The sequence below is a fragment of the Aquimarina aggregata genome (genome assembly GCF_001632745.1).
Lineage (GTDB): Bacteria > Bacteroidota > Bacteroidia > Flavobacteriales > Flavobacteriaceae > Aquimarina > Aquimarina aggregata.
The window spans coordinates 230,686-288,356 of sequence record NZ_LQRT01000035.1; the positions used below are offsets into that span (position 1 = coordinate 230,686).

The window sequence follows — 57,671 nt, forward strand, 5'->3', positions numbered from 1 at the left end:
AATAGTTTTTATAATCATTGTTTTCGTCTGAAAAAGAGTTCACAACTTTTAAGCCTGATTCTTCTGTTAACCATTTTACAATATCATCATCATATTTTTGAGAAATCTCGGTATGAATACTCTCCCAAGCTTCAAAATGCACTTGCAATGACAAACTATCTATATCAACCGTTTGCTTTTTTTTACTTACTAAATAACTCTTAGCAGTACCGCTTTCGGGGTCATAGGTTTCCCAATGCATAAATGCATCAACATCAAAGTTTCCTCTAAGCTCTTTATTAATTCTTGATAAAACATTTTTATTAAATTTTGCTGTTACACCAGTTTTGTCGTTGTAAGCGTCAAGAACTTTCTGAGGATGTTTCTTTTGATCAAATCCCATAAAAACTAAATCATCAGAATGCATTGCATTACAAAGTTTTTTCAAAAACTGGATTGCCCTTGGATGTAATAAATTACCAATATTAGACCCCAGCACCATAATTACTTTTTTTCGATCACTTATATGATTTAAACGATCCAAAACCTCAAAGTACTCTCCTATTTGCCCTTGAACAAGTACATCTGGCATTTCGAGATCTAAATTTTTCACTAATCCGTCAACAGCATTTTGACTTATATCTATAGGCATATATGTAAAATCATACCCTTTCTTTTGTAATTCTTTGAGTAATATTTTAGTCTTTTTACCGTCACCCGCCCCTAGCTCTATTAAATCAAACCCTTTTTTATACTTATCAAAACTTTCGATTATAGCCGAGGCGTTTTCTTTAAAAATATTATATTCTGCTCTGGTAAGGTAATACTCTGGCAACTCCATTATTTGCTGAAATAATTCATCACCTACTTCATCGTAAAAATATTTTGATGACAAATATTTAGGAAAAGCTGTCAACCCTTCATACACTTCTTTTTCGAATGTCGAAACTAGTACCTTTTGATCTTTAGAATTCATTAAATTTTAGATTATATATTTTTCACCAATCGTAATCCCGTAAATTGCCATCTCAGGTTTGGGTGAAAAAAATTACGATATGTTGATCTGGTATGATCTTGTGATGTGGCAACAGAACCGCCTCGTAAGACTTTTTGATTAACCATAAATTTTCCATTATACTCTCCTAATGCACCTGGAGCTTTTTTATAATTTGGATAGGGCAGATATGCACTTTCAGTCCATTCCCAACGCGACCCCCATTTAAATTGATGCTGAGCCACTTCCCACTCGAATTCTGTAGGTAAACGTTGTCCTTTCCATTGTGCGAAGGCAAAAGCTTCATAATAAGATATATGAGTTACCGAAGTATTTAGTTTTAAAGCTTTAAGTCCTTGTAATGTATATTGATAATATTGACCATCTATAAGGTGCCAATACAAAGGGGCTTGTATATTATCATTTTTAATCCAATCCCAAGCTTCGGCATGCCAAAGTAGACTATCATTATATCCACCGTCATTAATAAAGTCTAGATATTCTTTATTTGATACAAGTTCATTACAAATTGCATATTCTTCAAGAAGCACCCTATGAACTCCTAGTTCATTATCATAACAGAAATCATTTCCCTGATATCCTATTTCATATATTCCTTCTTGAATAGTTACATATTGGTTAGACTGATTGCTTTCAGGGTTTTCGGTAAAAGTTTCATTATATTTAGGAAACAATGGATTATTGCCCAATATAAATTTTATGTCTGTTAGTAATAATTCTTGGTGTTGTTTTTCATGATGAATACCAATTTCAACCAATTCATTAATTTTTTCATCAAAATTTTCTTCTAAAAAAGCCTGTAAATGTGAGGTAACATAATCACGATATTGATATACCTGACTTACAGTCGGTCTTGAAAGATTGCCTCTATTGGTTCGTATTACTCGTTTTCCAACACTTTCATAATAGCTATTAAACACGTAAGCATATTCGGGATGAAATCGCTTATAATTAGTATCGTATTTAGACAATATAAATTCTTCAAAAAACCACGTCGTATGGCCTAAGTGCCATTTAGGTGGTGAAACATCTACTATAGGCTGTATTACATAATCTTCTGTCTCAAGTGGAGCACAAATTTCTTCTGTATCAGAGCGGGTTTTTAAAAATGAGGTAAGTAAACTATCTGTAACAATCATAAAAAAAAGCGTATTCGATTTACGAATACACTCAAATTTACTGATTTTTATTCTTATAAGACTTTTAGGGAGGTTAATGCAATGTTAAAATAACTACAACATTATTTTGGTTTCCTAAAAGTAATTGGCACTTCATAGGCTACTGCGATAGGTTTTGATCCCCATTTAGCGGGCTCCATTTTGGGAAGCAATCTTATAATTCTAATTGCTTCTCTTTGTAAATATCTATGCGCACCTGTAACTTCTGTAACTTCTACTTTACCTTTTTTATTGATAATAAATTCTACCGTTACCGTACCTTCTAAGCCTTGTGAAATTGCTACTTCAGGGTATTCAAATTTTTCAAGAATATGTCTTCGCATTTTTTGATCAAAACAATTTACTGGTGTTTGTCTTGATTTATCACATTTTGGCCATATCGGGGTAATTCCTTTTTCACTTGCATTTTCCTGAGATAGTACTATACCATCTTGAGAGAAAGAAGATCCCGAAATTAATATGGATAATATAAGTAATAGTTTTTTCATAGTTGTTCCGTTTAAATTTGGGGTTTAAACCGCTACCGCTCCTTTAATATGAGGATGCGGATCGTAGTCTATTAACTTAAAGTCATCAAAAACAAAGCCAAAAATATTTTTTACCTCCGGATTAATAATCATCTTAGGCAATTGACGAGGTGTTCTAGACAGCTGTAATTCAAGTTGTTCTTTATGGTTATTATAAATATGTGCATCTCCAAAAGTATGTATAAAATCACCCGCTTCATACCCGCATACCTGAGCCATCATCATTGTAAATAAAGCATAAGAAGCAATATTAAAAGGCACTCCTAAAAACACATCTGCGCTACGTTGGTACAATTGACAAGACAATTTTCCATCTGCTACATAAAACTGAAAAAAAGCATGACAAGGCGGCAATGCTGCTTTACCGTTTGCTACATTTTCAGAAAAAGATTTTGACGTATCTGGAAGTACACTTGGGTTCCATGCAGAAACCAACATACGTCTACTATCTGGGTTATTTTTTAATGCTTCTACTACTTCAGCAATTTGATCAATTTCATTGTTATCCCAATTACGCCATTGATGACCATATACAGGTCCTAGATCTCCATTTTCATCAGCCCACTCATTCCATATACGAACACCATTTTCTTTAAGATATTCAATATTAGTATCTCCTTTCAGAAACCACAACAGCTCATAAATTATAGATTTAAGGTGTAGTTTCTTGGTCGTAACCATAGGAAAACCTTCACTAAGATCAAAACGCATCTGATACCCAAAAACGCTCTTGGTTCCTGTACCAGTTCGATCTTCTTTTTCATTTCCTTTGTCAAGCACATGCCGCACAAGATCCAGATATTGCTTCATATTCCCTTCTCGCTTTACTTTGAGTTTGTTAATTAAATATTAATTTGAAATCAAATATACAAAAAATAGGTGTCGAGACACCTATTAACCTTTAGATTATGACATAGTTATAATTACCCTATAATTTTTATGTTTATCTTAAAAAAAACAATCTAAAATTATCCGATAATCATTCCGGCTATAGTTGCTGATAATAAAGAAGCAATAGTACCTCCGATTAGTGCTTTCATACCAAATTCTGAAAGTGTTTTTCGTTGACCAGGAGCTAGAGAACCTATACCACCAATTTGTATCCCTATAGATGCAAAATTGGCAAATCCACAAAGCATATATGTAGCCATAATTACCGATTTGTTATAGGTTAAATGTGTTGCATTTGCTACATTTTTTAAATCTGCTAATTGTATGTAACCTACGAACTCACTAGCTGCTAGTTTTATCCCTAGAAGTTGCCCCATTAAAGCTATATCTTCCCTGGCAACCCCTATAAGCCACATTAATGGTGCAAAAATATAGCCTAAAATAAGTTCAAGAGATAAACTTTGATAAGCTGTTTTAGATGCTATCCAAGCATTTATAGAAGTGATATCTCCAACCCAACCTAAGATACCGTTTAGCATTGCAATAAAAGCAACAAAAACTAATAACATAGCACCAACGTTCACGGCTAATTTTAAACCTTCAGTTGTTCCGTTTGCTATGGCGTCTAAAATATTAGATCCTATTTTTTCTGAGGATACATATACATCTGTATTGATCTCTTCAGTTTGCGGAAATAGTATTTTGGAAACAACAATTGCTCCTGGAGCTGCCATTACCGATGCAGCTAGCAAGTGTTTTGCAAATTGCAATCTTAAGACAGGGTCGTTTCCTCCTAAAAACCCTATATATGCTGCCAGTACAGCCCCTGCAACTGTTGCCATACCTCCTATCATAACCAATAGCATTTCAGACTTATTCATCTTTTCTAAATATGCTTTAATTAATAGAGGTGCTTCTGTTTGCCCTAAAAAGATGTTACCAGCGACACTTAAACTTTCTGCCCCAGATATCTTTAGTGCTTTAGTTAACAACCAAGCTAAGCCTTTTACTACTTTTTGAATAATCCCCAAATAAAATAATAAGGAGGTTAATGCCGAAAAGAATATAATAGTAGGTAATACTTGAAAGGCAAATATAAAACCGAAGGTGTCCATATCTACAACCAAGCCTTCAAAAAGAAATTTACTTCCTGCTCTAGTAAAGTCTAAAACATTAACAAATAGGCTTCCGACCCATTCAAATATCGTTTGAACAAACGGCACTCTTAAAACCCCAATGGCAATTACTAATTGAAATCCAGTACCTAACCCAACAGTTTTCCAATTAATTGCTTTTCTATTGCTACTAAAAAGATATGCTATTATTAAAAGTACAATCATTCCTAACAAACCTCTCCATAAGCTATTAAAAGAGAAACCTTGATTAGGGATTAATTCATCAGTAGCAGTTTCAGTTACAGCTACTGGTTTAGAGTCTTTTTTAGAGGCAAAGGAAAGGACTACATTATGTTTAGATAATACTAGTGTAGAATCTGTAATCTTGTTGATCTTATATTTAATAATAGAATCTTGTGCTTTTCCCGAAAAAAATAATAGCACATTATTTTGGGTAAGATAATCTCCATTAAGTTGCTCGGATTGATTATAAAAAGAATATGAAAACAATCCTTTTTCTAATTCAAGATAGTCTTTTTCTCCAACCGTTAGAACTTGTCCTGATTCTTCTTTTGCATTTTCCAGAATCCATTTTTTATCAATAGATTGCGCAGATAATATTGTAAAAAAAGGCAATAGTAATAGAAGAGTAAGTAATCCTTTCTTCATAAAATTGAAATCATTTAATAAATATAGTTTAGGATTTTAGATCGCGGTTGTGATTGATTAACCTCGTTTAGAAATTTCATCCCTTATTCTTGCTGCTAATTCGTAATCTTCACTAGCAACTGCTTGATCTAACATGCGATTGAGTTCATCAAGTGACAAATCTTTGTAACTAGTTTCCTTACCTATCATTTCAAGATCTTCTGAAACTAACTCATCTACAAGTAGGCTTTCAGAATCTTCTTCTTCATCTTTCTTTGGATTTACTTTTAGATAGATCCCTGCTTGATCTAAAATATTCTTATACGTAAATATAGGTGCTTGAAATCGTAATGCTAGCGCTATAGCATCACTGGTTCGTGCATCTATAATTTCTTCTATTTTATCTCGCTCACAGATGATACTAGAATAAAAAACTCCATCTACCAGTTTATGAATGATAACTTGTTTTACAACAATATCAAAACGATCTGCAAAGTTCTTAAATAAGTCGTGGGTTAGTGGCCGCGGGGGTTTAATCTCTTTTTCTAAAGCAATGGCTATAGATTGCGCCTCAAAGGCACCTATAACAATTGGCAACTTTCTCTCACCATCTAATTCACTTAAAATTAGTGCGTATGCCCCATTCTGGGTTTGACTGTATGATATTCCTTTTATGTTCAGTCGAACTAAACTCATATTGCTCTCAATAAAAAAAGGCTGTTTGAACACATGGACCTTTTCCTAAGTTCAAACAGCCCCTAATTGGGCACAATTTATGAAAATTATGCGTTATTAGACTTAAATTCTTTTAATTTTTCAATAAGTTTTGGAACAACTTCAAAAGCATCTCCTACTATTCCGTAGTCTGCAGCTTTAAAGAACGGTGCTTCAGCGTCATTATTAATAACCACCTTTACTTTACTTGCATTAATTCCGGCAAGATGTTGTATTGCACCAGAAACTCCTATAGCAATATATAAGTTAGAAGCAACCGGTTTACCTGTTTGTCCTACGTGTTCACCATGTGGTCTCCATCCCATATCACTTACTGGCTTAGAGCATGCTGTTGCAGCTCCTAATACATCGGCAAGATCTTCAATCATATGCCAATTCTCAGGTCCTTTTAAACCGCGACCTCCAGAAACTACAATTTCTGCATCTGCAATAGACACTTTATCTGTAGCCTTATCTACCGCTGTAACTTGCACAGCAAAATCTGCATCAGACAAAGATGGTTCGAAGGCTTCTGCTGTTGCAGCTCCTGAATTTTCTTTTAATCCAAAAGCGTTATTAGACAATCCTACAATCTTAACATCTGTAGACATTTCAGTAATATTGAACGCTTTATTAGTGAATGCTGTACGCTTTACTTTAAATGGAGAAGCACTTTCTGGTAATGCAACTACATTTGATGCATAACCTGCATTAAGGTTTACCGCTAATAAAGGTGCGATAAATTTACTATCTGCAGTAGAACTTACAACGACTACTTTTGCTCCTTCATTTTCTGCTGCTTGTTTAATTGCATCGGCATATGCCTTTGCACTAAATGAAGATAGTTTATCTCCTTTTACTTCTAATACCTTATCAACTCCATACGTTCCTAACTCGCTACTATCACCTCCATTAATACTAACTGCAGTAACAGTTGTTCCCATCATAGCGGCAACTTCTTTTGCATAAGAAGCTACTTCAAAAGCTGATTTCTTAAATTTTCCTCCTTCACTTTCTGTGTATACTAAAACTGACATATTTCTTTCTTTTAAATAGCTTTTGCTTCGTTATGTAATAAATCTATAAGTTCTTGGATATTATCTGGTGAAACTAATTTCACATCTCCTTTAGGAGCTGGTTTTTCAAACTGTACTGCTTTTGTTTCTTGACCAGCTTCAACAGGGTCTATAACAGTAAGTGGTTTTTTACGCGCCATCATAATACCTCTCATATTCGGGATACGCAAGTCACTTTCTTCAACCAAACCTTTTTGCCCACCAACAACTAGTGGTAACTTAGTTGTAGAGGTTTCTTTACCTCCGTCGATCTCACGAATCGCAGTAGCAGTATCACCTTCTATTTCTAAACCAATACAAGTGTTTACAAAATTAGCACCTGTTAAAGCGGCGATCATACCAGGAACCATACCTCCATTATAATCGATAGACTCTCTACCTGCAATAACAAGATCATATCCTCCATCCTGTACAACTTTAGTCAACTGTTTTGCTACATACAGACCGTCTGTAGCCTCAGTATTCACTCTAATTGCATTATCTGCACCTATGGCAAGCGCTTTACGTAAAGTAGGTTCTGTTTCAGGTCCTCCAACGTTTACAACATCTACAGAAGCACCTTGTTTTTCTTTGAACCACATTGCACGTGTTAAACCAAATTCATCATTTGGGTTAATCACGAACTGCACTCCATTAGTGTCAAACTTAGTGTCACTATCCGTAAAATTAATTTTGGAAGTTGTGTCAGGCACATGGCTAATACAAACTAATATCTTCATTTTATATAGGTATTTTTTGAGAATTTAATAATATTTGCGAAGTTACAAATAAAATGTCGAATTTACTATGCGTGCATAATAAATTTTTCAATATTACCTTACTACTAAAGGGTTTTAATTGCTACTTTTGCCTTTCGTTATAGCATTAAACAATTACCAAATACATGAAAACTATACAATTCAGAGAAGCAATTTGTGAAGCAATGAGTGAAGAAATGCGCCGAGATGAATCCATTTACTTAATGGGTGAAGAGGTTGCAGAATACAACGGAGCGTACAAAGCCAGTAAAGGTATGCTAGATGAGTTTGGTCCAGACAGAGTTCTTGACACGCCCATCTCTGAATTAGGTTTTTCTGGAATTGGTGTAGGTAGTGCAATGAATGGAAATAGACCAATTATTGAGTTTATGACCTTCAATTTCTCTTTAGTGGGTATTGATCAAATCATTAACAACGCAGCAAAAATGCGTCAAATGACTGGTGGTCAGTTTAATATTCCAATAGTATTTAGAGGCCCTACAGCATCGGCAGGTCAGTTAGGTGCTACGCATTCTCAAGCTTTTGAAAATTGGTTTGCTAATACTCCAGGATTAAAGGTTGTAGTACCTTCTAATCCTAAAGACGCTAAAGGTTTATTAAAATCGGCTATACGTGACAATGATCCAGTTATTTTTATGGAGAGTGAACAAATGTATGGAGATAAAGGTGAAGTACCAGAAGGAGAATATACTATCCCTCTAGGTGTAGCAGAAATCAAAAGGGAAGGTAGTGATGTTACTATCGTTTCTTTTGGAAAAATCATTAAAGAAGCCTATAAAGCAGCAGATGAACTTGCTAAAGAAAACATATCCTGTGAGGTTATTGATCTAAGGACTGTTCGCCCACTTGATTTAGAAGCTATATTTACCTCAGTAAAAAAAACCAATAGACTGGTTGTCTTAGAAGAAGCATGGCCTTTAGCCAACATTTCTTCAGAAATAACATATCAAGTGCAATCTAATATCTTTGATTATCTAGATGCACCTATAATAAAAATTAATACAGCAGATACACCTACCCCCTATTCTCCTGTACTTTTAGAAGAATGGTTACCTAACAGCAAAGATGTTGTTAAAGCTGTCAAAAAAGTGATGTATAAGTAAAATGAACTTCTTTATTTTGCGTTTCATTAATTTTAGAAAATTATCTCAGGCCACAAAAGTGGCCTAATAATTGATAAAACCATATGAGTTTAGCATCATTAGCATATAAATAGTAGAACGCTATAAATCATAATACGCTATTATGTTACTTGAGTACCCATTAAGTAGTAATGGTTTTAACTAATAGTTTTAAATTTTGACTTTGCAAAAAGAAATCAGAACATTAAAAACTAGAAGCTTTAGTAATTTAATATGATTTGAGGTAGGGTTTTTATATAGTTATGTGTTATAGATAGGATAATAAAAACATTTAATTGATTTAACAAAATTGATGATGTATTGATTATGACAAATTATATAGTAATCGTATTTGATATTTAGTATCGTACATAAACTATACAATCTGTATTATTAATTAACATATGTTAGGTTAAACAATTATTATTTAAAAATATTAGATGAAATATTGGGTTTTAGGAGTTTTATATATTGCTTTTAGCAGCTCCTTACTTTTAGCACAAACTAAAGTTGGCGGCCAAGTATATGACAATTTCAACCAACCTATTCCATTTGCAAACATCGTTTTTGTAAACTCAACAGTAGGAACTATAACCGATGAGAATGGTAATTTCTACATGGAATCTGACGATACCTATACCAATCTAAAAGTTTCGTTTATCGGTTTTCAGACAAAAAATATAAAACTTACAAAACAAGTTACCTACAATATGAAAATCGTACTAGAAGAAGAAGCAGCTTCTCTAGACGAAGTTGTTATATATAAGGGTAAAACTTCAAAAAAAAATAACCCAGCTATCGATATCCTAAGAAAAATATGGGATAACAGAAGAGTAAATGGTGTTAAAAAATTTAAACAGTACAACTACGATAAATACGAAAAACTAGAATTCGACTTAAACACTATAGACAGTGCTCTTGTTAATAGTAGGATTTTTAATGGTATGGAATTTATCTTTGATGACGTTGATACTTCTAGGATAACTGGTAAAACCTATCTTCCTATTTTTCTTAATGAAGCTATATCAAAAGTGTATGGGGATAATGAAATCAACGAGACAAAAGAAATACTTAAAGGAAATAAAAATGCTGGTTTTAGTGATAACCAAACCTTAATCGCCTTTGTAAAGGATTTGTATTCTGACTATGATGTTTATGACAATTACCTTAAATTTTTTGACAAAAGTTTCACTAGCCCTTTGTCACGAACAGGTGTAAGTGTTTATAATTATGTCTTGACCGATAGTGCATACATAGGTAATAAATGGTGCTACAATATTTTATACTATCCCAGACGAAAAAACGAGCTCACATTCAAAGGTGATTTTTGGGTGAATGATACCACCTGGGCAATCAAAGAAATTAATCTCGAAGTAACAAAAAGTGCAAACATCAATTGGGTAAAAGATTTATATATCGAACAGGAGTTTGATGTATTAAACGATTCTGTATTTCTTATCACAAAAGATTATTTTCAATCTGATTTTTCTTTTAGCAAAAAAGAAAAATCAAGAGGAGTCTATGGTAAAAGAACAACATTATATGACAATTATAAATTTGACATAAAAAAAGATAGAAAATTTTACCAAAGTCAAGTAGATCCTTATAATCAAGATATCTATAATAGAGAAGATTCTTTCTGGAAAAGTGCCAGAATGGAAAACCTAAACAAAGATGAACAAAAGGTATATAAATTATTAGACACGCTTCGCACCGTAAAAGCGTTTAAAAGACTCTACAATATAGGTACTATTTTAGCGACAGGATATGTAGAGTTTGATGGTTTTGACTTCGGTCCTTTGTTTTCTACAGTTGGTTATAATGACATTGAAGGAGTTAGACTTAGAGCTGGTGGTAGAACATACTTTACATCTAATGATAGATGGCGAATAGAAGGTTATGGGGCCTACGGATTTAAAGATCAAAAATTCAAATATGGTCTCTCAGGAAAGTACCTTGTTGACAGAAAATCAAGACTTATTGTTTCTGCAGGAAACAGAAGAGATGTCGAACAGCTAGGTGCCAGTTTAACAAATACAAATAACGTAGAGGGTAGAAGTTTAGCCTCATCATCGATAATAGCAACAGGTGATAACGACAGGTTAACCTCTATAAATTTATCTGCATTTTCGATGCAAATTGAACCTCGAAAAAACTTAAACGTAGGATTAACTGGGTCTTATAGAGTACTTAAACCCGCCGATCGCTCTTTATTTAGTTTGGATTTTTTAAATCCAGAAACTAACCAACTAGAAAACCAAATCAAGCAAACAGAAATCGCCACCCAACTTGTATATACTCCAGGCAGAAAAACTACTGGGTATGGTGTAGATAGGGTTATTGTAAACGAAGGAGATTATGCTACATTATTTTTAAATTATAGTGTGGGAATCAAAGGTCTTATAGAAAGTGATTTTGATTATCAAAAAGTACAGTTTCTTTACCAACAACCATGGAATATCGGAGGCTTTGGAGTATTAAATAGCACCCTAGAAGTAGGTAAAACTTTTGGAGATGTTCCTCTTGGACTATTAAGTGTTATCCCAGCCAATCAAACCTATCTATCTATCTATAACACATTCCCTTTACTTAATTTTTATGAGTTTGTAACGGATACCTATGCAACATTACATCTTGAACATAATTTTAATGGTCGAATATTTTCTCGTATCCCCTTATTAAGAAAGTTAAACTTGAGAGAACTAGTAGGTGTGCGCGGAGCGTGGGGTGAATTATCAGAAGAAAATATATTACTAAGCGCCCCATCAAACGAACTCTTAGTAGCTCCTACCGACGAGATCTATTGGGAATACAGCGTAGGTGTTGGGAATATTTTTAAAATCTTTAGAATCGATTTTCATTTTAGAGGAAACTATTTTGATAATCCAGATGCTAGAAAATTTGGGGTTACAGGGTCTTTTGGTTTCTTTTTCTAAGTCGATAGCTTATCGTATATTTTTTATTTAGCCATTATTCTTATATCTCCGAAAACCTTATAGGTTAACTTACCATTAAAAAAAGGCAGAAATTCGAATTTTTATAAGGATAAATTTTAAGTAAACCCTTGTAATACCTATATTTGCCGCCCAATACAAAGAGAATTTAAATTATGAGCGCAGCGACTAGCGAAAGCTTTGATGTACTAATTGAAATCCCTAAAGGGAGTAGAAACAAGTACGAGTATGATTTTGACATAAAAAAAATACGATATGATCGTATGATATTTTCATCAATGATGTATCCAGCAGATTACGGTTTCATACCTGAAACACTTGCTTTAGACGGAGACCCTCTTGATGTTTTAGTATTAGTAACAGAACCAACATTTCCTGGTTGTGTAATAGAAGTAAAACCAATCGGTGTTTTTCATATGACCGATGAAAAAGGACCAGATGAAAAAATCATCTGTGTACCGGTTGCAGATCCAATTGCTAGTAAGCTTGCCGATCTAAAAGAAATGAACCCGCACCTAATAAAAGAAATCGAACACTTTTTCCAAGTATATAAAGATTTAGAAGAGAAAAAAGTTGATGTAGGTGGCTGGGGAAATATAGATGAAGCTAAAGAGATTATCAAAGCTTGTGTTAAACGTTTTGATGATCTTGCAGACAAACCAGAAGGATTGTTCAGTATTCATTAATACTATATACAAAAAATAAATAAAAGCGCAATATTTTCTTATTAATATTGCGCTTTTTCTTTTTGCTTTATTTTACTACATTTAGCGACTAATTAACTAAAAATATTTTTAATGGAAGCAAATATGATATATATGCCAATTGTTTTGGCAATACTCGGGCTAATTTATATGGTCATTAAAAAATCTTGGGTAATGAAACAAGATGCCGGTGATGGTAAAATGAAAGAAATTTCGGATCATATATATGAAGGTGCCTTGGCTTTTTTAAATGCCGAATATAAGTTGCTTGCAATATTTGTTGTCATCGTAAGTGTTTTATTGTTTATAGTTTCAATAGTTGTAGACACTACCCACTGGTTAATTGTTATTGCTTTTATTTTTGGTGCTGTATTTTCTGCTTATGCAGGAAACATTGGAATGAAAATTGCCACTAAAACCAATGTAAGAACTACACAAGCTGCACGTACTAGTTTACCGAATGCTCTTAAAATATCTTTTGGAGGAGGAACTGTAATGGGTCTTGGAGTTGCAGGATTGGCTGTTCTTGGACTAACAGCTTTCTTTATAATTTTCTATCATGTATTTATGGGTGGAACCTGGGTTTCTACCGATAAAATGACAATAGTATTAGAAACTCTAGCCGGTTTCTCTCTAGGAGCAGAATCTATTGCGTTATTTGCGCGTGTGGGTGGTGGTATTTATACCAAAGCTGCAGATGTAGGAGCCGACCTTGTAGGTAAGGTAGAAGCTGGTATCCCAGAAGATGATCCTCGTAACCCAGCAACAATAGCCGATAACGTAGGAGATAATGTAGGAGACGTTGCAGGTATGGGAGCAGATTTGTTTGGATCTTATGTAGCAACTGTTCTTGCCGCTATGGTACTAGGTAACTACGTCATAAAAGATATGGGTGGATCAATTACTGATGCCTTTGGAGGCATAGGTCCAATATTATTGCCTATGGCAATAGCAGGTGTTGGTATTATTATCTCAGTAATAGGAACCATGTTGGTAAAGATTAAAAGTAATGATGCCAAAGAAACTCAAGTAATGGGAGCTCTTAATATAGGTAACTGGACATCAATAATACTTGTAGCCATAGCATGTTTTGCTTTGTGTACTTGGATGCTTCCTGAGACAATGAAAATGGAGTTTTTTGGTGAAGGTTTAGTCGAAATTTCTGCAATGCGCGTTTTCTACGCTACATTAGTTGGTTTAATAGTAGGTGCTGTAATATCTTCTGTAACCGAGTATTATACAGGTTTAGGTAAATCACCTATTCTCAAAATTGTTCAACAATCTAGCACTGGTGCAGGAACGAATATTATTGCTGGACTAGCTACTGGTATGATTTCAACATTTCCATCTGTATTATTATTTGCAGGTGCTATTTGGGCATCTTATGCATTTGCAGGGTTTTATGGAGTAGCATTATCTGCTTCGGCAATGATGGCTACAACAGCAATGCAATTAGCAATTGACGCATTTGGTCCTATTTCTGATAATGCAGGTGGTATTGCAGAAATGAGTGAACAAGAACCTATTGTTAGAGAACGTACAGATATTTTAGATTCTGTAGGTAACACAACTGCAGCAACTGGAAAAGGATTTGCTATTGCTTCTGCAGCATTAACTTCGCTAGCATTATTTGCAGCATATGTAACTTTTACAGGAATTAACGGAATTAATATTTTTAAAGCACCAGTATTAGCAATGCTTTTTGTTGGAGGTATGGTGCCTGTAGTATTCTCTGCACTAGCAATGAATGCCGTTGGTAAAGCAGCTATGGAAATGGTTCAGGAAGTGCGTCGCCAGTTTAGAGATATTCCTGGAATAATGGAAGGTACCGGAAAACCTGAATATGACAAATGTGTAGCTATTTCTACTAAAGCTTCTTTAAAAGAAATGATGTTACCAGGACTATTAACTATTGGTTTTCCATTAGTTATTGCGTTTGTGCCTCTATTGTTTGGGATGAATAAACTAGCTATTGCTGAAATGTTAGGAGGTTATATGGCAGGAGTTACTGTAAGTGGTGTATTATGGGCTATTTTTCAAAATAATGCAGGTGGTGCATGGGATAATGCTAAAAAGTCCTTTGAAGCAGGTGTAGAAATTAACGGAGAAATGACATATAAAGGTTCTGACGCTCATAAAGCAGCAGTAACAGGAGATACTGTTGGTGATCCTTTTAAAGATACTTCTGGTCCATCAATGAATATTTTAATTAAACTAACATGTCTTATTGGTCTTGTTATTGCACCTATTCTAGGAGGTCATACTTCTGAAACTGCTGTAGCAAATCAACCTTCAGAAAAAAACATAGAGGTTAAAATGGAAATGAATAATGATATTGCCATTGCGACTGTCACTATTGAGACTTTAAACGATGGTAAAATACAACATGAAATTAAAGAATTTAAAGGTTCTGAAGCCAAAGTTAAAGCTGAAATTGAAGCTATTAAAGCTTCTTTAAAATAAAAAAACATAAAATTAAATCTAAGACCACCTCGCTCTTTGGGCGAGGTTGTTTATTTTTATAGTATAAAATTTATTTATTTTAATGTTCAAAAAAAAAGCTTTACGTATTAATACATATCGTGGTTATGGCACAAATACACGTTTTCGAGCTAGTGGAAGAGCACTCGAAGATGAAAATATAAATTTTAGCACAAATCAAAATGTTTTCAAAACATTAAAAAATATTTATAAACAATTAGAAAGCGACGAAATTCCCGAAATTACAATTGAACTAAAGCTATCTAATGGTAAATTATTTGAAGTACATACCGACAAAGAAGGGTATTACAATTTTGACCTTTCTATTTCAGATCTTCATAAGTTAACAGATCAAGAAGGGTGGTTACCCTATATCGCGTGTTATAAAAAGAAATCCAGCTCTCGTAAGATAAGTAATCAAAATATTTTCCCTTGTTCAATGTTAATCCCATCTAAAGAAGCTGAATTTGGTATTATAAGTGATATCGATGACACTATCCTACATACAGGAGTAGCTTCAATATTTAAATGGAGAGTTCTTGCAAATACACTATTAAAAAACTTTGATAAACGAACTCCCATTGAAGGGACTGTTCATTTTTATAAAAAATTACATCTAGGAAAAAACAATAACCCAGTTAATCCGTTTTTTTATGTAAGTAATAGCCCTTGGAATCTATATGATTATCTAAATGCATTTTTTAGTAAAAATCACTTTCCTCAAGGTCCCATTTTACTTAGAGATTTTAGGACTCCTTTTGACAAAACACCAAAACCTAAAATGCCACATAAACAATCTGAAATATTAAATCTCTTAGAGATGTATTCAGACATGAAATTCATTCTAATTGGTGATAGCGGAGAAAAAGATGCTGATATTTATACCAAAATCGCCATAGAATATCCTAATCGAATTTTGGCTATTTACTTAAGAAGTGTTAATCATAGACGCAAAGAAAAAAGGATTCAAAAAATCATTAAATCTTTTAACACTACTCCTATTTTGCTAGTTCATAATTCTGAACAAGCGATTACGCACGCAAAAGAATCAGGTTTTATAGACTAATACTAATTAACTTCTTAAGCCTCGCACCTCTGATGTTAATGCCAGCATAGCTTCTTGTAATTGTTTCATACTAGCCGTATCAGGGTTTGCATCAATATTAAAACTTAATTTGCTATTAACTTCCCATAATTCAACTATTTGGTGCGCTTGAATTGTATAAGGCAAATACTCTGAATTTAGCGAAATAAGCGTTATCACAGAAGCATCTTCATTTTTCCTTATTTTTTTAACGACAACGCTGTCTTCTAAAACAACAACACAAATAGCATTACTACCTATTTCAGAAAGGTTATTAACTGCTTTTCCTATCACCCACTCTTTGGGTTCTAAAATAGGAATCATACTATCACCTTCAACTTGAAATCCCCTATAGGTAGCATTACGATATTCTGGTAAAGGAATGTCAAATGCTGGTAATTGCTGATACCAATCCAAGTCCTGAACATTATGAGGATATCCTGCTGCAGCTTTAACATTTACTAAAACAATATTTTCGTTATTCTCAGAATTTACTGTTACTACTTTGGGAGAAACATCTCCTAAATGCAATTGAATTTTCTTTTGATTACTATCGCCAAATAGCCATAAAGGATTTACACTAAATTCTTCTAATAATCTGGCAACAACTTTTCCAGAAATTTTAGTCTTGCCTCTCTCAATATCTGCAGTTGAGTTTTTAATATTTAATATTTCAGCAAAATCAGATTGGGTAAAATGATTCTCTTCACGAATTTGTTTAAATCGCTTAATGGTTTGGTTAGTCAAATGATCCATAAACAAGGATTTTTAATTATTATCTCATACACGTAGAGCTTAAGAGTTTGGGATACTTATCAACAAAGATACAAGATTTTGGAATATTTCCAATTTTAACATAATTTTATTTTAATACTTATGGAATTTTTCCATAAATTTGGAAAAATTACAACTAAAACTACCATCTATGTCTTCTTCACTAATCCCTTTGCATCAAAAAGTATCAGAAAAAATTATCAAACACTCTTTAAATAATACTATTAAAACCGTTGATACTCTTGGTGCAAAATTAAGAGAGAAAGGATTTTGTTTTTTAAGAAATCAGACAGTAGGTCGTTATCATTTCAATTTTTATTGTCCCGAACTAAAGATAGCAATAGAAATTGATGGTTACGCTCACGAGTTTCACAATATACATAATCAGGATGCTCCTAAGAAACTTTATATCTCTTCGTTAGGAATTACCGTACTAAGATTTACAGACTATCAAGTATTAGTAGATATGGATGAAATTTTTAGAACACTTAAAAACCAAATACAGTGCTCAAAAAAAACATCCTATGTCGTTTGATAGAATTGAAGAGAAACTATCTATACTAGCCGATGCCGCTAAGTATGATGTTTCTTGTGCAAGTAGTGGTGGCAAACGCAAAAACCATAGTAAAGGCTTAGGTAATAATACGGGCATGGGGATTTGTCACAGTTATACCGAAGATGGCCGTTGTGTTTCTTTATTAAAAATCCTACTCACCAACCATTGTATTTTTGATTGTGCTTATTGTGTTACTAGGAAAAGTAATGATATTAAAAGAGCAGCTTTTAAAATTCAAGAGGTTGTAGATCTTACCATTAATTTTTATAGACGAAATTACATAGAAGGGTTATTCTTAAGTTCGGGAATATTTAAAAGCGCAGATTACACTATGGAACGTTTAGTTGCTGTTGCAAAAAAACTGCGTCTTGAAGAAAATTTTAATGGCTATATTCATCTTAAATCCATTCCGGGTGCGAGTGACGAACTTATGAGAGAAGCCGGCTTATATGCTGATCGGTTAAGTGTAAACATCGAAATTCCAACAATATCTGGATTACAATTGCTTGCTCCTGATAAAAAACATGAAGATTTCATAAAACCTATGGAAAAGGTGAAAAATGAAATAATCCAGTACAAAGCAGAAAAAAAAATCATCAAAAGTACTCCTAGATATGCACCCGCTGGTCAAAGTACTCAAATGATTATTGGTGCTACCGGAGAAAGTGATCGGGACATCATGTATTCTGCAACGTATTATTATAAAAAGTATCTTATGCGCAGAGTATATTACTCTGGTTACATCCCGGTTCTTGAAGATAATCGCCTTCCTGCAATTGGCACCGAGGTTCCTATGTTAAGAGAAAACAGACTTTATCAAACAGATTGGCTACTGCGATTTTATGGGTTTTCGGTTTCAGAATTACTAAATGAATCTCACAAAAACCTAGAACTCGATATCGATCCCAAATTAAGCTGGGCACTACGCAACTTAAATTTATTTCCGATAGACATTAATACTGCCGATAAAAGGGCACTTGCCAGAGTACCTGGAATAGGAATGACATCTGTTAATAAAATACTTCAAGCAAGAAAATTTAGAAATTTAGATTGGACACATTTAAAGGCAATAGGTATAGCTCTTAATAGAGCACAATATTTTATAACATGTAACTCTAAAGATTTTTATAAAAAGGAGCTCTCTGCGGTAATGTTAAAAAGTAAAATTTTAAAAAACACTAATAGCAAATACAACAAATTTTTTAATCAACAGCTCAGTCTTTTTACATAATATCAATTATGCATCCACAAACAGTATTATTATATGATGGAAGTTTTGATGGATTTTTATCCTGTGTTTTTCTTGCCTATGAACAAAAATTAAAGCATCCAATTATTCGAAAACAATCTCAAACTCATCATGAACTTTTCACAATTACTGAATGTGTAATTACAGAAGAACAAAAAGCACGAAGAGTATGGAAAGGGTTTAGAAAAAAAGCAAATGCAACAGAAAGAAGAGATTTTTTCAAAGCATTTTTAAGCGAGATTAAAGGTGTAGAAAACACTTTGTTTCGTTATATGCAAAATACCTTCTCAAAAATTAATAATCCAAATATTGATTTCAGCAATAGTGATATTTTAAAAATTAGTCAAGTTGCACGAATGGTCCAACGAGAAAAACATCGTATGGAAGCTTTTGTTCGGTTTGAATTACTTAAAAACAATGTTTACGTAGCTACAATTTCACCTGATTTTAATGTTTTACCATTACTTACAGATCATTTTAAAGATCGATATGCAGATCAAAAATGGTTGATTTTTGATACTTCTAGAAAATATGGGATATTCTATGATTTGATCTCTGTCGAAATCATCACTTTTGAAAATTTTTCAAACATTGACTCTAAAATAATCAAGAAAAATTATGAAAATGAAGAAATCAATTTTCAAAAATTATGGCATACTTACTACAAAAACGTCAATATTGTATCTAGAAAAAACACAAAACTACATTTACAACATCTTCCTAAAAGATACTGGAAATATCTAACAGAGAAGACTATACACTAACGAATAACACTATACCAATGCATCAACCCAAAAGCTTTATTACGCTGTAAATATGACATATACAACTAAAAAGTGTGTATTTTTTCCCCATTTTAAATTTCAAATAGACGAAATAATGTGTTAACTTTAACGTTAAATAACCAATTAACTATATCTATTTATTATGAAAAAAGTATTTTTAGGAGCTTTGGCTCTAACGTTTATGCTATCTGTAACATCATGTAGAGAAACTGCTAAAAAAGCAGAAGACGCTGCTGCAGAGGCTGCTACAGAAGCTGTAGATGCCGCTGGTGAGGTTGCAAAAGAAGCAGCAACAGAAGCGAGTGAAGCAGTTGATGCTGCTACAGACGCTGCTGGTGAAGCAGTTGATGCTGCAAAAGATGCTGCTGGTGAAGCTGTAGACGCTGCAAAAGATGCTGCTGGTGAAGCTGTAGACGCTGCAAAAGATGCTGCTGGTAATGCAGTTGATGCTGCTACAGACGCTGCAAAAGATGGAGCAGAAAAAGCGGCAAATGCCGCAACTGATGCTCTTAAAAAGAAGCAGTAACAGTATTGTTATTAAAAATCAAAAGCCATCTCTTAATTGAGATGGCTTTTATATTTTAACAAGATGCGTACTATTGATTATTCATCTAACCAAATAGTTTTGTTTGCAATAGGTGTACGTTTTGAATTTTCATTTTCTTCTTTCTCATCATAATTCCCTAAGTAAAAAAAACCTAGACATCGCTCTCCTTCTTCAAAATCAAAAAAATCATCTAGATAATTTATTAACTTGGGACTACTCCAATAACACCCTATTTTATGAGCAGTACAAGTTAACCACATATTTTGCACCGCCATGGCTGTTGAAGCGATTTCTTCCCATTCTGGAATACGAGCTTTTGGATCACGTTGCATACATATAGCTACTATTGCACTGGCCGCTTTACAATTATTAAGTATTTTTTTATGCTTAAATGGAGAAAAATCTTCATCAGAGGTAATATCGGTGTATGTATTTGACAAAAACACTCCTAGTCTATTCTTTGCATCTCCCTGAAGTACCTTAAACCTCCAAGGTTCTGTTAATCTATGAGTAGGCGCCCAATTTGCATTTTCTAATAACATTTCAATAAAAGCCTTAGAAACAGGTTTATCATTATATTGAGCAGGAAAAATTGACCTTCTTACTTTAATAATTTCATTAATATCTAGATTAGTCATATATTCTCTTTTTTTTGTAAAGTTATTACTATTATTAAGACTACATTATTTGTATTATTAATTTAACTTCACCTTGAATCTCGAAACTAGACTCCTTACCTCTGAACAGCTTGACAACTTATCATTGTCGGGAGTACCTCTGGAGAAAACTTTAGATAGTTTAAAACTGATAAATACTTTCCTTGGTAATCATATACAACTAAGAAGGGCGGTTATAAGACATTGTAAATCAAATAAAAACAAAAAGAGTTTTACTATTGTTGATTTAGGATGTGGTGGTGGAGACAGTGTAATTCATCTATCCAAAAAATTAAAAAAACACAACATCAACGCCTTTTTCATAGGGATTGACGGTAATCCTAAGAGTATTACTCATGCTAAAACGAAAAGCTTGAAATTAACCAATTTAGATTTTATTGTTGGAGACATTTTAGCTTCTAATTTTAAAATTCCCGATTGTGATATTTTGATAAGTAGTCATTTTATATATCATTTTAATGATCATGGACTCACATATTTTTTGAAAAAAATAAAAGATACAGATGTGGAACATATTATTTTTAGTGATTTATATCGAAGTCGTATCGCCTATTATCTCTTTAAAATAATAAGTCCTCTACTTCCTATTTCTGATATTGCCAAAAAAGATGGGTTAATTGCTATACAAAGAGCCTTTTCTTTACAAGAATTAAAAAATATTATTGAAGAAAGTGGTATTATAGACTTCAAAATTTCTAAAAAACCATTTTTCCGTACCATTACAAAAATAGATTTATAACTTATGAATACCTTTTTAACTCAAAAATTAAATATTTTAAAAAAGACTCCTAAAAGTTTAGTTTTAACCTATGTTATCATTTATTTTTTATGGGGGTTAGGGATGAATCGTTTTGGTGCTGAAATGGAAATAGCAAGGTTTACATTTTGGTGGCAAGTAATTACATGTTACATCCTTTATATGGTTCCTATCTCTATACTTCTTAAAGATTATAAATTCTTTGATCAGTATGCATATGGTTTGGTCGCAATGGGTATCTTAGAATTTCTTGGATATTGGCTTAAAACATCATATGTATACCCAGACAACCTTCTTGATCAATTGTTTAACCCTCAAAATTTTAGTCTGGGTATGGCTTTATTTTTTGCTTTGTATTTTCCTGCAGGAAATTGGTTAGTATCAAAAATTCATAGACTCGTTTTTTTAAAACGAGAAGACAATTAAGATTTCTTTTTAGGAATTAACATAAACTGTTTCTTTCCTTGTTTTTTAATTTTATATCGATCCTCTATATCATCTGCCCCTTCAAGTTTTAAAGAATCGGTAATATAATCGATCCAATCTTGTTTGTCGACAATTGCATTATCTAATATAACATCAGAAAGATTGGTGTCTATTAATTTTGCTCCCCATAATATTGCACCAGAAAGATCTGCTCCCGATAAATCTGCACCAGAAAGGTTTGCATTTGTTAAATTTGCCCCTGACAGTTCTGCTTCTTTCAAATTACAAGCCATCAATCGCGCTCTTTTAAGATCTGCATCTGATAGGTTAACCTTTTTCATGTTAGCATTTTTAAGTTCACTATTTCCTAAATTTGCAGCGGGCATGTTAGCATTTGTTAGGTTTGAATAATTTAATTTTCCATATTTTAAATAAACTCCTCTTCCAAATGATACCCCTTTTAAGTCACTATATTCAAAATCTCCTGCATAAAAGATATCGCTTAAAGATTGCTCTCCCAAATCACTTTTTATTAAACTATATAATAATTGTCCTCGTTCAGAACTTGTTTTTTCGTTAGTTAATTTTCCATCTTCAATATACTGATAGGGCTTCATTGCTCTTGATAGACTTACAATTCTTGCTTGTAATGTATTACTAATATTATTTTTAGAATTAACACTTTTGTACTTTAATTCTTCATTTAAATCGCCTAAAACGTTATCCATAACAAAAACCAGAGAAGATCTTCTATCGGCTTCAACTAAACTATTCTGATTTTCGATAAATTTATTTTGATTCATCAATAATTTTGTTTGGAAAACTAAAACAGCCGCTGGGATTACTCCTACCATAAATGCAAATAATCCAATTCTGGTAATACGCCAAATAACACTTGATGACACATCAGATACGGTATCTACAGAAACCGTCTTATATTCTTTATATTCGTTTATAGCGTTCCCAATGCTCTTTTTAAGTCGTGAACCAAAAATAGGTACACTCGATTTTTTTAAAAGCCACCATCTAAATCTTCTTTTTTTCTGTTTCCCAGAATTGATTTTATCCAGTTTATCTTGAAGTAACTTATTTTCCTTCTTTAATCGGTCGATATATTCTTGTTCGTTCACTTTACTAGGGGTTTATTATCATTTCTAAATGATACATTTAGTTTATTAAAACGTAAGATATAAAAGTATTATTACCTAAAAAAAAGAAAGTCTCTTTTACAGTTTGTAAAAAAGACTTTCATCAATCAATATAAAAACAACCAATTAATGGTACTCATTTTAAATATCTAGCAATATCATCTGCAATATCTTCAACCAAGGTAAAATCTTTTCCTTCATCAATTAGATTAATGGTTTTTATCAAAACCTGAATGTAACCAGAGACATATTCTTTCTTTTTCTGATCATCAACACATCCTTTACCTTCAACAACTATAAATGTCATTAAATTGCGAATAATCAGTCTTGCATCAGAAATATCTAAATTATCTTTCATGATTTACCTTTTTGACAATCTCCTTTCTGGAAATCAATAATGAAGTTAAAACTCTAACATTCAAAAAATTAAAAACCAAAGAAATTAACCTCATAAAAATCGATTAAAAGCAATTTTTATCGATTTTAGAAATTAGATCAAATTTCTAAAACAATACGCATAAAAAAACTCTGCTATAAAACATTATAGCAGAGTTACATTAAAACCCAATTAACAAATTCGTAACGCATAGCTATCATCTAAATGCATTACTTAATTAAAACAAACACTAATATTATTGTATCGTAATTATTAATTTTAACTGTAAAAATTAATCTTTTACAATGTTTAACGATATATTTTTATGTACGTTAAGCCGCAATTGCTGAGCAAAAAAGGGCTCTAGTATTTTTCTTGGCGGAGTGATTGTTTTGTGATTATTAATATCACACCAATTTAATTTTGTGATGACTATAGCACATAATTCATTATACTCATTAAAAAATGAGTTTTTAACTCTTATTTTTTGTCTATTATCTGTGATTTCTATGCATTCAAAATTTACAAAGAAGCGTTGCGTAAACATAAGGTGCTTTTGAAACAGCAACTCTTCAGTACACTTTTGAAATCCTATAGCCAATGAAATCAACTTCTGTTTAGAATACCCTTTTTCAAATAGGAAATTATCCAATAATCGCGATGCATAGGAAAAGTACGCATGATTCTCCATTATCATATAATCATTTACATCATTGCCTAGCACTTTATATGTTTTCCTATACATCTTGACTATTGTTTTTGTATTACTTCTTTATTTTTCTTTTTCCTAATTGAAACGTTCGCGAGATATTAAATCCAAAATGTATATCTCCTCCAAAAAAGTCACCGGTTGTTTCTGTAATAAAACTTTTTTCAATCATTGTAATCGAGTTAGATAAAATGATCTGAAATACATGCCCTCCTGTTTCTATATCTACTCCAAAAGCAAGTGAGTTTTTAGCCTCTATTGATTCAAGAGGATTAGCGGTATAATAGTACTCTGCATTTACAGATATCCTATTACTCAATTTGGCCCTTCCTCCAAATCCAAGTGCAAAAATGTCGTGTGGATCGCTTTCAATTTCAGTGAAATTTCTATGTACAAAAGTTGGAGTTATCTGAAAAGAAAAAGCTGAATTAAACTTTCTGGCAATAAGTAATTGTGAGACATAAGAAAGTTTTTCATTAAAACTTGGCTCGTTTGCGGGATCAAAATCTTCTAATGTTCTATAAGCAATGCTACTAAAAAGGGACATTGTTACTGGAAATGATTTTTTACCTGAACTCTGTTTTAATAGTTTGTATTTAACAAACCCATCATATGTTTTATCAAAGCTACTTCGCCCCAATCCCAACATTAAGTCTTCAGTCACCCCATACTCGAATGCAAATCGAATATTTGATTGATCTAGACCAAAAAGCTCATCAACTCCTTGATTAATCCTACCGAAACGGTGAGATATCAAAAATATCAAACCACCTTTCTTACTATTTTCTACAGAATGTCCGTTAAGTATTCTTGTTCCTTTAAAGGTTGCTGTTGTAAAAGTTTTGGTATCTGGTGCTTCACTTTCTAAAATATCCAAAAGATCTTGTCCAGATACTTGTAAAGTAATTGCTAATATTGCTATTGTTGTTATGAATCTTTTCATTTGAATTATTTGTATGGTTCATGGTCTAATGCGAATGTCACTTTTACGATCTTGGCAATATTATTTCTTACAATTCCGGGAATTTTAATGTCAAAATCTGCTACTGCTACAGGAAAATCCCCATCGAGAGTAATATTATTTTCTTGTTTATGTAGTTGAGCTTTAGTTTCTATATTTTTAGAAACTCCATGAATAGTAAGTATTCCCTTTACAGTTACTTCTTGTTTACTATTATCTAAGTCACTAAAGTTTTCGATCTTACCTTTAAAAATTGCTTTAGGAAACTTATCTGATTCGACATAATTCTCGTTAAAATGTTCTTGCATTAACAATTTTTCAAATGCGAATGATTTCATAAGCATTGAAATAGCAATATCTCCTGTTGAAGAATCTACAATACTAAGTACTTGATCGTTATCTGCTGTAATATCTTCGAGAGGAGAATGAGAGAAAAATGAGGCACTTCCTTTTTTCGTAATAAACTTCTCTTGTGCATTTGAAACTGTTATAAAAAGCGAGAAGAATAATAATATATAATATGATTTCATGTTTGTTTGTTTTTAATTAGTAATTATTTAGTTAGCATACATTTCACAAGGATAACATCCATCAGATATCCTGTACAAATTCCTTTTATAGTAATATTTTGATCTTTTTTCAAGACAGACCACTTAGAAGTTTCACTAGGTTCAAGATGGCATATTACTGTCCCAATGGCGCTGTCGGTACGTAAAACAACTATTCCTTTATTTTTTATAGAATCTAACTGAGCAATTTTACCCGTCACCTCAACTACTTTTTCTAAATACTTGGTGTTAGCTTCATCTTCGTTATTTAAAAAGTCGTTCAACAACATACTAGACTCCAGAGATACATCTGGTGATATATCAAGAACACCCTCTGATGTTTTATTGAACATCGTTGTTGCAACATATATACCTATCAATCCAATACATAATAGGGGTACAAGAATTGTAATTCTTTTTTTATTCATTGCAATATCTTTTTTAATTGTTTAATCCTCCGTTTTCCACCCAACAACGAATAGTTTCTATTTGTTCATTAGACAAGGATCCTCCTAATGGCATTCTTCGTGTGGTAACCTGATCTTTTACACGTTCTGCGTTTGCACTAATTCCTGCAAAGGTTCTTAAGTCGGGAGCTTGGTTACCCCCATGACAAGTGATACAATTATTATCAATAATTGGTTTAACTTGAGTGGCAAATGATATTGCAGGATCGCAAAGGTCAATTTCAATTGGTTCATCTTCATTTTCTACATTGTATTCACATGATGAAAATGCGATACAAATGCCAAAAACCATGAGAGCATTTTTAATTTTCTGATTCGTATTCATGTTTAATTTTATTTGTTACTTGTTGAGACAAAGTAAGGCAGAATGGGAGGTTAGAATCAAAACAAAGTACATGAGAGGGAAAAAAACAGGCTTAAAAAGGAAATAATACGATTGAAATAAACTCGTTTTATGGATATTTAAGTTTTGTAGAATTTACAACCTTTATAAAATCAGAATATTTTAATAGAAAAAAACAAGATGTGAATACAGATTACATAATCAGATTCGAAATGAGGTTCATATACCATTTTAAAAAAGCATATCGAGTTACTCAAAAAAAATAGAGAATCTAATTTAAAGTATTTATTAAAAATGAAAAAACGGCTTTAAAGATTAAGCCATTGTTTAAATTCTGCAGCTTTATTTTTACTTATTATAATCTCTACTGCCGAATCAGGTTGTACCAGAATTTTAAGTTGGCTATTTCCATACTTAATAATTTTTTCTATTGCAGCAATACTAATTATAAACTGTCTGTTAGCTCTAAAAAACAATGAAGCATCTAAACTCGTATAGATATCATCAAGACTACTATTACTAGTTGATTTTTTACCATTTGCACACATCACGTGTGTAATGGTATTTTCTGTATAGATATATGCGATTTCATCAATAGAGACTGGTATCAATTCATGTCTTATATACGTTAGAATTCGTTTTTTACTTGCATCTGATAAAGGGTCCGATTGTTCTTCAATTGGATCGGGGTCTTTTACTACTTTTTGCTGATATGCAACAAGATCAGTATTTAACTTTGAAAGACTAATCACTTCGGTCTCTAAACTTGTATTTTTTAATTCTAGTTGTTTTTCATAGTTACTACCAATCAAACGAACTGCTAAAAAGGAAGAGATAATAATGATCGCTCCCATAATAATAAAGATGATATAAAAATTTCTTCTTAGATTTTTTAATTGCCCATTCATTTTACTAACATTAACATGAGCGGCTACAATCCAATCAGAATTTTTAACAGGAGACAAATGTATTACCTCAGACTCCATTTCATAATCACTAAGTCCTTTTTTAGTATCTTTTTTGTTAATCAATAAATCATACAGATCATTAGAATTAATTTCTTCATCTAATGATGATAATAATGTTTGATTAGAGCTTATCTTCTGTCCAACTTTAGTGATATCCGGATGACAAATTTCTTTGCCTGACCAATCAAAAAGGCATACAAATCCTGTTTCTGTGTTTGTGTTTTCAATAGTTTTTTGCACATTTTCTTTAACTTCCTTCTTATCCACTCCCCCCATAAGTTGAAAGCTTATCAGACTGGCAACTTCATTAGCCTCACGCTTACTGGATTCTATCTGAACTTCGATTTGCTGATTTGCACTTACTCTAATAAAATACTGTGTCCCCAAGGAGGCCATTATCAGAAAAATAATAGTGATAGAAATAAAGGTTAAGAAATATAATTTATCTTTTCTCATCGATATAATATGCTAATCAAAAAATTATTACCGTACTTTAAGAATTAGTGCACTCTAGCTTACCTATTCAAAAAACGAAAATACTGTAAATTTCTTGCTATTCTATATGGCACTAAAATAATGATAAATAATTCAATTAAAATATTTCCTTTTCAACCTCAATTTTTTCACTCTAACATATATTTTTTATGTCTTGCTAAACTAAGGTTGTTCTTTTGTGTAATAAAATTTTAAATTGCAGATATATCTATTAGGTATATCTGCGGGTATTGAAAATAATATAATTTTCTAATCTATAAATGAATAAAAAAGGTAAAATAGTTTTTTTTGCTATAGTAACGGTAGTTTGGATATTCGCAATTTTTTATGCTAAGTATCGAGATCCTGCTTATACTAATATTGATCTAGCGACTACAGAATTAAAGGTGAGCTCTGAAGATTTAGTAAGCTTATTCTTGAATAATGAAAAATTAGCTACAGACACCTATGCGGGAAAAATTATTGAGATTGATGGAATTGTAAAGGACATTACTTTTTTAAATAACCGAAATACAGTATTATTGTCCAGCAAAGTTTGGTCTTCAAATGTAATTTGTGATATGAGAATTGATCAAGTTAAAATTGTAGAACAACTTAAAGTAGGTCAAAAAATAAAAATAAAAGGAGTCTGCAAGGGCTTTCTTAAAGATGCTGTAATATTAAATTGCAAACTAATCAATGAATAAAATTATTCTTTTACTGTTTTTTTTGACAAATTTTGCTGGTATTGATGTAAAGCAAGATCAAATCATAGCGCGACAAGGTCAAATTTCTTTCTTTTCATATACTTCTGTCGAAAATATTGAAGCCAGAAACAATCAAGTTCTTAGCATTATTGACCTATCAAAAAATGAAATCGCTATAAGTATGCTCATGCAAGCATTTGTATTTAAAAAATCATTAATGCATGAACACTTTAATGAAAGTTATATTGAATCAGATATTCATCCAAAAGCAACTTTTAAAGGTTCGATTATAGATTTTGACCCACTTCTTGAGGGAGAACAAACTAAAATGATTAAAGGTTTCTTAGAAATACATGGGATCTCTAAAGAAGTTGAAATAAAAACGACCATCCAAAATACAAATGGGACTTATGCATTAGCTGGTGAATTTGAAGTTGCAGTAAAAGATTTCGATATCAAGATTCCTCCTGTTTTAACCAGTAATATTGCCAAGACTATTTCAATAACATTTAGATTTGAATATCAACCTTATGAAAAATAATGCTCATTTTCTTTTCTGTTTTTTTATATTGATTGGATTCAACACTTCAATATATGCGCAAGATCTACTGGAAACCTTAGACAAAGAGTTTCCTGACACACCTAAATATGAAATGTCTACCTTTAAAACTACACGTATTGCTATTGGGCATTCTATAGAAAATCGTAAAAAAGGAGTCTTAGAAATACGCACCATGAGCAGATTTTGGGATATCCCGAATAATGACGCTGGTCAAAGTTTCTTTGTGGATAAAATAAGTACTCGAGTTTCTTTAGAATATGGAATTACAGACAATTTAACTTTTGGAGCAGGTGGTACTACATTTGATGGTATTTTTGATGGATTCTTAAAATATAAACTCGTTCGTCAACAAAAGGACACTAGAAAATCTCCTTTTAGCGTTACCCTTTTTCAAAATGCATCGTATCGTAGTAAGCGTTTTAGAAGCATATTTACAAACATTAATAAAACAGAAGAGTTTTCTGATAAACTAGCATTTACAAGTCAACTATTAATTGCTCATAAGTTTAATCCAAAGTTCTCTGCGCAAATAGCACCAACTTTTGTTCATAGAAGTTCTTCTGCTTTTGGTGAAGACCCAAATAATCAATTTGCTGTTGGTATAGGTGCTCGTCATAAATTAGGAGGTCACGTGTCTATAGTTTCTGAATATTATTATCTTATTAATCCATTAAAATCTATTGATACCTACGATGCCTTTGCTCTAGGAATAAACTGGGAATTGAGTGATGTTATGTTACAATTTCATATGACAAATGCAAGAAGTATTGTTGAAGATGCTTTTATTACGCAAACTCGTAACAACTTTAATTTTAATGATGGAAATTTTCATTTTGGATTTAATGCCACCTTTATCTTACATTTCAAGAATAAATTAAAAGAGAATCACTAAAATCACATCCTAACGTAATCCTTAGTACATACATAATTATTCAGTAACTAATGCTATAATTCTTAAGGGTCCACCACTACCCCCTTTAATTTTCATGGGTAGGGCAATAATCTCAAAACCTGTTGCAGGTAATACATCAAGGTTTGTTACATTTTCAAAAGCAGGAATATTTTGGGAGAGTAATACTACATGAATTTTAAAAAATTGCGATTGACCGTAGTCAATACTAGGAGTATCAATTCCTATAGCATTGATAGTACGGTTTTTGATTAACCATTCTGCTGCCTCTGGAGCAAGTCCTGGAAAATGTAAATCTTTAAGAGCTTCTTCCCCACGTTCATTTGTTCCTAGATATTTTAATTTATCTGGATAATACTTAGAAAAACCAGTAGCTAATAAGACAATGCTTCCTTCAGGAATTTTTATTTGTTCTCTTTTCTCCCATTCTTTAAAATCCTCTATACTTATTTGGTAATCCGGATCCAGTAACGCCTTTGCAGAAACATCTATTTTAATTGCTTTTCCTATTAATTTTTCAAGAGGTATTTGGTCAACTGTTTGTCCTGTTTTTGAGAAATGAATCGGGGCATCAATATGGGTCCCACCATGTTCTGCTGTAGTAAAATTATTTGCCGAATAATAATACCCTTTTTCTGTTTCTCCTTTATATACCGTATCCAATTCAAATTCTTTTGCTGTGACCCAATATATGGTTTCATCAGAAAAAGAATGTGATAAGTCTACTATCTTTTGTTGTTTTGTAGATGTAGCTGAGGCTTTTTTCGGTTTTTCGGTTTTATGCGCACATCCTAAGCAAAATAAGATAAATATTACACGAATAAATAAACTAAGTTTTATATTCATAACGAGTAGGTTTTTATGGTATAACATCACCGTATTAGACATGTTGATCTATTAATATAGGGTTTCCATCTGGATCTAAAATCATCATACTACCGGGTCCATTTGTACTTTCATCAACTTCTGTTTCCAGCTTAACTCCATTATTCTTAAGTTGCTTTTGAATATCTCTAATATCATCAAATGATTGTATCTTATTTGCGTTCTCATCCCAACCTGGATTAAAAGTCAAGATATTATCTTCAAACATTCCTTGAAACAATCCTATAAGTGAATTTTCATTTTTCATAATAAGATATTTTCGCTCAATATCTCCTGCAAATACAGTAAAGCCAAGATTTTCATAAAACTCCTTTGAAATCTTAATATCCTTTACATTTAGACTAATCGAAAATGCTCCTAATTTCATATCGTTCATTATTAATGATTTGTAAACATATTATATAATGTGGATAAATACGTATCCTTTCTACTCTAAACAGCTTAAAACTAAAGCTATCTAATGCATAAGATATAAAAATGAAGAATAATAATATATCAAAACACAAATAAAAATAGGGTGTTATAGCATTTAATTGTTGTATACATATAGCGATTAAAAAACTGAAGTAATTTAAAAAAGGGAAACAATACTATATTAACATTGAAAAGCTAACAGAAATCTACATCGTTTATAAAGGGTTATTAAACAAATATGTAATTTTCACAAACAAATCATAAGCTTTTCTAATAGGTGAATAGTTATTTACATTATGACTTAAGTAGGTTTATTCTTAAAATACAATATTTTCATTAATGAAAAAGTTATGATATACTTATAATTTGTATTTTTAATACTAAAACCTCTTAAATACTAATGGCCACCCCTAAAAGCAATGTATGCGATGAAAAAATATTTAGAATAGTTTTTGACGAATATTCACAATTGATACGCAATTTTATTTACTATAAATGTGGCGATATAGATCAAGCCGAGGACCTAACTCAAGATGCTTTTGTAAAACTTTGGAAAAATTGCAAAAATGTACCCTTTGAAAAAGCTAAGTCTTTTGTAATGAAAGTTGCACAAAACTCCTTTTTTAATACGCTTAAACATAAAAAAGTTGTTCTAAATTATAATGAACAAAAATTAGAAAACACTATTGAGCATGAGAATCCAGAATTTATATTAGAAAAAAAAGAGTTTCTTATTAGACTGCAAAATAGTATAAGTAATCTACCTGAAAAAGAAAGGGAAGTTTTTTTATTAAGTAGAAAAGATAAAAAAACGTATAAGGAAATTGCAGAAATTATTGGTTTAACACAAAAAGCTGTAGAGCGTAGAATGCATTTGGCATTAAAAAAATTAAAAGAAGAACTTGGGGCAAGCATATAAACGAATTAGTAATGGATGATTTTTTAGCAAAATGGGCAAGCGGAGATATATCTGAAGAGGAAAAAGAAAAGTTTCGTCAAAGTAAAGATTATGATCTTTACAAATCTATATTAGAGGGGACAGAGTTCTTGGACTTACCAGACTACAATAAAGACCAATCATTTACTAAAGTTCAAGAAAAAATAGCTAAAGTCCCAAAAGTAATTTCTTTGATTCCTAAATGGCTATATTTCGCAGCAGCATCTATCGCTCTTTTAATCGGGTTTAATGTCTTTTTTAAGGCTTCAACAACTCATACATCTGGTTATGGTGAACAAGTAAGTTTTAGTTTACCTGATGATTCTGAAGTAATTTTAAACGCAAATTCAAGCATAACATATAGCACAAATAGTTGGCAAGATGAACGGTCCCTTGCTTTAAACGGAGAAGCCTATTTTAAGGTAAACAAAGGTTCTACATTTACTGTAAAGACGGCTAATGGTGAGGTAAGTGTTTTGGGAACTCAATTTTCGGTAAACGCAAACAAAACTACTTTTGAAGTCCAATGCTTTGAAGGAAAAGTTCGTGCTAAAAAAGGAGAACTCTCAAAAGTAATTTCTAAAGGACAGGCTGTTAGAGCACATAATAATAATTTTGAGCATTGGAAACTTAACCAAAATAGTCCTTCATGGTTAGGAGACGAAAGTACATTTGATAATGTTCCTTTACAACAAGTGATTTTAGCCTTAGAAAATCAATACCACATTGATATTATAAGTGATCATATAAATAGTGACATCAGATTTACTGGTTTTTTTACTCACAGCAATCTTGAAATTGCACTAAAAACAGTATTCGAAACACTAGAAATAGAATACACATTTAAGAATAAAGAAACCCTAGTATTGCTTACGAATAACAAATAATTTAGTCTATAAAAATAGTATTCGTTTGAATTTTTAAACTCGTTTTCACATCTCGACTAAATTTAAACCCTGACCAAATAACATTTTTAAAAATCAAATAAAATCTTTCAATTAAAGAAGGACAATAAATTATAGTAACAAAAGTTAATTTATTATCTTTATTTGACATTGAGAACTTCTTCAAAAGGTATCTATTTTCAATATAAAACACTAAGGTCTTAAATTACTCTAAAAATGCTAACCCCCATACAATTGTGAGAATTGTACTATTTTGTCTATTAATTTTACCCGCTCTACTTTTTGCTCAAGAAGACATATTTTCATTTAAATATAATAACGAAAACTTAAGTGATGTTTTAGATGATATACAATCAAACTATAACATTAAGTTTTCATATAATCCTTCGTGGATCAAGGATCAAGCAGTGACCCTTTTAATCAAAGATGCATCATTAACCCAAATACTTGATCTTTTAGAGCATCAAATCTATTTTACCTTTACCAAAATTGATAATGAACATTATATTTTAAAAAGATTAAAATCTATCCGTATTTGTGGTCGTATACAAAATATTGAAAACCATAAGAATATCTCGAATGCCAGTGTAAAAAACATAAAAAGTGGATTGATAACCAGTATGATTATCACAGACGAAAAAGGTTACTTTGAGGTAGAAAACATTAGTATTACAGATACACTAACTATATCACATTTAGGATTTAAGGATCTTAAAATCCCTATTTCCGAAGTACAAAATAAAACCTGCAAAAATTATTTTCTTCAGATTAGAGATTATCTTTTAAATGAGGTAATCATAAAAGATTATCTTTCTTCTGGAGTAGCTATAAAAAATGACGGAACTATTCATTTTGACCTTAAAAATGCAGATGTACTAACCGGTCAAGCAGAACCTGATGCTTTACAAAGCGTACAATTACTACCTGGGATAGAAAGCCCTAATGAAACAGCATCAGGAATTTTTATTCGTGGTAGTACCCCAGATCAAAATCTCGTGCTTTGGGATGGCTTAAAAGTATATAATACTGATCATTTTTTTGGAACACTAACAAATCTTAATCCTTCAATTATAGATGATATTACCGTATATAGAAGCGGCGCAAAAGCCGAGTACGGGGATCACGTTGCTGGTGTTATTGACATAAAAACAGATCAAAACATTCCTGAACATACGCAAACCAGTATTGGTCTAAATATGCTTCATGCAGACGCAGCACTAAAAATACCAATAGCAAACAAATTAGGACTTATTACATCGGCTCGTAGGTCGATTACCGATGTAATAGAAACTCCGGCTTTTTTAAGAAATGCAATGAAAGTATTTCAAAATTCAAGAATTTCTACAAATCAGGAAGAATTTGAAGAAGATCCTACTTTTTCTGAAGAACAGACTTTCTTTTATGAAGATTATACTGCAAAAATAATTTATAACATCAGCCCTAAAGATAAGATCTTATCCAGTGTACTATACACTAAAAACAAATTAGATAATTTATTCACAATAGACGAAGATGAAGACTTGCCTGTAATCGTTGATGAAGCCAGAGGACCAAGAGTTGATCAATTACAAATTCAAAATTTTGGAATCAGTACAACATGGCATCGAAAGTGGAATGATTATTTTGATTTTAGCATAAATACCTATCATTCAAAATACAAATTAGACTATTTCGGTAGAAATTTTTCAAGTTTTATTTTAGGCACGAATGTGCTAACTAGAAAAAATATTGTTAATGAATCTGGAGGGTTACTAAAAACAAACTTTCATTTAGGTAACTCACTAGTGTTAACCAGCGGTTATCAATTCAAAAATAAAGAGATTAGATATATCCTTGACACTCCTATTTTTATCACTCTAGATCATGAATATAGTATCAAAACTGAGCATTCTTTTTTTAATCAAATAAGTTATAATAAATATAAAAATTGGCATTTTGATTTAGGTCTAAGAACAAATCGATATGTTTTTTCTAAAAAAATATTTTTAGAGCCAAGGTTTTCTATCGAAAAATCTATTAATACCAATTTTAGAATTAAAGGAGCTGTCGAGATTAAAAATCAATCCATAAATCAAATAGAACAAACATCTGATAATGATCTTGGTTTAGCTACCGGAATTTGGTTGCCTTCTAACGATACAATACCGCTTGTAAGCAGTAAACAAATATCTGCAGGAGTACTTTTTAAGAAAAGAGATTGGATCTTAGATATTGATGCTTATTATAAGGAAAGTAGCGGTTTAAGTGCTTTTACAGTACCCCAATTAACCGCTTTTTTTGATTTTATTACTGAAGGAAATAGTATCTCAAAAGGAATTGACATACTTGCAAAGAAAAAAATAGGTAGTTACGCTAGTTGGATCGGATATAGTTATGCCGATAATAAAGCTACTTTTGAAGGCTTGAATAATAATCAACCGTTTAATACCGATAGTGACATCACTCATTCATTAACCTGGTCACATTTATATAGTTGGAGGGATTTTCAATTTTCTTTAGGTTGGCGATATCGCACCGGTGTTCCCTATACAGAAAGAGATGAAGCTTTACAGTTAATTATGGGTCGTATTAATCAAAAAAGACTACCCGAGTTTCATAGATTAGATTTTTCTATGAATTACACATTTGCATTGTCAAAAGATAAATCCTATAAAAATTGTAAAATAGGTGGCGCGTTACTTAATGTATATGACAGAGAAAATATTTTAGGAAAACAGATAGTCGATATAACAACAGAGACTAATATCCCATCAGGAAGTGATAGACGATCAATACTACAAACAACTAGATCACTTGGACTTACTGCAAGTTTTTTTATTCGATTTAACTTCTAGCACTAGTTACGCAATCTAAAAATATCATTTTCACTTTTAAAGGTTCTAAATCAAAATATCGGTACCTTTAATTAAAAATAGCATCATCTGATACTAAATTCATTAACCAATTATTAAATGGAAAAGTTATATACCGATTTAGCAGAAGTTTATGAAGCGATGTATAAAACTTTTATAAACTACCACGATGAATATAATTTTTACAATAAAATAATAAAGAGGTTTAATGCTACTCATCTTTTAGAAATTGGCAGTGGCACAGGTAATTTGGCATCTTACTTTATTAAAAATGGTGTTACTTATTCTGGGTTAGATTATAGTAAAGAGATGATTTCGATTGCTCAAAAAAAAGTACCAAATGGTAAATTTATCAAAGGAGATATGCGTAGTTTTCATCTTAAACAACCTGTACAAGCTATTATAATGACGGGCAGAACCATTAGTTATCTATTACCCAACATAGATGTAAAATCTACCTTTAATACCATTTATGAAAACCTGAAAGAACAAGGCATTTTTTGTTTTGATTTTATTGATGCCAGAGCATTCATTCCCGAAATTTCAAAAGAAAAAAAAGTCATACATACGGCAATGTATAATGGTACAAAATATTGTCGAGAAAGTATCTGGAATTTAAATTTAAAATATGGCATGGATTTTCTTTGGTATTCAAAATATTTTAAAGAAGTTGAAAACGAATGGATTGAAATTGGGGAGGATACATCTATAATCCGGGCTTTTTCTAGAGAAGAAATTGAAATATTTCTTACCCTTACTGGTTTTGAAATTAAGGATATCATCAAAAAAGAATCCTATGCCTTCCCTACTTATGTCGTAATAGCTCAAAAACCATAAGTAAAAAGTAATTGTATTTTTTATTGGAATATTTCCTTAAATAAGGAATTTTTCCGATTTTTCATTTTTTTATAGTAATTTTGCAGCATTAAAAAAGTACAATGCGAGATCAATTATATTCGGTTATCGATGTTGAAACTACTGGAAAAGGTATTTTAGGAAATCGCATTACAGAGATTTGTATTGTGGTCTTAAAAGATAGTACGATCATTGATAAGTTTACTACTCTTGTAAATCCTGAACAACACATCCCTCCTTTTATTACTGGTCTTACCGGCATAGATGACGATATGGTGAGAAATGCACCAAAGTTTCATGAAGTAGCTAATCGCATTCTTGAAATGACAACAGGAGCTATTTTTGTTGCTCATAATGTTAATTTTGATTACAATGTTGTTCGAGAAGAATTCAAGAATTTAGGACATACATTTACCCGAAAAAAATTGTGCACCGTACGCCTGTCTCGAAAATTAATCCCAGGCTTATTCTCTTATAGTTTAGGAAGACTTTGTACATCTCTTAATATACCTTTAGAAGGGCGTCATCGGGCAGAAGGAGACACTGATGCCACTGTTATATTATTTCAACGAATCTTGACCTTAGATCCAGAACACCTTACTATAAATACTTTTCTAAATGCTCGTTCTAAAGAAGCAACGTTGCCACCACATCTTAACGTAGAAACTATCGATTCTTTACCTGAAGAAACAGGCATTTATTTATTCAAAGATCAAAAAGGTAATGTAATTTATGCAGGAAAAGCTAAAAATATAAAACAACGAGTAATTAGCCACTTTTATGACAAAAAGAACAAAGAATACGCTCTTGGTCAAAGTACATATACTATTGATTATGAACTAACAGGTAATGAACTTATTGCTTTATTATTAGAAGCAGAAAAAATACAGAAATATTACCCCAAATTTAATAGTGCACAAAAAAAACCTGTAGTTCCTTTTCGCATACTTAAATATACCAACAGAAAAGGAATTATACAACTAGCTATAGATCGTTCTAAGAGTATAGATCACTCACTAGAAATATTTTATAGACGATCTGACGCAATAGAACAATTAGAAAAATTATGCTTTGACTATCAATTATGTCCTAAATACTGTAATTTACTAAATACTACTGAGCGCTGTTCTCATTATAGAATAAAAAATTGCAAAGGTATATGTTGCGAGGAAGAATCTGTGGCATTGTATAATATGCGCGTACAAAAGGCTTTAACTTCTTTAACGAAAGAAAAAGAAACATACTTTATCAAAGAAAAAGGGAGAACTATGAATGAACATAGTTTTATAATGATACAAGATGGTGTTTATAAAGGTTTTGGATATATAGATCATTCTGAACAGCTATCAACCTTAGAGGATTTCGATTCTTTTTTAACTTCACAAAAGCATACATACCACACTACAAAAATTATTAAGAGTTATTTACGTAAACATGGAGAAAACAATATAGTTTACTTCTGATTACTTTATAGTATGAAAAAAGCGATCCGTACGAAGATCGCCTTTAGCTCTAACAAATAATTAGGGGAAATCAAATCATTAATCAAACAATACTTTTATGATTACTACGAAATTATTAGTCCTCTATAAAAATTTCTATAGTACTCTTCATTTTTAATTTCTTTCCTTCCAGTCTTGCCTGTCCAAAAAATTCTTTAGCAATTTCTTGTTCAGAAATTAATTCGTCAATTCTACCATTATCATATTCGCAACTATCGGTAAAATCACCTTCTGTACGCGATAAACGTTGTAGTTTATGAAAATTGATTTTCACTTTGAGTACAGAATTGATAATATCTGCAGCTTCTGTCGCCGTAAAAACGCCATCTATTAAATTAATGTCTTGGCTTGTTTTTAGCATTACTGGTGCTGTTTCTAATGTTTCCATAACTATGAATTACTATTTTTTTATTTTATCTACTACAAAGGTGCATTATAAATTCTATATATTTTTATTTATATATTTTATAACAATCATAAAATATTATTATGATAGATGAATAATACATAAATATAAAGGCATTCCAAGAGTAATATTAAAAGGAAATGTAATCGCCAATGCCATTGGTATATAAAGACTAGGGTTTGCTTTTGGCGCTGCTAACCTCATCGCTGCAGGAACTGCTATATAAGAAGCACTTGCTGCTAATATTGCAAACAACAATCTATTTCCATTTTCTGAAATAAAAGCTCCGCTTATCACCGCAACTATACATCCATTAACAATAGGTATTAGTATCGCAAATAAAAATGCGAACCATCCTTTTTTTATAAAATCAGAGAGTTTGCGTCCGCTAGTAATCCCCATGTCGAGTAAAAACACAGCCAAAAATCCTTTAAATATATCCGTGGTAAAAGGTTTAATTCCTTCTGCTTGAGATTCACTTGCTAATAACCCAACGATAAGACTTCCTATTATTAACAACACACTGCCATTGGTAAGTGCATGATGCAACACTTTTTTCATCGGTATTTTATCTTCATTCTTGTTTTTCTTAAAGACTGTAATCAATAACAATCCTACCATTATAGAAGGCGCTTCCATAAGTGCCATAATTGCAACCATATGACCATTAAAAGCAATTTGTTCCATCTCTAAAAAAGTGATTGTTGTAACAAAAGTAACGGCACTCACAGAACCATAAGAGGCGGCTATTGCTCCAGAATTTTCTAAACTAAACTTTTTTCTTAATATAAAAAAAGTATACACAGGTACTATAATTGCTAGCATTATACCAAAGAAAAAGGACCACACAATTTCTGCATTAAATTCACTATGAGATAATTCCTGACCTCCTTTAAAACCTATCGACAATAAAAGATACAAAGAGATAAATTTTGAAGAATTCTCAGGTATATTAAGATCGCTTTTAAGCTGCACAGCAAGGATTCCTAAAAAGAAAAAAAGTAACGCCGGATTTGTTAAATTATCTACCAATAAATGTATATCCATAACAACTGTAATTAATTATTTTAAAAGGTTGATTTTTTTAATTGATAAGATTCAGTCATTATGGGTTATAAGATGAAATATATAGATTGATCCCACTATAAATCCACATTTCAAAATTTCAGGCAAGAAAAGTGAGCCGCTTTTTAGAGATAAGGATATAAAAAAGGCAAAAAAAAGAAGTCCAACGATTGCGCTTAACTTCTTTAATTTTGAATTGATTCTTTTACTATAAAGCGGTATTACTTCGATATCACTTTGAGTACTAGTTTTTGAATTGTCTTCTTTCATTTATTTTGTTTTGCGCAAAGCTCTAAACTTTATATCATATATTTTTATTTATATTTATTATAAAAAACATAAATTTTGTTTATGCAAAACATATCACTCTAGTTAGAAATACTTTACAAAATCCCAGCATTAAAAAGTGATATAAAAATTTTAGAAGAATTATTTCTTGTATAACAGACTATAATAGATATGAAGACTAAAGTAGAAAGAGTTCGATTATTTAAAATTAATGATGTCTAACATCTTATAAAGTAACTAACGAATGTGTAAAAAATTATGATTACTAGTAGTAGAAAAACACTAGACGAATAAAGGTTTACGAAGTACTCTTTGTATATATAAACTATCTCTATTACTCATTTTCGTTCCAGTAATAACTATCGGGATAAGTTCTATCTCCAAAAATAGCTGTTCCAACTCTAATTATTGTTGCCCCTTCTTCTATGGCTATTTCAAGATCACTGCTCATTCCCATAGACAATTCTTTTATGTCTACATTAGGGATTTTTAGCGCCATAATTTTTTTCTGAAGCTCTTTTAAAAGACGAAAACATTTTCTCACTTCTTTTGAATCCGAGCTAAGTAACCCTATAGTCATTAACCCTTTAATATGTATCGTATCAAACGCTGCAACTTCTCGTATAAAATCTATGGTCTCATTTGGAGCAATTCCAAATTTACTTTCTTCAAAAGAAGTATTTACTTGGATATAAACATCAATTTCTTTTTTTTCTAAACGTAACCTTTGATGTAGTTTTTTTGCTAGGGATATTCTATCAATAGATTCGATACAAGATGCCCATTTCAACACTTCTTTTATTTTATTAGTTTGTAAATGTCCTATAAAATGTACTTCTGGGTTTAAATGGCAGACTGCACTACATTTTTCTTTAAGTTCTTGAACCTTATTCTCTACTATTAATGATACTCCTTGTGCTAATGCAAAATTAATTCTGTTAGTATCAACTGTTTTTGTTGCCAATAACATACGAACATCGCTTAAATTTCTATTTGAGCGATTACAAGCAGTTTGTATTCTTTGATTGATTATATTAATGTTTTTGGCAATTAAATCCATTGTTATTCTACCATTTTATGTTCTGGACAATCAACGCGCAATTCAGAATTTTCTAGAGGTTTCTTAAGGAAATTGCAATAATGTTTGTTTTCACTCTTGCTATAATGGTAACAGGTAAGACACATACGCTGTACAGATATAACTGACTTTTTATTTAGTCGTTCAATAATATTTAATAAATTATTTAAAAATTGCCCTTTTTCTGTATCATTCAAGGATGCTATAGAAGTATCAAGAGCCTCTGTATAATTAACTGTTTGCTTTGCAATATTTCTACCGTTAGTAGTTAACTGAAGACTATAACTTCTAGAATCGTAGGTATCAGGGATTTTAATCAAAAGTTCTTTCTGCAATAACACTCGAACAGAGTCACTTATTGTAGCTTTGGTTAGATCAAATTCTTTAGCTAAAAAACTTACCTTAGACATCTCCTGCTTATGTGTTAGGCAAAAAATCAATATCTGTATTTGTATTGGACTGATTTTATGTTTTTTACTTTCTTCCCAAAGTAGTACCCTAAAAGTTTTAGAGATACGCTCCAGCGCTTGGGTTATTTTGTGATGTATTTCTGTATCATTCATCATCCTTTATTTTATTACTTCTTTTGATTCTTCAACCTCAATAATTCTCTTCTTCACTTCTCTGTATACATTATCTTTTGCTTCGGCATAAGAAATACCGTAGCATCTATTTAATACTCTATACGTTTCTGGATATTGTTCTAATAGTGAATCGTAAAATTGATCCAATTCGGTATTGGTTGGTAGCGTGAATTTCAATTTTAATTGAAAACGTCTTAGTAAAGCAGTGTCAATAATACTTGAATGATTTGTTGCGGCAATTAATAAAGTTGAATCTGGTAGGTAATCGATTAATTGTATAATCGTATTCACTAGTCTTTTCATTTCACCAGAGTCTTTTTTATCATAATCTCTAATTCGTCCAATGTAATCAAACTCATCAATAAAAAGCACGGCATTTTCTCTTGTGGCTATTTTAAAAACATTGGTAATATTTTTGGCGGTCTCACCTAATCTTGAGGATACTATTGTTCCTAAATTTAAAACAAAAATCTTCTTATTCAAAAAATCAGCAATCGCCTTGGCGGTAGTGGTTTTTCCGCAACCTGTATGACCAAATAACAGAAGTTTATTATCTACAGGTAACTCATACTGCTTTAAAGTTTCAATATATTTAAATTCCTTTAACAACTGATTCAGTTTGTCTTTATTTTCTTGACTAAACTTAATCCTATCAAGAGGAACAACTTTTTCTTTTGAGCTAATTATTAAATCATTCTTATTCATTTACTATTGCCTATCTTTTTTTAACTTGCTAAAGTTAGCAATCCTTATCATTATAGCATATTTTTTAGCATATTCTATTTCATCACCTATACAGACAATACTATTGTTTTATTAACCAATTGCTACCATTAATACGCTTTAGGCTCAAGAAATTGGTTGATTTTATCAGCAATTACTGCATGTTGAACATGACCAAACCATTCTCCTAATATTTCATAATTAGAATTAAATAAAACAAAACTCGGAGTTCCTCTTAATTGATTTAAGGTAAAGGTCAATGCTACATTATCCAAAGAATTTAAATAGTTCTTAACGCGATTTTGTAACATTTTCTTTTCAAAATCGGGCCATAATACATAATCAGGATTGATATTACATATTTTATCTACAACATCTGTCGGGTCACTAACTGTTTTTTCTATTTTATCCATAACCATAGGAAAATCTAAAGGGTAAGGCAATTTTTCAAAACCTTCTTGCGTCATCATTTTTTTTGTCTCACCAACTAAAGTTCCATCCTTAATCAGGTTTTGAGTATGTAATAACGTGTTTTTATCAAAGTCTTCAAAAGCTGTAGAAAGTGCTAGAAAAGAGATGTTTTTGGTTTTATATTCATTATAAAGTTTATTAAAATATGGCAATGCATAAGAAAAACACCCTGGGCAATTTACTTGAAAAACAAGAAGAAGATTAAGGTCTTTTAAAACGAATTTTCCTTGAATCTCATTTCCAATCTCTAACTCAATCTTCTTCATGTTACTTAAAATTTATTTGTTAGCTTAAATCTAAATCTGTTAGTTTTATTTGTAATGCTTTAGCAATTCTCCATTTCAATAATGTAATGTCCTTTTTCTTTAATTTCTTTTTCGACTACATCGGGCGCCATTTCCATATGGCAAAAATTACATTCTTTTGTTGATAGCTGGAAGTCCGAAATACCTTTTGAATTCAAATATTCTTTTCCGTATTTATAAACATTTTCAATAACATTGTTATCCTGAACAAGTATGTCAAAATGCATTATTACTTTTTCATCTTTAGGAACGTATGTATCGTATACTGAAACTTTCATATTTTACTTTTTTAATTAACTACTCCTATTCTATCGATTATTATTTTTTAACTGTATACGGAAGCGACAAATCTCCGCTCGCTACACTAAATACATCATAGACGCCTAACATAGGTTTATCTTCTTTACTGGTGTTTACGATCATATATGCCGCTACGCCGTCATATTTAAATGAAGTTTGATTGTTCATTCTGTAATCAGGAACCACTACTTTTATGGTATTACCCTGTGTTGTTACAGGAAAACCAGGAGAATCCATATACATTGGCATTCCAGGATTTGTAGGTGGCAAAGTTACATTATCGGCTTTTGTGAATTGCTTTACCGCTAATCCCCCAGCTACACGTTTGTCTTCGTGAAGAACAACCCAATGTGGATGCCATATAATACCATCATTTGCAAAATCTGCATCATTATTCTCGTCCCATATAGGTGTATCGTCAAAATCTGGGTGAGATGTTAATGCCATTGCTACAATACCTTCGGTTGCACTAAAACCTACATCTGTTGGTTTTAATGATGTCGGAAAAACGTAACCTAATACCGGAGCTCCATCTAAGGCTCCATTAGGAGTTGGAGTTGTTTTACCGGCAGTTCCTTTAACATCAATTTCCCATACACTTATGCTTAGGTCTGAGTGATGTGTAACCTGTGCCTTAGTAACTTGAAAATCATCATTATTATAAGGTCTTTCCTGTGCACATGAGCTTAGGGTGATTCCGAAACTCATTAACACAACTAGCATTAATATATTTAATTTCATATGTATTGTTTTAAATGTTATTTAATTAAAAAAAACAAGTTAGGAACCACAAAGTAATTTGGACTCCTAACTTTATTGATGAAAAAATTACCCTTTAACATCGGCCATAGATGCACCGAAATTTAAGTGTAATACGTTTCCATTCGGAGTTAGTAAAGCAGGTACAGATTGTACACCAGCCGTTTCGGCTTCTTGAATTCTGTCTGTAACTTCTCCGATGTTTAGGATCTCAACATTATCATTTCCTATTAGGTTTACGATATCATGTTCTGCACTAATACAAACTGGACATCCTGCGTGATAAAAAATTGATTTACTCATAACTATAGTATTGTTTTAAAGATTTCTGACACAAATATAGTTAGGATTACTAATTAAATGGATTTTATGTAATTGCTTTTTCTTATTTTACTATAAGAGTTTCTAATATATAATGAATTTTACAAAACTACCGTACAAAAAAAAAGTACTTAGTCCACATCACTATTCTAACGTATATATTACTTTATTTGTTGAAAACTCTACAAAAAGACCTTTAGCTATTCCATTTACACAGTTAACTAAATAATCAGAAGATAATAACTTTACATTTTCAGGTTGAACTACTGTAAAACGCACACTTTTTTCATGAAGTACCAAAACTGCAGAACGATCCGAAATACTACTTTTTACTTTATTTTTTCCATCGCTAACCAGCATTGGCCATGAAATACGTTTTTTTCCTTCAAAACCTATGAATTCGGTTTCAACGATTATTTTATGATCTTTTATCGAAATGAGTTCGGTAATAGATTGTGATTTTTCAGGAACTATATCATAGGTAATTTTAAACGATACATTATTGGCATTCTCTTCTAAAACCTCAACACTAGACGGATCTACTTTTAGTTCGGCCAAAGAACTCCATGTATTATCGGGATTTTGCCATAAAGGTCCTGTAGCCATATATGCATCTGCTCCGCTAAATAGTGGTGCAATTCCATTTGATGGACCTAATTGAGGATGTCCTCCTTTGATATGAGATCTAATAATTCCCGTAGGATTATATTTTTGATCGCCTTTCGTTTCGTATTCAACATAGGTCCCGTTAGCATTTGCGAATATTTTATGAAATGGTTTTAATACTGGAACTACAAATCCTCCTGTATCGGCTGGCGCTGGTAATTCTTTAATAGAATCATAAGAAAACTGCCATGCTTGAGCCAACATAGATGTGGCTAACATATTATAACAAGTATGTACGGAATAGCGCTCGTATCCGTGTTTGTTTTCTATTGGAAAGCGGTTTTTAACAATATACCCTGAACCATCTTCTCTAATCCATTGATTTATGGAGTTTAATGATAGCATAGCCGCTCTTTTAAAAGTTCCTGCTTCTTTATTTTTACCTAAACTAGCATATGCTGATGCATATATTTCAAAAACAACACATTGCTCTGCTTCGTTCCAAATATGGTGACTACTTCTATATCCTGTTGGAAGTTCTCCAAAAGGAGATTGCATAAATAATGATGTCCACGCTCCTTTCCATAAGTTATCCCTCATCTTCAAAGCTTGTTTCCCTTTATACCCTAATTGTAACATTCCTGATAGGTAATGCCTTGGAAAAAGATCATAGGCCAAAGGATTTCCTCCTTCATTATACATTCCTAAATCTGTAAAATTGGCTAGCTGAAATTTTAACATCTGTTCTGCATAATCAAAAGAAGTAAAACCGCTTTGAGCTCTTAGAAATTCTCCTGCAGTATGAACTAACACCCAGTTATTTCCTTCTTTCTTATTGTAAGTGGCGTATAGTTTTTCAATTTTAATAGCTTGTATTTTACTATCCCATGATTGCAATATCTCCTTACTCACAGATGGCTTGAATAATTCATAAGCAAGCATCGCTGGCCAAGTATAAAAATCTCCATGGTTTCCATTCACAGTGGCATTTACCATTTCTGTTAGCGCAATGTCTAGTGCTTTTACTCCACTTAAAGCTAAAGAGTCATTCTTATCAATATACCCAGAAGCCACTAAAACAGCAACACTATGTGCATAACACGGAGTGGTATAATATTTCTCAGTCTTTTCTATTGGATCAATTATACGCCCTGTATCGTCCTGATATTTTAACGTCGCACGAACCTGTTTATCGATTACTTTTAGGTATTCTTCTTTTTTAAAATTAAGAGGTTTGAAATCTTTCTCTTTATTTTGACGAGTTAAAAAACTATTTATTTTATCTGAAAGAGGATGAATTTCTTTACTAAGAACATTATTTTGCAATACTAGCTCTGGAATTAATCGTTTTGCATGTTTTATCTCCTCTTTTTGAGGTTGACTTTGACCATTTAAAAAGCTACTACAAGAAACCATCCCCAAAAGGACAAATAGTAATGTTATTTTTGTCAATCTTTTCATATCGGTTTGTCTTAAAGCTACTATTCTATTGTATTTCTGTGAGTTTAATCTCTGTAATTCCAACTTTAAAAATAGTCTAATAGATTAATTAGTTAGATCTTTTATCAAACCTTGAATACCTAGACCGCTAACATATAATGTAAATACCATAATCAATATTAGTACAATGATATCATGTATTTTATTTACATTCGATTTCATTAGTGACTTTTTACAAGTCAAGTAAAACACTGATCCAATAGTAATGGGCAGTACTATAGCTATACTAGCTTGTGATAACATTAAAATAAATACGGGTCTAAAACCAAGACCTATACCTAAAACACTAGATAATGTTAAAAGTAATACGATTACTCTAGAACTTACTGTTTTTGTATTTCTTTCCTGTTCTTTATAATCTATGATGAGCCAAGGAATCACAAGCGTATTAGGAAGGTGAGAAGATAAACCGGCAGCAAGAATACCAATAACAAAAACAGCTAGGGCTCCTTTGCCAGCAATAGGCTCCATTAAGGGAATCATTTCTGCAACATTGTTTAAGCTTAAACCTTTAACATTTAAAGTCGAAGCAGCAGTAATAAGTATAGCAGAACTAATAATAAACATTAAAGAAGCGCTTACAAATGCATCACGTTTTTGAACCTTATTGTCGGACATATTCCAACCCGTATCCTTCACAATTTGTGATCGAATTACAAAGGCAAATACCGATACGGTAGTGCCTACCATACCAGCTATAATAATAAATGGGCTATTATCGCTACCTTCAGCAGTTTGCGGAAACCTTGGAATAAACCCTTTTGCCAACTCGGATACAGATGGGAAATTTATAAACATAGTAGTCACAAAAGCTAAGGCCATTATTGCTACCAAAATAGCTAAGATTTTTTCAAATAATTTATAGTTCCCAATCCAAATAAGAACATAAATTAAAACTCCAATTAAGATTGCCCAGGATAAAGATGAAATATGCCATGGTAAAACGGCTTCCGACCATTCTGCCATCACATCCGCCATAATACCTAATAAGCCAGTAAGTGCACTAACTATTATAGTAGATAAAGCAACAATTAACACAATTGCTAAAACAGGATGGATGTGTTTTTTAATACCTTGAATAACGGTTTCTTTAGTCACCATAGTATAGCGACTAAATAGCACAATTAAATAATATGTCATAACACAACTTACTAGAACAGTCCACAGAAGATCTAGACCAAAATTAGCCCCAGCTTTAGACATAGAAGTTACACTTCCTGTTCCAACGTTGTATCCTATTAAGAATATTCCTGGTAAAACACTGACTAGTATTTTTTTGAATTTTGACATATTCGCTTTTTTATGAAAGAAAATACCGTTTCAAATCTAAAACGGTTTTCTTTTTGTATTTCAAATAACAGGCTAATCTGTTATGGAATACTTTTTTTGTAATAGTTCATTTTGTTGTTAGTTAATTATTCTCGTTTTCCATGTACCCCATATTAGCCGTAATACCACCATCTACATAAATGATTTGCCCATTAATAAAATCTCCCGCCTTAGAAGAAAGTAAAATAGCAGTACCAGATAGGTCTTCTACAACACCCCAACGAGCTGCTGGAGTACGAGTCATAATTAGATCATTAAATGGATGTCCTTTACTAGCATATTCTTCGGTCTTTGCAGTTTTGATATATCCCGGTGCAATCCCATTGACTTGAATATTGTGTTTACCCCATTCTACACACATATTTTTGGTAAGCATGGCTAAACCGCCTTTTGCAGAAGCATAGGCTGAAACCGAGTTGCGACCATACGTACTCATTAAAGAACAAATGTTGACAATTTTTCCTTCCTTTTTGGTAATCATATCAGGAACTACAGCTTTTGAGACTAAAAATGCAGAAACAAGATTGATGTCTAAGACTTCTTTGAAATCTCTTTCTTCCATCTCTAAAATTGGTGTACGCTTAATAATTCCTGCATTATTGATAAGAATATCAATAGCACCTATTTCTTTTTTTATAGTCTTAATACTTGCATTTACTGCTTCTTCATGACTAACATCAAAAGCAATAGCAAATACATCAAATCCTTTTTCTTTAAAATCTTTTTTCGCTTGGTCCAGTTTTTCTTCAGAACGGCCATTAATACAAACTTTAGCTCCAGCTTGTGCTAAACTAAGTGCCAAATCTTTGCCAATTCCATCAGAACCTCCAGTTACTAAGACTACTTTACCATCGAGTTTAAAACTATCTAAAACCCCCATCTTATCTTAATTCTATTGCTTTGATAGCATCCATATCGGTAAAATCTAAATTTTCGCCAGCCATTCCCCAAACAAAGCTATAGCTCGAAGTCCCAGAAGCACAGTGTATAGACCAAGGCGGAGAAATAATCGCTTGTTCGTTTGTCATCCATATGTGACGAGTTTCTGTAGCTTCACCCATAAAATGACTAATTGCATGTTCTTCGGGAAGATCTATATATAAGTACACTTCCATACGGCGGTTGTGTGTATGTGGAGGCATTGTATTCCATATGCTACCGGGTTTTAGTTTCGTTATTCCCATTTGTAATTGACAAGTTTGTACACTTGCTGCTACAATATATTGAAAGATCTGCCGCTCATTAGCATCATTAGCATTTCCTAAATCTAAAGTAATCCTATCTTCAAGCTCAATTTTTTTTGTAGGAAACGATTGATGAGCAGGAGCAGAATTGATATAAAACTTAGCAGGGTTACTGGTTGATTTACTTTTTAAAATAATAGTTTTAGTTCCATTACCAATATAAATTCCCTCCATTGAAAGTAATTCAATATCTTTTCCATCTACCTCAACAATTCCTTCACCTCCAATATTGATAATTCCCACTTCTCTGCGATCACAAAAATATTCTGCTTTAAGTGGATCTATAGCATCTAAGGATAATGATTTTGAAACGGGAACGGCACCACCCGCAATAAAGCGGTCGTTCATAGTGTAGGTCAATAAAACTTTATCAGCTTCAAAGTTTTTTTCAATTAAAAACTGTTCTCTAAGTCTATCAGTGTCGTAATTTTTTACATCAGCAGGATGTGCAGCGTAACGTTCTTCGTAAGTGATATGGTCCATTTTCTTATTTTCCTTTAAGGTTCATTTTATACATTTCACTAGCTGCTAATAAAAAAGTTCCTGTAACATATTCGTGAGAATCGTCTTTAGAAAGATTTACGGGTTGGTCTCCTACCAATTGTCCCCATTGTACTTTCCCTTCCTTGCTAATCTCATCAGTAACCGATTTCCATGCTTTTTTAACTACCGGTAAGTATTCATCTTTATTTAAAATGTCATTATTAATTCCGTAAGCAATACCATAGATAAAAAAGCTGGTTCCACTAGTTTCTTTAAACGGAGCATGATCTGGATTTGCCAAGTTTGGATACCAAAATCCTTCTTTCGCTTGACATTCTTTTAAAGCTGCTGCCATGCTTTTAAGAACAGACTCATAACGTTTATAATTACCATGATCCATAGGCAAATACTCTAAAATCCTTGCTATACCAGCCATAGCCCAACCATTTCCTCTGGACCATACTATTCTTTTACCCTTTTTGTTTGAAGGAAAAAAGCGTTTATCTCTATAAAACAGATTAGTATCTGTATTGTATAATTTACCATAAACATCCCAAAACATGGCATCCATCCAGTCAGAATATTTTTGATCTCCAGTAACATTATACAACATCGCTAAAGTTGGTGGCCCTGTAAATAAAGCATCTACATATCGTGTGCCATTTTCATAATACCATTGGTGCGGGTTCCCTTTTGGATTTCTAAAATTTGGATTGTCCAAATGGTCAATAATCCCTCTAATCTTACTCTTTTCTGGTTTTGCCATGTAAGACTGGATCATAGATTGCCCTACAGTTAATAAATTAGCTCCACTTGCAGGATGTACGGGAGGTAATGTAGGTACTTTCCATTTTAAACTAGTACACAGCTTATCAGTTTGTTCTAGATAAGCAGTATCTCCTGTCGCAAAATAACATGCCATTACCCCTGCATAATACGTTCCTCTTATCCAGTTATCATCATACTCTTTCCAAGGGTGATTTAATTGATACGTATTCACTCTATCTATAAACTCCTTAATCTGAGGTCGTTCATAAATAGATTGTGCCATAAGATTAGATACTACGAAAAGAAATACGAAAAATATCGCAAATGTTTTAGTAGTAAAATTTAGCATTCCGTTTTTCATTATGGTTTATTTATTATTTGACAATTATGATACTATGATATTCTTAATTTTAATAATATGAATTATTTTTTTCTAGAATTGCGTCAAGAAAGAATTGTACAAACTTAGGGTTAGCGTATTTTTAGTAGTATATAGATTTTGATGTGTTATATATTAATATTATCATTTTGCAACTACTCATGAATAATTTTGATAATATCTATGTATTAATAAAGAAAAGTGTTCTAAAATGTATGCTAGACAGAAAATAAAATATCTAAGGATTAATGTGTGTTTTATATATGTTACTTTTATAAGCTGCTGCTAGTCTAATCCTTATATTTTTGCATTATAAGCTAATTAATAATTTACAATCATATTGGATTTACGATATTGATTTGGAGTTACTCCTTTGGCCTTTTTAAAAATTTGAGAAAAAGCTGAAGGATTATTAAACCCTGATTCATAACATATCTGCATAATAGTAACATTACTTTCTAAAAGCATTTTACATGCAAATTCAACGCGTACTTCATATAAAAAATCATTATAACTTTTTTTAACCGCATTCTTGAAATAACGACAAAAAGCACTTTTTGATAGATTCGCAACATTAGAAATTTCATCCAGAGATATATTCTTAGTAAAATTTAGCATAGTGTGCTGAATAATCTTATTCATTCGGTCTTTTTCTTTGGGATTGGAAGATTTATGCAAATCAAAATTCGATAATACTTCAACCTCCTCGGATTTAGAAATTAAACTCAAAATTTGAATCAAAGAAGCCATTTGTTCTAAAGAAGACTGACCTAGCATTTTATATAAAACACTGCCAATAGTTTTATTCGTTTTTCCTTGAATATGAAGTCCTCCTGAAGCTTTCTCAAAAACTCTATTAATTGGATACACATCGGGTATGCTTAAAAAGTCTTTTCCTGCAAAATCTGGATAAAATTTTAATACAATAGCCTTAGTTAATAAATCAGTGTCTTTTTCATAAAATTGTTGATCACTTTTCCAGACATGAGTAAGTTCTTCTCCTACCAAAACCATGTCTCCTTTTTGATATGATTTAATACTACTACCTACATATCTTGTACCGTAACCTTCAATAATATAAGCCAACTCTAATTCTTTATGATAGTGTAAGGGATTCAAAAAAAATGGCAATTCAAAATAAGACACAGAAATTCCAAAATTCGAAGTACGGTCAGAGGAAAGGAATTTAGGCTTAGGCATTATACAAATTTTACCAAAAAAGATAAAAATAAGTTATTAAATGCAAATATTTATAAAATACTGGTTAATATCTATCTATTATAGTCAATGTCATTTTCTTTTCTTTGATCTTTAAAATCAATGAATTTTCATGAAACATCATTTTTTCATACTTTTTATAACTTGCTTTTCACTCATTTCTTGTCAAGAAACTGATACGTTCTACACTATTACTACAGTTAACGATACTAAGTTAAAAAGAGAGAAAGAAACTATAGAAATTCAATTAAAAAATCTACCAGAATTTTCTAAAGAAGAATACAATAATTTATCCATTTTCGATACTAAAAACAACCTAGTTCTATCACAACTTATCGATATCGATCAAGATTCAATACAAGATTATATTATTTTTCAAACTGATTTCAATCCTAATGAAACTAAAAAATTTACACTCACATATCAAAAAGAAGTACAAATAAATAACAAAATTGATTTACGTACTTTTTGTAGAATAGTTCCTGAAAGAATAGATGATTTTGCCTGGGAAAACGATAAAGTAGCCTTTAGAACTTATGGCCCAAAATGTCAACAATTATTTGAAGAAGGAAAACCAGGAGGTTTGATTTCTAGCGGAATTGATTGTTGGACAAAAAAAGTAAATTATCCAATTATAAATAAGTGGTATGCTAATCATCAAAAAGGAGTTTCTTATCATGAAGATCATGGTGAAGGTTTAGATGCGTACCATGTGGGCACAACCAGGGGTTGTGGAGGTATTGCATTAGTCAACAACAACACTCATTTTTTAAGTGAAAATTTTGTGTCTTGGAAAGTATTAGCTAATGGACCTATACGTAGTATTTTTGAACTTAAATATCCACCTGTGGTAATAGATAATATGCATGCTACAGAAACCAAACGTATTACTTTAGATTTGGGTAGTAACTTGTATCATTGTAGCGTATCGTACAAATCTGAAAATACTTTGGATACTATAGCGATAGGTGTGACTTTACATAAAGGAAAAGGAAAAGCAAATTCAAACAAAGCCGAAGGTTGGCTTTCTTATTGGGAACCTTATGCAAATTCAAACCTAGGTACAGGTGTAATTGTAACACCAAAATCAGTAAGTAATATAGTTTTGGATACTATTATTAAAGAAGACGAAAGTCTTAATAATATTTGGATACATTCTAAGCTAATACATCAAAGCGCGAGCTATTGGTCGGGCTACGGATGGCAAAGTGCCGGAGATTTTAACTCAGCACAAGAATGGGAAAACTACCTTTCTAAACAATCAAAATTAAAAAACAATTCAATCAAAATACAAATAAGTAAAAATTAAACCATTATGTGGAAGTCTGATGCCGAACTTTTTAAAATTGCGAAAAGCGAACTTTTTACAGCACTTGTAGGGGATATACTTGACAAGTTAGGTTATCAACATCAATTTTTAGAGCAAAAAATAAAACCTTTAACAAAGGATATGATTGTTATTGGAAGAGCAATGCCCGTTTTAGAAGCTGATGTTTTTGAAGAAGTTGTTGAAAATACAAATAACCCGATCATGAAAAAACCATTTGGACTTATGTTTGAAGCATTGGATAGTTTAAAAGAAAATGACGTATACATTTGCACAGGCTCTTCATTTTCTTATGCTTTGTGGGGTGGATTAATGAGTACAAGAGCTATAAAACTAAAAGCCGCAGGGGCGGTACTTCATGGGTTTTCAAGAGATACCAATGAAATCGAAAAACTAAACTTCCCTACATTTTCAGCAGGTACATATGCGCAAGACCAAGGACCAAGAGGAAAAGTAATTGATTATAATATACCTATTGAAATTAATGGTATAAAAATTAATCCAGGTGATATTATCTATGGAGATAGAGATGGTGTACTCATTGTACCCAAAGAAATAGAAAAAGAAGCTTTTGAAGGTGCTATAGAAAAATCAAGAGGAGAACAACTTGTGAAAAAAGCATTAGAAAATGGAATGAGCACTGTTGATGCTTTTGATAAATTTGGAATTATGTAATCTATGTTCTGAATTACAGAAGTTCTAAAAACAAAGAAACCTCTTGATAAATCAAGAGGTTTCGTATGTACTGAAGGCGGGACTTGAACCCGCACGGCCTTACAGGCCATTGGATTTATTTCTCATTAAGAATTCGGAGGCAAGAGAGCTTTTATTTAAAATTTAACAAATAACGGGGTAACATATATACTGGCCCTGACACTAAGGTAACACTCTTTATTAGTGGGTTAATCAAAACATTAATTATAAACTTTAAAATCTAAAAAAATGAAAAAAATTGGAAAACTAATTTTGACAGTAGTACTGGTAATTATTTATTCTTGTAGTAAAGAAGAAATTCAGACAGAAGAGGAATTATTTCTTGAAAGTAAAACTGAACTCAATAGTAAAGTACCATGTAGCAACTTAGATGGACCTGAGTGCGGATTACCAGGAGAAAATATAGTGTATACTTTAAGTCAGAGTAACTTTACCAATAATATTTTTTGGTCTGTAGAACGAGGAAATATGACATTGATCTCCGGTCAGGGTACTAGAACTGCAACATATAGATTATCAAATAATTTTAGTGGCGGAGAGGTTAAAGTAACATATGGAGGACAATGCACTAATTTGAAGGAATTATTTATTTGTGGAAATGATTGCAATAGACCACCAAAGCCTGAATTTATAAGATCTATTTTTGGTAGTCCGGTACCCTCCGAGTATAGACCCAATAATTTAGGAAGCAACTACATCTGTACAACCACCATTAATAATACATTATTTGTTCCTTTAGATGAATGTGTAGATTCTTACACTTGGTCTATCACTCCCAGTGGTCATCAAATTGCATACATAGAACCAACTTCATCATCAAGGGCTAATGTTATAATAGCTAAACCAGGTAGATATACTGTCTTATTAGTAACTAGAAATAGTAACGGACAAAGAAATGAAATTTTCGACTTGATTGCAGAAAATTGTAATGTCATAGGTGGTGGATTATTCTAATAGTTTATTGATTGATATAATCTAAACTTTTTTAAAGGCTGTCTGAAAAAGACAGTCTTTTTTTTTAAAAAAGTATACACGAAAAGAAAACTGAACTTTAGGTTGAGAGACTATATTACTAGTTTTAGGTTGCAAATATCTTAATCACGAAAAACGCATCTAAACTCAAGTTATCGTTTATTTGAACTTTTAATCTGAGTTATTATTTAATGAATCTAATTTCTTTTCGTTGATAAAATTCATAATACTATCAATTATTTCTTTTTTGAATTTCTTTTCATCAAAATGCTTTGTTTCATCTTCAATAATTATTACTTCTTGAGGTTTGTAATTATCTTTCTTGAAAAAATCTATCACCATCGGGATTGTAAAAAATACTATTACAAGAAATATAGAAACTATCGACAACTGATTTGATAAAACTGATTTACCATAAGCCCTGTTTCCTATTTCCTTCGCCTGTTCTAATTCCAAATAGTCAGTATACTGTTTAACAGCTTCACCTCTTATAAAAAATATTGTTGCTAAGATTTTATTATAATATAATTCAGGCAGACCTTCAGGATGACTTTTAAAGTATTTGTTTACGGTTAATAAAAAATCATTAGTAGCCTTTTCGGAAATGGGAATTGACGTATCCTCTGATGTAAAATAATGAAGGAACCATGTTAAGAAGGCATATTCCGAACTCGAACTAAATTCAAAGTTTAAAGCTTTTTCAAGTTCATTCTTAATATTTCCATACTTTATACCATCTACTTGGTGTTTGAATCCAATTTCCATTGCTTTAATGTAGATGTTTTGCTTTATGTTGGTATCTTTCATCTATTTGAATTAATCGTTTAATTAGACTTTATTTATTCTTTCAATTTCCGATTGCCCAAATTCTTCCCATTTCTTTAATTTATTATTCCAAGAATGTTGGTCATTCTGGATTAGTTCACTATACAAATTTTCAAACTCCTTTATAATTTTTTCGACGTTATCTCCCAAATTATTTGCGTTTAAGGTTATAAAGAGGCTTGTGTTTCCTTTTGAATTTCTAAATTGAATGTCTTTTTTCATAAATCGTTCACAAAATTCGCGATTGTCGATTCCAACAACATAATGGCCAATTTGTGGGCATTTTTGAAGCACAGCACACTTATCAAAATCGGATTCAATAATTTTATTTAGCAATGACTTAATGGGATTTTCTAAAGTGTGATTAAGTAACTTATAAATTCCTATCAAATATGGAATAGTAAGTCCATTTGTAATATATTTATTTTTCTTTTGAAATGCTATTTGTTCATACCATATGGGTGAGTCATTCATAATCAAAAGTTTGTTTATTTAAACTATATTCAACAATGATTTATTTGAACTATTAATTATTATTTCTAGTTAGTTTGATTTAATCATTTTACTCTTCATAATAATCATTAACTAATGTTTCTATCAAAAAATCTTTGTATAATTCTGCTTCAATCTCATTTTTAAAATAAGCATCTATTTCATCGCTAAATATTAAATGATACATACCAAAGTTGCAGTTATTAGAATCTTCAACACGAACTATTTTTATATCGTTTCTATATTAATACTCAATTGAAGGACCTCTTTCCCTAGAAAAGAATAAATAAATTGGAATTGAACTTAAAAGAATTATTATCGGTATTATTCCTTTTTGTAAGAGTTACTCCATCGTTTTATTGAACTTTAAATTATTTCAAAAGCTTTCAAAAGATTTATACAAGAGGCTAACAAGCTTACAGCTCCAATAAATATAATCGCTCTGGTTAAAGTTCTTTGTCTTGCAGAAGATTTAGCACTTTCTATATTGAATCTATTTATACTTTCATCCAAAGTTCGAATAGAACCAATTAACTCGGTTTGTATAGATAGGTCTAAATTGATTGCGGTTAACTGAGATTCATTATATAATATATCACATTTGTCTTTTTCTAAATTTCTTTCCTCTTTAGTTTTAGCATTAACATATCTCTTCAGAGCTTTTTTATTATTCTTAATAGATTCTTGATGCTTTTCAAAAGCCTTATTTAAAGTATTATTTACTTCCATCGATTATTTAGACTTTATAATTCTGGGATGCTTGAGATTATAGTCTTGATGTGCATCAATAATTGATTTAGCATCATTTTCAGTATATTCATAATCCTTGTTAGTAATTAATTTTCGTGATAATGCGATCCGCGTCTTTAATTCACTTGCACCTGTGACATTATTTAATGTAGCTTTTCTTATAGCATCTACATTTGAATCATTTTTTGGTGCATATTCTAATGTACACACAGTTCCTTCAGGTAA

General features: G+C 31.7%; 61 protein-coding genes (2 of these 61 only partly in view). 22 read left to right on the forward strand and 39 right to left on the reverse strand.

Going from position 1 to position 57,671, the window contains the following annotated elements; translation table 11 throughout:
* From AWE51_RS19305 to AWE51_RS19340, 8 genes are all read right to left on the reverse strand, one after another.
* Positions 1-955, reverse strand: partial view of an L-histidine N(alpha)-methyltransferase gene (locus AWE51_RS19305; protein ID WP_066316964.1) — the 5' portion only. 20 nt of this gene lie to the left of the window's left edge; 955 of the gene's 975 nt are visible here — the first part of the coding sequence; it begins with the start codon at positions 953-955; its stop codon lies off the left edge, out of view.
* Between the two features lie 11 nt (positions 956-966).
* On the reverse strand, positions 967-2,133 hold the full coding sequence (egtB, locus tag AWE51_RS19310; protein ID WP_066316967.1) for an ergothioneine biosynthesis protein EgtB: 1,167 nt from the start codon (positions 2,131-2,133) through the stop codon (positions 967-969).
* A 101-nt stretch (positions 2,134-2,234) separates the two neighbouring features.
* Positions 2,235-2,660: an energy transducer TonB gene (locus tag AWE51_RS19315; protein ID WP_066316970.1), complete on the reverse strand. Its 426-nt coding sequence runs from the start codon at positions 2,658-2,660 to the stop codon at positions 2,235-2,237.
* Between the two features lie 24 nt (positions 2,661-2,684).
* The gene (locus AWE51_RS19320; RefSeq protein WP_066316972.1) at positions 2,685-3,509 is read right to left on the reverse strand and encodes a thymidylate synthase; all 825 of its coding nucleotides are present in this window, start codon (positions 3,507-3,509) and stop codon (positions 2,685-2,687) included.
* A gap of 158 nt (positions 3,510-3,667) precedes the next feature.
* Positions 3,668-5,374 (reverse strand): NupC/NupG family nucleoside CNT transporter, encoded by a 1,707-nt coding sequence (locus AWE51_RS19325; RefSeq protein WP_066316975.1) that lies wholly within the window; start codon positions 5,372-5,374, stop codon positions 3,668-3,670.
* 57 nt (positions 5,375-5,431) lie between these two features.
* A complete protein-coding gene (locus AWE51_RS19330) occupies positions 5,432-6,049 on the reverse strand; it encodes a bifunctional nuclease family protein (RefSeq protein ID WP_066316978.1) in 618 nt (205 codons plus the stop codon).
* Between the two features lie 86 nt (positions 6,050-6,135).
* Positions 6,136-7,104 (reverse strand): electron transfer flavoprotein subunit alpha/FixB family protein, encoded by a 969-nt coding sequence (locus AWE51_RS19335; protein ID WP_066316980.1) that lies wholly within the window; start codon positions 7,102-7,104, stop codon positions 6,136-6,138.
* 11 nt (positions 7,105-7,115) lie between these two features.
* Positions 7,116-7,862 (reverse strand): electron transfer flavoprotein subunit beta/FixA family protein, encoded by a 747-nt coding sequence (locus AWE51_RS19340; protein WP_066316982.1) that lies wholly within the window; start codon positions 7,860-7,862, stop codon positions 7,116-7,118.
* A gap of 164 nt (positions 7,863-8,026) precedes the next feature.
* On the opposite strand from AWE51_RS19340, the gene AWE51_RS19345 reads away from it, so the two are divergent.
* From AWE51_RS19345 to AWE51_RS19365, 5 genes are all read left to right on the forward strand, one after another.
* The gene (locus AWE51_RS19345; RefSeq protein WP_066316985.1) at positions 8,027-9,004 is read left to right on the forward strand and encodes a pyruvate dehydrogenase complex E1 component subunit beta; all 978 of its coding nucleotides are present in this window, start codon (positions 8,027-8,029) and stop codon (positions 9,002-9,004) included.
* 458 nt (positions 9,005-9,462) lie between these two features.
* Complete coding sequence (locus AWE51_RS19350) at positions 9,463-11,958, forward strand: DUF5686 and carboxypeptidase-like regulatory domain-containing protein (protein WP_066316987.1); 2,496 nt, start codon at positions 9,463-9,465, stop codon at positions 11,956-11,958.
* Positions 11,959-12,131: 173 nt separating this feature from the next.
* Positions 12,132-12,662, forward strand: a complete 531-nt coding sequence (locus AWE51_RS19355) for an inorganic diphosphatase (protein ID WP_066316988.1) — start codon at positions 12,132-12,134, stop codon at positions 12,660-12,662.
* A 111-nt stretch (positions 12,663-12,773) separates the two neighbouring features.
* Positions 12,774-15,143, forward strand: coding sequence for a sodium-translocating pyrophosphatase (locus AWE51_RS19360; protein ID WP_066316990.1), 2,370 nt, complete (start codon positions 12,774-12,776; stop codon positions 15,141-15,143).
* 82 nt (positions 15,144-15,225) lie between these two features.
* Entirely contained in the window at positions 15,226-16,227 is a 1,002-nt protein-coding gene (locus tag AWE51_RS19365; RefSeq protein ID WP_066316992.1) for an App1 family protein, read from the forward strand.
* A 6-nt stretch (positions 16,228-16,233) separates the two neighbouring features.
* On the opposite strand, the gene AWE51_RS19370 is transcribed toward AWE51_RS19365, so the two are convergent.
* Positions 16,234-17,001, reverse strand: a complete 768-nt coding sequence (locus AWE51_RS19370; RefSeq protein ID WP_066316995.1) for an XRE family transcriptional regulator — start codon at positions 16,999-17,001, stop codon at positions 16,234-16,236.
* 169 nt (positions 17,002-17,170) lie between these two features.
* On the opposite strand from AWE51_RS19370, the gene AWE51_RS19375 reads away from it, so the two are divergent.
* The 4 genes from AWE51_RS19375 (at position 17,171) to AWE51_RS19390 (ending at position 20,135) form a co-directional block, all read left to right on the forward strand.
* Positions 17,171-17,554, forward strand: coding sequence for an endonuclease domain-containing protein (locus AWE51_RS19375; RefSeq protein WP_066316998.1), 384 nt, complete (start codon positions 17,171-17,173; stop codon positions 17,552-17,554).
* Positions 17,544-18,806 carry a putative DNA modification/repair radical SAM protein gene (locus AWE51_RS19380; protein WP_066317001.1) on the forward strand — a complete coding sequence of 421 codons (1,263 nt, stop codon included), beginning with the start codon at positions 17,544-17,546 and terminating at the stop codon, positions 18,804-18,806. The genes AWE51_RS19375 and AWE51_RS19380 overlap by 11 nt, the downstream gene beginning before the upstream one ends.
* An 8-nt stretch (positions 18,807-18,814) precedes the next feature.
* Positions 18,815-19,588 (forward strand): TIGR03915 family putative DNA repair protein, encoded by a 774-nt coding sequence (locus AWE51_RS19385; RefSeq protein ID WP_066317002.1) that lies wholly within the window; start codon positions 18,815-18,817, stop codon positions 19,586-19,588.
* A gap of 163 nt (positions 19,589-19,751) precedes the next feature.
* A complete protein-coding gene (locus AWE51_RS19390; protein ID WP_066317003.1) occupies positions 19,752-20,135 on the forward strand; it encodes a hypothetical protein in 384 nt (127 codons plus the stop codon).
* Between the two features lie 77 nt (positions 20,136-20,212).
* Here the strand turns inward: AWE51_RS19390 and AWE51_RS19395 are convergent, their stop codons facing one another.
* Positions 20,213-20,794 (reverse strand): nitroreductase family protein, encoded by a 582-nt coding sequence (locus AWE51_RS19395; RefSeq protein WP_066317004.1) that lies wholly within the window; start codon positions 20,792-20,794, stop codon positions 20,213-20,215.
* A gap of 73 nt (positions 20,795-20,867) precedes the next feature.
* Between AWE51_RS19395 and AWE51_RS19400 the strand changes: the two genes are divergently transcribed.
* Both AWE51_RS19400 and AWE51_RS19405 read left to right on the forward strand, forming a co-directional pair.
* Positions 20,868-21,572, forward strand: a complete 705-nt coding sequence (locus AWE51_RS19400; protein WP_082832519.1) for a methyltransferase domain-containing protein — start codon at positions 20,868-20,870, stop codon at positions 21,570-21,572.
* 3 nt (positions 21,573-21,575) lie between these two features.
* Positions 21,576-22,016 carry a hypothetical protein gene (locus tag AWE51_RS19405; protein WP_066317008.1) on the forward strand — a complete coding sequence of 147 codons (441 nt, stop codon included), beginning with the start codon at positions 21,576-21,578 and terminating at the stop codon, positions 22,014-22,016.
* On the opposite strand, the gene AWE51_RS19410 is transcribed toward AWE51_RS19405, so the two are convergent.
* The 8 genes from AWE51_RS19410 to AWE51_RS19445 form a co-directional block, all read right to left on the reverse strand.
* Positions 22,013-23,146: a pentapeptide repeat-containing protein gene (locus AWE51_RS19410; protein WP_066317010.1), complete on the reverse strand. Its 1,134-nt coding sequence runs from the start codon at positions 23,144-23,146 to the stop codon at positions 22,013-22,015. The genes AWE51_RS19405 and AWE51_RS19410 overlap by 4 nt on opposite strands.
* A gap of 154 nt (positions 23,147-23,300) precedes the next feature.
* On the reverse strand, positions 23,301-23,522 hold the full coding sequence (locus tag AWE51_RS19415; protein ID WP_066317012.1) for a hypothetical protein: 222 nt from the start codon (positions 23,520-23,522) through the stop codon (positions 23,301-23,303).
* A 310-nt stretch (positions 23,523-23,832) separates the two neighbouring features.
* Positions 23,833-24,285, reverse strand: coding sequence for a thioesterase family protein (locus AWE51_RS19420; RefSeq protein ID WP_066317014.1), 453 nt, complete (start codon positions 24,283-24,285; stop codon positions 23,833-23,835).
* Between the two features lie 19 nt (positions 24,286-24,304).
* On the reverse strand, positions 24,305-25,192 hold the full coding sequence (locus AWE51_RS19425) for a DUF5777 family beta-barrel protein (RefSeq protein WP_066317016.1): 888 nt from the start codon (positions 25,190-25,192) through the stop codon (positions 24,305-24,307).
* Between the two features lie 5 nt (positions 25,193-25,197).
* Positions 25,198-25,740 (reverse strand): YceI family protein, encoded by a 543-nt coding sequence (locus AWE51_RS19430; protein ID WP_066317018.1) that lies wholly within the window; start codon positions 25,738-25,740, stop codon positions 25,198-25,200.
* A 23-nt stretch (positions 25,741-25,763) separates the two neighbouring features.
* Positions 25,764-26,186, reverse strand: a complete 423-nt coding sequence (locus AWE51_RS19435; protein ID WP_066317020.1) for an OB-fold protein — start codon at positions 26,184-26,186, stop codon at positions 25,764-25,766.
* Positions 26,187-26,199: 13 nt separating this feature from the next.
* Complete coding sequence (locus AWE51_RS19440; protein ID WP_066317022.1) at positions 26,200-26,550, reverse strand: c-type cytochrome; 351 nt, start codon at positions 26,548-26,550, stop codon at positions 26,200-26,202.
* A 326-nt stretch (positions 26,551-26,876) separates the two neighbouring features.
* Positions 26,877-27,992 carry a LytTR family transcriptional regulator gene (locus AWE51_RS19445; protein WP_066317029.1) on the reverse strand — a complete coding sequence of 372 codons (1,116 nt, stop codon included), beginning with the start codon at positions 27,990-27,992 and terminating at the stop codon, positions 26,877-26,879.
* Between the two features lie 299 nt (positions 27,993-28,291).
* Here AWE51_RS19445 and AWE51_RS19450 point away from each other — a divergent pair, with 299 nt between their 5' ends.
* From AWE51_RS19450 to AWE51_RS19460, 3 genes are read left to right on the forward strand one after another with little or no spacing between them, the layout of a single operon-like run.
* Positions 28,292-28,717, forward strand: coding sequence for an OB-fold protein (locus AWE51_RS19450; RefSeq protein ID WP_066317031.1), 426 nt, complete (start codon positions 28,292-28,294; stop codon positions 28,715-28,717).
* Positions 28,710-29,258: a YceI family protein gene (locus AWE51_RS19455; protein WP_066317034.1), complete on the forward strand. Its 549-nt coding sequence runs from the start codon at positions 28,710-28,712 to the stop codon at positions 29,256-29,258. Before AWE51_RS19450 ends, AWE51_RS19455 begins: the two co-directional genes overlap by 8 nt.
* Entirely contained in the window at positions 29,248-30,171 is a 924-nt protein-coding gene (locus AWE51_RS19460) for a DUF5777 family beta-barrel protein (RefSeq protein WP_066317036.1), read from the forward strand. Before AWE51_RS19455 ends, AWE51_RS19460 begins: the two co-directional genes overlap by 11 nt.
* Positions 30,172-30,207: 36 nt before the next feature.
* On the opposite strand, the gene AWE51_RS19465 is transcribed toward AWE51_RS19460, so the two are convergent.
* Together AWE51_RS19465 and AWE51_RS19470 are read right to left on the reverse strand one after the other, a co-directional pair.
* A complete protein-coding gene (locus AWE51_RS19465) occupies positions 30,208-31,035 on the reverse strand; it encodes a cyclase family protein (RefSeq protein WP_066317045.1) in 828 nt (275 codons plus the stop codon).
* 34 nt (positions 31,036-31,069) lie between these two features.
* Positions 31,070-31,441: a VOC family protein gene (locus AWE51_RS19470; RefSeq protein WP_066317803.1), complete on the reverse strand. Its 372-nt coding sequence runs from the start codon at positions 31,439-31,441 to the stop codon at positions 31,070-31,072.
* A 447-nt stretch (positions 31,442-31,888) separates the two neighbouring features.
* Between AWE51_RS19470 and AWE51_RS19475 the strand changes: the two genes are divergently transcribed.
* The 5 genes from AWE51_RS19475 to AWE51_RS19495 all read left to right on the forward strand — a co-directional run bounded on the left by AWE51_RS19475 (position 31,889) and on the right by AWE51_RS19495 (position 38,500).
* Entirely contained in the window at positions 31,889-32,407 is a 519-nt protein-coding gene (locus AWE51_RS19475; protein ID WP_066317048.1) for an RNA polymerase sigma factor, read from the forward strand.
* Positions 32,408-32,418: 11 nt separating this feature from the next.
* Positions 32,419-33,312 carry a FecR family protein gene (locus AWE51_RS19480; protein ID WP_066317050.1) on the forward strand — a complete coding sequence of 298 codons (894 nt, stop codon included), beginning with the start codon at positions 32,419-32,421 and terminating at the stop codon, positions 33,310-33,312.
* A 254-nt stretch (positions 33,313-33,566) separates the two neighbouring features.
* Entirely contained in the window at positions 33,567-36,164 is a 2,598-nt protein-coding gene (locus tag AWE51_RS19485; RefSeq protein WP_066317053.1) for a TonB-dependent receptor domain-containing protein, read from the forward strand.
* A gap of 117 nt (positions 36,165-36,281) precedes the next feature.
* Positions 36,282-37,019 (forward strand): class I SAM-dependent DNA methyltransferase, encoded by a 738-nt coding sequence (locus AWE51_RS19490; protein ID WP_066317055.1) that lies wholly within the window; start codon positions 36,282-36,284, stop codon positions 37,017-37,019.
* Between the two features lie 101 nt (positions 37,020-37,120).
* Positions 37,121-38,500, forward strand: coding sequence for an exonuclease domain-containing protein (locus AWE51_RS19495; RefSeq protein ID WP_066317056.1), 1,380 nt, complete (start codon positions 37,121-37,123; stop codon positions 38,498-38,500).
* 115 nt (positions 38,501-38,615) lie between these two features.
* Here the strand turns inward: AWE51_RS19495 and AWE51_RS19500 are convergent, their stop codons facing one another.
* The 15 genes from AWE51_RS19500 to AWE51_RS19575 form a co-directional block, all read right to left on the reverse strand.
* Complete coding sequence (locus AWE51_RS19500; protein WP_066317057.1) at positions 38,616-38,927, reverse strand: hypothetical protein; 312 nt, start codon at positions 38,925-38,927, stop codon at positions 38,616-38,618.
* Positions 38,928-39,026: 99 nt separating this feature from the next.
* Positions 39,027-39,992, reverse strand: a complete 966-nt coding sequence (locus AWE51_RS19505) for a sodium-dependent bicarbonate transport family permease (RefSeq protein ID WP_066317060.1) — start codon at positions 39,990-39,992, stop codon at positions 39,027-39,029.
* Between the two features lie 640 nt (positions 39,993-40,632).
* A complete protein-coding gene (locus AWE51_RS19515; protein ID WP_066317064.1) occupies positions 40,633-41,358 on the reverse strand; it encodes a YggS family pyridoxal phosphate-dependent enzyme in 726 nt (241 codons plus the stop codon).
* Between the two features lie 2 nt (positions 41,359-41,360).
* Positions 41,361-41,939: a MarR family winged helix-turn-helix transcriptional regulator gene (locus tag AWE51_RS19520; protein WP_066317804.1), complete on the reverse strand. Its 579-nt coding sequence runs from the start codon at positions 41,937-41,939 to the stop codon at positions 41,361-41,363.
* A 6-nt stretch (positions 41,940-41,945) separates the two neighbouring features.
* A complete protein-coding gene (locus AWE51_RS19525) occupies positions 41,946-42,665 on the reverse strand; it encodes an AAA family ATPase (protein ID WP_066317065.1) in 720 nt (239 codons plus the stop codon).
* 128 nt (positions 42,666-42,793) lie between these two features.
* Positions 42,794-43,420, reverse strand: coding sequence for a hypothetical protein (locus AWE51_RS19530; RefSeq protein WP_066317068.1), 627 nt, complete (start codon positions 43,418-43,420; stop codon positions 42,794-42,796).
* 59 nt (positions 43,421-43,479) lie between these two features.
* On the reverse strand, positions 43,480-43,737 hold the full coding sequence (locus tag AWE51_RS19535; protein ID WP_066317070.1) for a DUF2024 family protein: 258 nt from the start codon (positions 43,735-43,737) through the stop codon (positions 43,480-43,482).
* Positions 43,738-43,777: 40 nt separating this feature from the next.
* Complete coding sequence (locus AWE51_RS19540) at positions 43,778-44,500, reverse strand: hypothetical protein (RefSeq protein ID WP_066317072.1); 723 nt, start codon at positions 44,498-44,500, stop codon at positions 43,778-43,780.
* An 87-nt stretch (positions 44,501-44,587) separates the two neighbouring features.
* Entirely contained in the window at positions 44,588-44,821 is a 234-nt protein-coding gene (locus tag AWE51_RS19545) for a thioredoxin (protein WP_066317074.1), read from the reverse strand.
* A 162-nt stretch (positions 44,822-44,983) separates the two neighbouring features.
* A complete protein-coding gene (locus AWE51_RS19550; protein WP_157766179.1) occupies positions 44,984-46,906 on the reverse strand; it encodes a hypothetical protein in 1,923 nt (640 codons plus the stop codon).
* Between the two features lie 84 nt (positions 46,907-46,990).
* Positions 46,991-48,235 carry an Nramp family divalent metal transporter gene (locus AWE51_RS19555; RefSeq protein WP_066317078.1) on the reverse strand — a complete coding sequence of 415 codons (1,245 nt, stop codon included), beginning with the start codon at positions 48,233-48,235 and terminating at the stop codon, positions 46,991-46,993.
* Between the two features lie 121 nt (positions 48,236-48,356).
* Positions 48,357-49,154 (reverse strand): gluconate 5-dehydrogenase, encoded by a 798-nt coding sequence (locus AWE51_RS19560; protein WP_066317080.1) that lies wholly within the window; start codon positions 49,152-49,154, stop codon positions 48,357-48,359.
* Position 49,155: 1 nt separating this feature from the next.
* Complete coding sequence (gene kduI, locus AWE51_RS19565) at positions 49,156-50,001, reverse strand: 5-dehydro-4-deoxy-D-glucuronate isomerase (RefSeq protein ID WP_066317082.1); 846 nt, start codon at positions 49,999-50,001, stop codon at positions 49,156-49,158.
* 4 nt (positions 50,002-50,005) lie between these two features.
* Positions 50,006-51,130 carry a glycoside hydrolase family 88 protein gene (locus AWE51_RS19570; protein ID WP_066317084.1) on the reverse strand — a complete coding sequence of 375 codons (1,125 nt, stop codon included), beginning with the start codon at positions 51,128-51,130 and terminating at the stop codon, positions 50,006-50,008.
* 339 nt (positions 51,131-51,469) lie between these two features.
* Positions 51,470-52,348, reverse strand: coding sequence for an AraC family transcriptional regulator (locus AWE51_RS19575; RefSeq protein ID WP_066317086.1), 879 nt, complete (start codon positions 52,346-52,348; stop codon positions 51,470-51,472).
* Positions 52,349-52,478: 130 nt separating this feature from the next.
* Between AWE51_RS19575 and AWE51_RS19580 the strand changes: the two genes are divergently transcribed.
* The 3 genes from AWE51_RS19580 to AWE51_RS19590 all read left to right on the forward strand — a co-directional run bounded on the left by AWE51_RS19580 (position 52,479) and on the right by AWE51_RS19590 (position 55,361).
* Positions 52,479-53,675: a DUF4861 family protein gene (locus AWE51_RS19580; RefSeq protein WP_066317093.1), complete on the forward strand. Its 1,197-nt coding sequence runs from the start codon at positions 52,479-52,481 to the stop codon at positions 53,673-53,675.
* A gap of 6 nt (positions 53,676-53,681) precedes the next feature.
* The gene (locus AWE51_RS19585; protein ID WP_066317095.1) at positions 53,682-54,368 is read left to right on the forward strand and encodes an RraA family protein; all 687 of its coding nucleotides are present in this window, start codon (positions 53,682-53,684) and stop codon (positions 54,366-54,368) included.
* A gap of 267 nt (positions 54,369-54,635) precedes the next feature.
* Entirely contained in the window at positions 54,636-55,361 is a 726-nt protein-coding gene (locus tag AWE51_RS19590) for a hypothetical protein (RefSeq protein WP_066317098.1), read from the forward strand.
* Between the two features lie 189 nt (positions 55,362-55,550).
* On the opposite strand, the gene AWE51_RS19595 is transcribed toward AWE51_RS19590, so the two are convergent.
* The 4 genes from AWE51_RS19595 to AWE51_RS19610 all read right to left on the reverse strand — a co-directional run.
* A complete protein-coding gene (locus AWE51_RS19595) occupies positions 55,551-56,186 on the reverse strand; it encodes a hypothetical protein (protein WP_066317101.1) in 636 nt (211 codons plus the stop codon).
* A 21-nt stretch (positions 56,187-56,207) separates the two neighbouring features.
* The gene (locus AWE51_RS19600) at positions 56,208-56,678 is read right to left on the reverse strand and encodes a hypothetical protein (RefSeq protein WP_066317104.1); all 471 of its coding nucleotides are present in this window, start codon (positions 56,676-56,678) and stop codon (positions 56,208-56,210) included.
* Positions 56,679-57,062: 384 nt separating this feature from the next.
* Positions 57,063-57,425, reverse strand: a complete 363-nt coding sequence (locus AWE51_RS19605) for a hypothetical protein (protein WP_066317108.1) — start codon at positions 57,423-57,425, stop codon at positions 57,063-57,065.
* Positions 57,426-57,428: 3 nt separating this feature from the next.
* On the reverse strand, positions 57,429-57,671 hold the 3' portion of the coding sequence (locus AWE51_RS19610; RefSeq protein WP_066317110.1) for a hypothetical protein. 45 nt of this gene lie beyond the right edge of the window; the window shows 243 of its 288 coding nt (coding positions 46-288); its start codon lies beyond the right edge, outside the window; its stop codon occupies positions 57,429-57,431.

What these genes read in the sequence shown, in the direction of transcription:
- egtB (WP_066316967.1), bottom strand. Translation starts at nt 2,133, where the DNA reads ATGATTGTTACAGATAGTTTACTTACCTCATTTTTAAAAACCCGCTCT.
- AWE51_RS19315 (WP_066316970.1), bottom strand. Translation starts at nt 2,660, where the DNA reads ATGAAAAAACTATTACTTATATTATCCATATTAATTTCGGGATCTTCT.
- AWE51_RS19320 (WP_066316972.1), bottom strand. Translation starts at nt 3,509, where the DNA reads ATGAAGCAATATCTGGATCTTGTGCGGCATGTGCTTGACAAAGGAAAT.
- AWE51_RS19325 (WP_066316975.1), bottom strand. Translation starts at nt 5,374, where the DNA reads ATGAAGAAAGGATTACTTACTCTTCTATTACTATTGCCTTTTTTTACA.
- AWE51_RS19330 (WP_066316978.1), bottom strand. Translation starts at nt 6,049, where the DNA reads ATGAGTTTAGTTCGACTGAACATAAAAGGAATATCATACAGTCAAACC.
- AWE51_RS19335 (WP_066316980.1), bottom strand. Translation starts at nt 7,104, where the DNA reads ATGTCAGTTTTAGTATACACAGAAAGTGAAGGAGGAAAATTTAAGAAA.
- AWE51_RS19340 (WP_066316982.1), bottom strand. Translation starts at nt 7,862, where the DNA reads ATGAAGATATTAGTTTGTATTAGCCATGTGCCTGACACAACTTCCAAA.
- AWE51_RS19345 (WP_066316985.1), top strand. Translation starts at nt 8,027, where the DNA reads ATGAAAACTATACAATTCAGAGAAGCAATTTGTGAAGCAATGAGTGAA.
- AWE51_RS19350 (WP_066316987.1), top strand. Translation starts at nt 9,463, where the DNA reads ATGAAATATTGGGTTTTAGGAGTTTTATATATTGCTTTTAGCAGCTCC.
- AWE51_RS19355 (WP_066316988.1), top strand. Translation starts at nt 12,132, where the DNA reads ATGAGCGCAGCGACTAGCGAAAGCTTTGATGTACTAATTGAAATCCCT.
- AWE51_RS19360 (WP_066316990.1), top strand. Translation starts at nt 12,774, where the DNA reads ATGGAAGCAAATATGATATATATGCCAATTGTTTTGGCAATACTCGGG.
- AWE51_RS19365 (WP_066316992.1), top strand. Translation starts at nt 15,226, where the DNA reads ATGTTCAAAAAAAAAGCTTTACGTATTAATACATATCGTGGTTATGGC.
- AWE51_RS19370 (WP_066316995.1), bottom strand. Translation starts at nt 17,001, where the DNA reads ATGGATCATTTGACTAACCAAACCATTAAGCGATTTAAACAAATTCGT.
- AWE51_RS19375 (WP_066316998.1), top strand. Translation starts at nt 17,171, where the DNA reads ATGTCTTCTTCACTAATCCCTTTGCATCAAAAAGTATCAGAAAAAATT.
- AWE51_RS19380 (WP_066317001.1), top strand. Translation starts at nt 17,544, where the DNA reads ATGTCGTTTGATAGAATTGAAGAGAAACTATCTATACTAGCCGATGCC.
- AWE51_RS19385 (WP_066317002.1), top strand. Translation starts at nt 18,815, where the DNA reads ATGCATCCACAAACAGTATTATTATATGATGGAAGTTTTGATGGATTT.
- AWE51_RS19390 (WP_066317003.1), top strand. Translation starts at nt 19,752, where the DNA reads ATGAAAAAAGTATTTTTAGGAGCTTTGGCTCTAACGTTTATGCTATCT.
- AWE51_RS19395 (WP_066317004.1), bottom strand. Translation starts at nt 20,794, where the DNA reads ATGACTAATCTAGATATTAATGAAATTATTAAAGTAAGAAGGTCAATT.
- AWE51_RS19405 (WP_066317008.1), top strand. Translation starts at nt 21,576, where the DNA reads ATGAATACCTTTTTAACTCAAAAATTAAATATTTTAAAAAAGACTCCT.
- AWE51_RS19415 (WP_066317012.1), bottom strand. Translation starts at nt 23,522, where the DNA reads ATGAAAGATAATTTAGATATTTCTGATGCAAGACTGATTATTCGCAAT.
- AWE51_RS19420 (WP_066317014.1), bottom strand. Translation starts at nt 24,285, where the DNA reads ATGTATAGGAAAACATATAAAGTGCTAGGCAATGATGTAAATGATTAT.
- AWE51_RS19425 (WP_066317016.1), bottom strand. Translation starts at nt 25,192, where the DNA reads ATGAAAAGATTCATAACAACAATAGCAATATTAGCAATTACTTTACAA.
- AWE51_RS19430 (WP_066317018.1), bottom strand. Translation starts at nt 25,740, where the DNA reads ATGAAATCATATTATATATTATTATTCTTCTCGCTTTTTATAACAGTT.
- AWE51_RS19435 (WP_066317020.1), bottom strand. Translation starts at nt 26,186, where the DNA reads ATGAATAAAAAAAGAATTACAATTCTTGTACCCCTATTATGTATTGGA.
- AWE51_RS19440 (WP_066317022.1), bottom strand. Translation starts at nt 26,550, where the DNA reads ATGAATACGAATCAGAAAATTAAAAATGCTCTCATGGTTTTTGGCATT.
- AWE51_RS19445 (WP_066317029.1), bottom strand. Translation starts at nt 27,992, where the DNA reads ATGAGAAAAGATAAATTATATTTCTTAACCTTTATTTCTATCACTATT.
- AWE51_RS19450 (WP_066317031.1), top strand. Translation starts at nt 28,292, where the DNA reads ATGAATAAAAAAGGTAAAATAGTTTTTTTTGCTATAGTAACGGTAGTT.
- AWE51_RS19455 (WP_066317034.1), top strand. Translation starts at nt 28,710, where the DNA reads ATGAATAAAATTATTCTTTTACTGTTTTTTTTGACAAATTTTGCTGGT.
- AWE51_RS19460 (WP_066317036.1), top strand. Translation starts at nt 29,248, where the DNA reads ATGAAAAATAATGCTCATTTTCTTTTCTGTTTTTTTATATTGATTGGA.
- AWE51_RS19465 (WP_066317045.1), bottom strand. Translation starts at nt 31,035, where the DNA reads ATGAATATAAAACTTAGTTTATTTATTCGTGTAATATTTATCTTATTT.
- AWE51_RS19470 (WP_066317803.1), bottom strand. Translation starts at nt 31,441, where the DNA reads ATGAAATTAGGAGCATTTTCGATTAGTCTAAATGTAAAGGATATTAAG.
- AWE51_RS19475 (WP_066317048.1), top strand. Translation starts at nt 31,889, where the DNA reads ATGGCCACCCCTAAAAGCAATGTATGCGATGAAAAAATATTTAGAATA.
- AWE51_RS19480 (WP_066317050.1), top strand. Translation starts at nt 32,419, where the DNA reads ATGGATGATTTTTTAGCAAAATGGGCAAGCGGAGATATATCTGAAGAG.
- AWE51_RS19490 (WP_066317055.1), top strand. Translation starts at nt 36,282, where the DNA reads ATGGAAAAGTTATATACCGATTTAGCAGAAGTTTATGAAGCGATGTAT.
- AWE51_RS19495 (WP_066317056.1), top strand. Translation starts at nt 37,121, where the DNA reads ATGCGAGATCAATTATATTCGGTTATCGATGTTGAAACTACTGGAAAA.
- AWE51_RS19500 (WP_066317057.1), bottom strand. Translation starts at nt 38,927, where the DNA reads ATGGAAACATTAGAAACAGCACCAGTAATGCTAAAAACAAGCCAAGAC.
- AWE51_RS19505 (WP_066317060.1), bottom strand. Translation starts at nt 39,992, where the DNA reads ATGGATATACATTTATTGGTAGATAATTTAACAAATCCGGCGTTACTT.
- AWE51_RS19515 (WP_066317064.1), bottom strand. Translation starts at nt 41,358, where the DNA reads ATGGATTTAATTGCCAAAAACATTAATATAATCAATCAAAGAATACAA.
- AWE51_RS19520 (WP_066317804.1), bottom strand. Translation starts at nt 41,939, where the DNA reads ATGAATGATACAGAAATACATCACAAAATAACCCAAGCGCTGGAGCGT.
- AWE51_RS19525 (WP_066317065.1), bottom strand. Translation starts at nt 42,665, where the DNA reads ATGAATAAGAATGATTTAATAATTAGCTCAAAAGAAAAAGTTGTTCCT.
- AWE51_RS19530 (WP_066317068.1), bottom strand. Translation starts at nt 43,420, where the DNA reads ATGAAGAAGATTGAGTTAGAGATTGGAAATGAGATTCAAGGAAAATTC.
- AWE51_RS19535 (WP_066317070.1), bottom strand. Translation starts at nt 43,737, where the DNA reads ATGAAAGTTTCAGTATACGATACATACGTTCCTAAAGATGAAAAAGTA.
- AWE51_RS19540 (WP_066317072.1), bottom strand. Translation starts at nt 44,500, where the DNA reads ATGAAATTAAATATATTAATGCTAGTTGTGTTAATGAGTTTCGGAATC.
- AWE51_RS19545 (WP_066317074.1), bottom strand. Translation starts at nt 44,821, where the DNA reads ATGAGTAAATCAATTTTTTATCACGCAGGATGTCCAGTTTGTATTAGT.
- AWE51_RS19550 (WP_157766179.1), bottom strand. Translation starts at nt 46,906, where the DNA reads ATGAAAAGATTGACAAAAATAACATTACTATTTGTCCTTTTGGGGATG.
- AWE51_RS19555 (WP_066317078.1), bottom strand. Translation starts at nt 48,235, where the DNA reads ATGTCAAAATTCAAAAAAATACTAGTCAGTGTTTTACCAGGAATATTC.
- AWE51_RS19560 (WP_066317080.1), bottom strand. Translation starts at nt 49,154, where the DNA reads ATGGGGGTTTTAGATAGTTTTAAACTCGATGGTAAAGTAGTCTTAGTA.
- kduI (WP_066317082.1), bottom strand. Translation starts at nt 50,001, where the DNA reads ATGGACCATATCACTTACGAAGAACGTTACGCTGCACATCCTGCTGAT.
- AWE51_RS19570 (WP_066317084.1), bottom strand. Translation starts at nt 51,130, where the DNA reads ATGAAAAACGGAATGCTAAATTTTACTACTAAAACATTTGCGATATTT.
- AWE51_RS19575 (WP_066317086.1), bottom strand. Translation starts at nt 52,348, where the DNA reads ATGCCTAAGCCTAAATTCCTTTCCTCTGACCGTACTTCGAATTTTGGA.
- AWE51_RS19580 (WP_066317093.1), top strand. Translation starts at nt 52,479, where the DNA reads ATGAAACATCATTTTTTCATACTTTTTATAACTTGCTTTTCACTCATT.
- AWE51_RS19585 (WP_066317095.1), top strand. Translation starts at nt 53,682, where the DNA reads ATGTGGAAGTCTGATGCCGAACTTTTTAAAATTGCGAAAAGCGAACTT.
- AWE51_RS19590 (WP_066317098.1), top strand. Translation starts at nt 54,636, where the DNA reads ATGAAAAAAATTGGAAAACTAATTTTGACAGTAGTACTGGTAATTATT.
- AWE51_RS19595 (WP_066317101.1), bottom strand. Translation starts at nt 56,186, where the DNA reads ATGAAAGATACCAACATAAAGCAAAACATCTACATTAAAGCAATGGAA.
- AWE51_RS19600 (WP_066317104.1), bottom strand. Translation starts at nt 56,678, where the DNA reads ATGAATGACTCACCCATATGGTATGAACAAATAGCATTTCAAAAGAAA.
- AWE51_RS19605 (WP_066317108.1), bottom strand. Translation starts at nt 57,425, where the DNA reads ATGGAAGTAAATAATACTTTAAATAAGGCTTTTGAAAAGCATCAAGAA.